Origin of the sequence: Nocardia implantans, assembly GCF_035544775.1 — a bacterium.
Lineage (GTDB): Bacteria > Actinomycetota > Actinomycetes > Mycobacteriales > Mycobacteriaceae > Nocardia > Nocardia implantans.
In genome coordinates, this window is record NZ_JAYKYQ010000007.1 from 230379 (window position 1) to 285881 (window position 55503).

Below are 55503 nucleotides of genomic sequence, written 5' to 3' on the forward strand. Positions count from 1 at the left end.
GCGGACGTGGTGCTGGCCGATCTCACCGAATTCCCCGCCTGGCTGGCGACAGAGTTCGGCGCGGTCACCGCTTAGGCCGCTCCGGTCGCGACGTCGGCTTGTCGGGACCGCCCCGGCCGGTGCCGAACTCCCTTTCTCGAAACAACCTCGCCCGGCGCACCGACAAGTCCACCTCAGTGGTGCCGCGGTGGATCGCCGCTTCGTGTCAAAAACTTGCACCGTTAGTTTACCGGTCGCTAGCCTACTGCGCATGAACCTCGAACTGTCCGGCGAGCAGACGGCGGCACGGCGGCTCGCTTCCGATTTCGTCGACCGGGAGATCGCGCCGCACGCCGCGCGATGGGATCGCGACGAACAGGTGGACCGTTCGATCGTCGCCCGGCTCGGTGAACTGGGCTTCCTCGGGCTCACCATCCCCGAGCAGTACGGCGGCAGCGCGGGCGACCACCTCACCTATTGCCTGGTCCTGGAGGAACTGGGACGGGGCGATTCCTCCGTGCGCGGCATCGTCTCGGTCTCGCTCGGCTTGGTCGCCAAGTCGATCCACCATTTCGGCACCGAGGAGCAGAAGCAGACCTGGCTCACGCGGCTGGTCACGGGGGAGGCGCTCGGCTGTTTCGGGCTCACCGAGCCCGGCACCGGATCCGATGCCGCCCAGTTGCGCACTCGCGCGACGCGCGACGGCGCGGACTGGGTGCTGTCGGGCACGAAGATGTTCATCACCAACGGCACCTGGGCCGATGTGGCGCTGGTGTTCGCGCGTACCGGCGGCGAAGGACACCGGGGCATCAGCGCGTTCCTCGTCCCCACCGACTCCCCCGGCTTCGCCGCGCGCGAGATCCACGGCAAGCTCGGGCTGCGTGGCCAGGCCACCGCCGAACTCGTCCTCGACGGGGTGCGCGTACCCGACAGCGCCCGCCTGCACGACGAAGGCAAAGGCTTCACCGTGGCGATGGCAGCGCTGGCCAAAGGCCGCATGTCGGTCGCGGCGGGGTGTGTCGGGCTGGCCCAGGCGTGTTTGGACGCCGCCGTCGGCTACGCCACCCAGCGGGAACAGTTCGGCAAGCCGATCGCGGCCCACCAGCTGGTGCAGGAACTGCTCGCCGACATCGCGCTGGACGTCGACGCGGCGCGGCTGCTGGTATGGCGGGTCGCCGATCTCATCGACCGCGGCGAAGAATTCGCGCTGGCGTCGTCGAAGGCGAAGCTGTTCGCTTCCGAGGCCGCGGTCCGTGCGGCCGATCGCGCGGTGCAGGTGTTCGGCGGTTACGGCTACATCGACGAGTTCCCCGTGGGCAAGTATCTGCGCGATGCCAAGGTGATGACCCTCTACGAGGGCACGAGCCAGATCCAGAAACTGCTCATCGGCCGCGCCCTGACCGGCGTCGCCGCGTTCTGACAGGAGAACTTCCGATGCACCGCTTCACCGACCGCGTCGCGGTCGTCACGGGCGCGGCTCAGGGCATCGGCGCGGCCACCGCGCTGCGCCTCGCCGCCGAGGGCGCGGCCGTGGCCGTCCTGGACCGCAACGAGCCCGACGAGACCGCCGCGCGGATCACCGCCGCGGGCGGCGTGGCGCGCGGTTATGTCTGCGACGTCACCGACCGCGGCTCGGTGCGGCAGGTTTTCGATCGCGTGGCCACCGATCTGGGCAGCCCGCAGATTCTGGTGAACAACGCGGGGATCACGCGCGACGACCTGTTCTTCCGCCTGTCCGAGGAGGACTGGAACGCGGTGCTCGCGGTCAATCTGACCGGCGCCTACCACTGTGCGCAGGTGGCGCAGACGTTCATGGTGGCCCAGCGGTACGGCAGGATCGTCTCGCTGTCGAGCCGGTCGGCGCTCGGCAATCGCGGGCAGGCCAACTACGCGGCCGCCAAGGCGGGCATCCAGGGGCTGACCGCCACGCTCGCGCTCGAACTCGGGCCCTACGGCATCACGGTGAACGCGGTGGCGCCCGGCTATATCGCCACCGCCATGACCGCCGCCACCGCACACCGGGTCGGCCTGACGGCCGAAGACCACCAGAAGGCCGCCGCGGACCGGACGCCACTGGGCCGGGTGGGACAGCCCGAAGAGGTCGCGGCGGTCATCGCGTTCCTCGCCAGCGATGAGGCGAGCTACGTCAGCGGCCAGACGCTGTATGTCAACGGCGGCGCGCGCTGACCAGAGCGGCTCCACCGTGACCGCACGTGGCATCGCTCGATGCGCACGCGCCCCAGCGACCCGGCCGCCGGTCCCGTCGGCGGCTCACCACGGGACCGGCCCGACGCGGTCGAAGAAGCCGCCGGTCGGCCCGTCCTGCGGAAGCGTGGCCAGCCCCACGATCGCGTCGGTCCCCTCGGTGACGGTCTGGAAGCCGGAGTGCCCGTTCAGGTCCGTGGCGGTGTAGCCGGGGTCGGCGGCGTTGACCTGGAAGCCGGGCAGTGCCCGAGAGTACTGCGAGGTGATCATGTTCAGCGCCGTCTTCGACGCCGGATACGGCAGGCCGAGCAACGTGGATTCGATCCGGCTCGGGTCGGAGGTCCGCGCCAGCGAGCCGATACCGCTGGAGACCATCACGATCCGCGGCTGAGCCGCGGCCCGCAACAGCGGCAGGAACGCGTTCGTCACCTGCACCGGACCGAAGACGTTGGTCTCGAACACCGCGCGCATGTCCGCGGCATCGACGAGATCAGGCGTCTTCCTGGTGCCCCCGATACCCGCGTTGTTGACCAGCACGTCCAGCCGCGCGGTGCGCTGGCGGACGTATTCGGCCGCAGCCGCGATCGATGCGGCGGAGGTGACGTCGAGCGGGACGAACTCGACCGACACCCCCGTCGCGGTCAACTCCGCCGCGGCCGCCTCGCCCAGCTTCTCGTCGCGAGCGGCCAGGAACACCCGCCAGTCCAAATCCGCCAGCCTACGGACAGTTTCGCGTCCCAAGCCCTTGTTCGCCCCGGTCACCAGGGCCGTAGTCGTGTCGTTCACGGAGCCAGCGTCACGGTTCCGGCAACCCCGCGCCAGGGATGCCATCTCCTGGGAGCAGCGATCCCACCCCCGCACCGAACCGCTGCGGCATGATCGGGATGTGGATCGAACCGAGCTGGCCGCCCTGCTGCGGCAGGCGCGTGACCGGGTGCGTCCGGTGGATGTCGGGCTGCCCGCGGGCGCGCGCAGGCAGGTGCCGGGATTACGACGCGAGGAGGTCGCGCAGCTCGCGGGGGTCAGCGTGGACTACGTGGTGCGGCTGGAGCAGGGGCGCGGCCCCCGGCCGTCCAGCTCGGTGCTGGCCGCGCTCGCCCGCGCGCTGCGGCTCAACGACGAGGACCGCGCACTGCTGTTCCAGCTCGCGGGCGCGGCGCTTCCGCAGGCAGGCCGGATCGACATGGTGGTGCGGCCCAGCGTCTTGCGTCTGCTGGACCGGATGGCGGATCTGCCCGCGCTGGTGCTGTCGGCGAAAGCCGATCTGCTGGCCTGGAATCCGATGGCGATCGCGCTGCTCGGCGATTTCTCCGCGTGGCCGCCCGCCCAGCGCAACATCATCTGGCAGCGCTTCCTCGGCACCGAGCCCGGACGGGTGATGATGACACCCGCCGAGGCGGACAATGCCGCCGCTTTCTCGGTCGCCAGTCTGCGCAGCGCCCGCGCCCGCTACCCCGACGATCCCGGACTGCTGCGATTGGTTTCCGAATTGCGCTCGCGCAGTCCACGCTTCGAGCAGCTGTGGAACGCGCGACGATCCGGTCAGTGGCGTAGCGCGACCAAGACGATCGATCATCCGGAGCTGGGCTGCTTGCGGTTGGACTGCGACACCCTGCTCGTCCCGGACACCGACCAAGCCGTCGTCGTCTATTCGGCGGCGCCCGGCAGCAAGGAAGCGTCGGCCCTGGAACTGCTCCGAGTGACCGGCGCTCAGCGGTTCACGGTCACGGAGCCCTCCGGCTGACCACCGCACTACAGTGACAGCGTGCGCGATGATCCCTACTGGAATCACAACACTCACTACCACCCTTGGTTGTTGAAGCAGGTGCCACGCTCGGCGCGCACCGCCCTCGACATCGGCTGCGGGGACGGCTTGCTGGCGGGCAAGCTGGCCGGACGCGGGCTGACGGTCACCGGAATCGACGTCGACCCCGCCATCATCGCCCGAGCGCCCGCCGTGGCGGGGGTGTCCCTCGAACAGGCCGACTTCCTCGACTACGCGGGCTCGTTCGATGTCGTCACCACCGTGGCCACGCTGCACCACGTTCCCCTGCGGGCGGGGCTCACGGCGCTGCGCCGTCTGGTCGCACCTGGTGGCGTGCTCGCCGTGGTCGGCTTGTGGAAGATGTCGCCGCGCACGGACTTCCACTACTTCCCGCTGTTCCCGCTCATCTGGGCGATCCACCTTTCCCACCGTGTCGGCGGGCCGAATGCGCGAACGCGCGACCCCATCGACGGATTCGCCGAAATCCGTTCCACCGCAGCCGAACTCCTGCCCGGCGCGCGCGTACGGCGGCGGCTCATGTGGCGCTACACACTGTTGTGGCACAAGCCCGCGTGATCCTCGGTCCCGAGGACGCACCCGGCTAGAGTCGTGGCATGCCGCCGCTTCGGGAGCACAGACCGCGAAAGGCCATCCGCACGCTGCCCGGCCACGCCGTGCCGATGCCCCCGCTACTATCCGGGGAGGAGGCGCGCGCACGGCTCGCCGGCGCGGCGTGACCTCCCGGGCCCTCGGCGGTGTCGTCTTCGATGCCGCGGCGGTCGTCGCGTTCGCCAACCGCGCCAACTACGCCCAGGCGGTCGTCTGGGCGACGGTCGAGGCGGGAAGCACCATCGTCGTTCCGAGCACCGTGCTCGCGGCGGCGCGCACGCACATCCCGGCCGACCGGCTCGATATCCTGGCCGTGCTGGTCGGCTTGCCGCACACCGTCGTCCCGACGTTCGACCGCACCGGCCCGCCGCTGCCGGCATTCGGCGATGACATCCTGGCGGCCGCGGGGCATGTCACCCGCGAAGCGGTCGCCCGCACCTGGCCCTGCCTGACCAGCCGTCCGAGACGGCTCCGGCAGATCGATCCGCGCGTCATCATCGATCCGCTGCCCTGACCCGCACCCGGCGGCTCAGCGCAGCAACTCGATGACCGGGGCGAGTTTCTCCATGCTGTCCTCGAGGACGGTGACGTAGCTGATGCCGTAGCGATCGCGCCGGTCGCGCAGGCGGTCGGCCATCTCCTCGGGCGTGCCCATCAGCAGGAGCGGGTGCTCCTCCGGGGAGTCGGCGACGTCCGGCGGCAGCGCCGGACCGAAGAGTTCCAGCACGCTCGCGCGTTCGCGCGGCGGCACCACCCGCTGCACGAGGATGTTGAACTCGACCTTGTCCAGCCGTGGACCGAGCAGTTGCCCCACATAGGCGACGCGCTCCTCGATCTCGGCGAGCCCGGCCATCTGCAGCGGCCCGCCGTTGCGCGCGGCCGCCGCGCCGGTGAAGGCGATGATGTCGGCGTGCCGCGCGGCGACGCCGAGCAGACGATCACCCCATCCGCCGATGAGGACAGGCGGCCCCGACGGCTGCGCGGGCTGCGGCTGATACTCCGGATCGGCGAACAGCCTGCGCAGGGTGATCACCGTCTGCTCCAAGTGCTCGACGCGCTTGCTCCCGCTCTCGAACGGGATGCCCGCGGCCTCGAACTCGGCCTGCACATAGCCCGCGCCGAGCCCGAGTTCCACCCGCCCGTCGGTGAACTGATCGGCGCCGGCCACGTCGCGGGCCAGCAACACCGGGTTGTAGAACGCGGTGTTGAGCACGAAGGTGTTCAACCGCACCCGCTCGGTCGCCTCGGCGGCCAGGATCAACGCGGGGAACGGCGCGGGCAGGCCGAGATGATCGGCGACACCCACCACGTCGAAGCCGAGTTCTTCTGCCCGACGGCACTTTTCGATCCAACCCGAACGTGATTCGGGGACCACCATGTTGACACCGAACCGGAAAGGGTGCTGTGCAGTCACGTGTCCTGTCTAGCGAACCGGGCCGGGCCGCCGTACTTCGGGGCCGGGTCAGCACTGGGCGAGCGCACCCGCGGCAACTACGACGCCCAGCAGTGCGACGACCGTGGCGGCCGCCGGCACCGGCCGTCGCAGCGCTCGCCCGACCGGGCCGGGAGCGGTGTGCCCGGCGGGGTTCACGCGCGGGGATCGACGGGCAGACCGGCGCCGGATCATGGCGACCGTGGTGATGATCAGCGTCGCGATCAGCATGCCCGCACCCTCAGACCCGCACGGCGTGCGGCGCGGCGGCGCGGGGGGCGGACTTGCCGCGCGGCGGCGCGACTATCCGGTGGTGCAGCAGACTTTCGGCGGTGTCCAAGACGGTTTCGCGCACCGGCCGCATGGTCCAGCCCAGTTCGCGCCGGGCTTTGTCGGCGCTGAGCGACTCGGTGCGCCCCAGGGTCGGCACGGTCAGCCGGAGACTCTTGTCGAAGATCGCGACGCAGCGTACGAGCCAGTTCGGCAGCTGCCTGGTCGGCACCCGGAATCCGCGCGGCCCGTATTCCTCGGCGAGAATGCGCGCCATCTCCCCCATCCACAGGTGCTCGCCCGCGCAGATGTATCGGTTGCCCGCGGCTTCCGGCGTCTCCAGCGCCAACCGGTGGGCCACGGCGAGATCGCGCACGTCCACCGGCGCCCAGCCGACGCGTGGCATGCCGGGCGCGTCCGCGGCGAGCAATCTGCGCACCGGTTCATGCGAGGTGCTCGTCGCGGCGGACAGCAGCGGCCCCAGCACCATGCCCGGATTGACGACGACCAGTTCGAAGCGCTGGCCCGCCGGAAGCCCCGCGACGAAATCCCAGGCCGCCCGCTCGGCCAGCGTCTTGCTCTTCTGGTAGGCCGGACTGCGCTCGACCACCGTCCAGTCGGCCTCGGTGCGCAGGCCGTCATCGGTGTGACCGGCGACGATCGCCGCGATCGACGAGGTGAGCACCACCCGGCGGACGGTGCCCGCGGCGGCGCAGGCGCGCAGCACGCGCAACGTTCCCTCGACCGCGGTATCGATGAGTTCTCGCTCGTCGTCGGGCGGCGTGGTGGGGAACGGGGAGGCGACGTGCAGCACCGCCGCGCTGCCCGCGACGGCGGCTGCCCAGCCGTCGTCGCCGTTGAGGTCGGCTTGCGCGAACTCCAGTTCGCCCCCGGTTCGCCGGGCCAGCTCGACCAGGTGTGCCCGTTTGCCGGTGGCGGCGAGGTCACGAACCGTCGCGCGCACGGCGTAACCGTGTTCCAGCAATTCGGCGATGACGTGACCGGCGACGAATCCCGTTGCGCCGGTGACCGATACCCGTGTGCTCATTAGTTCATCCGTCTCGTGGATTGGCTGAGGCGACAGTCATCTGAGCGCCGCTCAGATAATCTAAGCATCGCATAGTTAGGTTGTCCAGGAGGCGTCGCATACGCTCGGACGGTGACGCGGACCAGTTACCACCACGGCGCCCTGCGCGACGCGCTGCTGGCCGCCTGCCTGCGTTTGATCGAAACCGAAGGGCTCGCGGCGGTCAGCCTGCGCCGGGTGGCCCGCGAGGCGGGCGTGAGCACCGCGGCGCCGTACCATCACTTCCCCGACCGAGCCGCCCTGCTGGCGACGCTGTCCACCCAGGGATTCCAGATGCTCGGAACGCGACTGGCGGCCGCCCGCGCCGAAGCGGAGACGCCCATGGCCGCCCTCACCGCGCTGGCGCACACCTACGTGCGGTTCTCCCGCGAGCAACCGGCCTACTTCCGCTTGATGTTCCGGCCCGAACTCTCCCAGCCCGACAAGCATCCCGACACCATGGCCGCGGGCGACGCCGCTTTCGCGGTGCTGGCCGACGCGATCGCGGAGTGCGTGCGCGCGGGCGCGCTGCCCGCCGACAAAGCCGACACACTGGCCGTCATGTTCTGGGGACTCGGCCACGGCCTTGCCTCGCTGTGGCTGGACGGACAGCTGGAGAAGCGCGCCGAACAGTTCGGCTCCACCGCCACTGCGCTGGTGGACGATGTGATGCGGACCTTCGCGACATTGATCGAACCCGGCGAGCCACCGCTGCCCTAGAGTAAACGCCAGACGTTTGCTCCTCCGATGCTTCCCACACCGATCCGAGAGGACGACACGGATGACCGCGCAGCTGGATCCGACGGTGCAGGAGTTCGTCGACGCTCTCAACGCCAATGATCAAGACCGCTTCTACGCGGTTCTCACCGACGACGCCACCATGTCCGACGACGGCGTGGAGCGCAACCTCGCCCAGTGGACCGAAGCGGAGATCTTCGACAGCAACGGCCGCATGCGCGTCGAGTCGGTCGGCGACAACGGCACCGAACTGGTCGCCGACTACACCAATTCGCGCTGGGGCTCGATGCGAACCACCTGGCGGTTCGTCCTGCGGGAAGGCAAAGTGAGCCGTTTCGAGACCGGACAGGCGTGAAAGCCCTTGCCAGCTCGCCGCCCGCGTTGACATCCTGACCCTCGTGTTCGTCGCGCCGCGCTACGGTACCGGTTCTCTCGCCGACCTGCTGCCCTCCGTCCTCGCCGGTCTCGGCGTGCCCGGCGAGGCCGACCGCCTCGGGCTCGGGCTCGACGCCGACCGGGTCTGCGTGCTGCTGGTCGACGGGCTGGGCTACCACGATCTGATCGCCAATCCCGCTGCTGCGCCCTTCCTGTCCGGTCTCGCTCCGATCTCGCTCACGGCCGGCTTCCCGACCACGACGGCCACCAGCCTCGCCTCGCTCGGAGTGGGCGTTCCCCCTGGCGAGCACGGCATCGTCGGCTATCTGTTCCACGTGCCCGGATACGACCCGCTGTTCACGCCGCTGTCCTGGCGGCTGCACGGCGTGCCGAAATCCGATCTGCGCAAGGAACTCGTTCCGACGGAATTCCAGCCCCGGACAACGGTTTTCCAGCGGGCCGTCGCCGACGGCATCGCCGTGGCACAGGTATCGCCGCGCGATCAGGCGGGATCGGGATTGACCGAGGCGGTGCTGCGCGGTTGCGAGTTCCGCCCCCAGTTCTCGTTCGGCGATCTCGTCGCCAATGTGAGCGATGCGCTGCGCGCCGGTCCGCGTTCCTTGGTCTACACCTATCACGGCGATCTGGACCTCACCGGGCACGTGCGCGGGCCCGCATCCCGTTCTTGGGAGCTGGAACTGGCGAACACCGACCGGCTCGCCGCCGCGCTCGCCGAGGAGTTGCCCGCCGGAGCGGCGCTGCTGGTGACCGCCGACCACGGCATGGTGCACTTGGACGACCGTATCGACTTCGACACCACCCCCGTGCTGCAAGAGGGCGTTCGAGCGCTCGGCGGCGAGGCCCGCGCCAGGCACATCTACACCGAGCCGGACGCCGAATCCGACGTCGCCGCGGCGTGGGAGGCCACGCTCGGCGCGGACTTCGAGGTGCTGACCAGGGCGGAGACCATGGGACGCGGCTGGTTCGGCCCCACCGTCGACCCCGCGGTCGCCCAGCGCATCGGCGATCTGGTCGTCGTCGCGCGCGGGCGGCGCGGCGTCATCCGGACCGGCGCCGAACCGCTGCAGTCGCGGTTGGTCGGTCACCACGGTTCGCTGACCCCGGCGGAGATCGACGTCCCGCTGTGCGTCTTCCGCGCCTGATCGAGTGCCGCGAGCCTGCCGAATCCGTCGGCTCCGTAGCCGGGGGCGATCGCTCGCTGCACCTCGGCCCGTGCGGTACCGAGTGCGCCGTCGGCGAGGCCCTTCGCCCGGACGGCGCTCAGGATACGGTCCAAGATCGCCGCGGTGGCGGTGATCGTTTGGATGCAGTACCGGCGGACCCACCGCGGTGGTCGGGCAGTTGGCGCCACTATGTGGTGGCCGACTCCGCGAGGTTGTACCGGGCCGGAGGTTTGGCGGTGGCGAGCAAGTCGTCCAGCAGCGACCGAGTGTGGACCAGTTGGTCGATGTCGCCGGTGATCCGGCGGCGTTCTGTTTCGAGACGTTCGCGGCAGCTGTCCAGTAACAAGGATTCGCCGGACAGGCAGGCCAGGATCTGGCCGATGAGGTCCATGCCGAGACCCGCCGCGAGGAGGGTCTGGATGTGCGCCACCGTGCGGACATCGGCTTCGGTGAAGATCCGGTATCCGCTGTGGGTTCGATCCGGATTCAAGACCCCCTTCTCCTCGTAGTAGCGCAGCGCTCGCACGCTGACGCCGGTCCGATCTGCCAGCTCGCCGATCTTCATCGGCCCGCTCCGTTCGCTACCCGGGCTTGACTCTCACGTCGACGTGAGAGTTTAGCGTGCCGGCATGCTTCGAATTACGGTCCTCATGTTCTGCGTCTTCAGCATCACGACCGGCGAGTTCGTCGTGGCCGGAATACTTCCCGAGGTCGCCACCGATCTCGGGGTCGCTGTCGGCACCGCGGGCCTGCTGGTCACGGCCTACGCCATCGGCATGATCATCGGCGGCCCGGTGCTCACCGCGGCGACCGCCGGGATCAATCGGAAGCGGCTGATGCTGGCGCTGCTGGTTGTCGCGGTCGTCGGAAACGCGGTCTCCGCCTTGGCCTCCGGGTTCCCCGTGCTGCTGGCCGCCCGCGTGCTCACCGCGCTGGTGAGCTCCACCTTCTTCGCCCAAGCCGTTGTGATCGCCGTGCGGTCCGCGCCCGCAGAACGAGCCGGGACGATGGTGGCCCGGTTGGCGTTCGGGATGAATACCGCCATGATTCTCGGAGCGCCGATCGGCACCTGGATCGGCCATCAGTCGGGTTGGCGCGCGACGTTCGCTGCGATCGCGGTTGTCTGCCTGATCGGCCTGAGCCTGGTGTTCTGGCTGCTCAGCCCACCGAGCGATGCGGGCCGGACCTCGGCGGTCGCGGAGTTGCGGGTGTTGCGACAGCGGCCGGTGCTGGTGGCGCTGGCCATCACCGCGGTCGGCAACGTCGGTGTTCTCATGGTGTTCAGCTATCTCGCCCCGCTGCTCACCGATCTCGGCGGTCATCCCGCCACCCGGCTGCCGGTCCTGCTCCTCGCCTACGGCGTCGGTGCGACGATCGGCAATCTCGTCGGCGGCACGCTCCATGACCGAAATCCGCGCTTCTTCCAACCCGCCCTGCTCGGACTGCTGGCCGTGATCCTGGGGAGTACCTGGTTCGTCGCCACCTCGACCGCACTCACGGCGGCGGCGGTCGTGGTGATCGGGATGCTCGGCTTCGCGATCATCCCCGGCATGCAAGCACGCGTCATGACGGCCGCCGCCGAGGCGCCCACGTTGGCCATGGCCGTCAACGCGTCCGGTTACCAGGTCGCGGCCGCCTGCGCCGGCTTGTTCGGCGGACTCATCGCCGACTCCCCCGCCGGCCCCAGGCCCATCTACCTCGTAGCCGCGAGCCTGACCATGTGTGGCCTGCTGCTGACCGCCACGGCTACCCGCGCGCCGCGCGGAACCCGCGGCGAAGACGCCGCGGTGATCACGGACTGAGGGCCGCCTGTCGGGTCAGCGTGGCACCGACGGCGCGGCCTCCTACAACTAGTCTGGAGTCCGATCGCGGCGGGCAGCGCCGCCGAACCGTCAGGAGGAGTCCCATGAACGCCACGCTGTCACGAACCGGCCGAACCGGCCTCGGGATCGCGATGGTCGCCATGGCGCTGGCGGGCTGCACCGACATCGAGCGCGCGCTCAACCGCGGCGGCGACACCCCGTGCAGCGAGTACATCAAGCAGGACCAGGACACCAAGCGCACGACGATCACCAAGTTCGTCAAGCAACAGAGCAACGACGACCGCGAGCCCGCGGGAACCGTGGTGGACGCGACGATGGTGTCGGTCGACCTGCTGTGCGGCGCCCAGGCCAACGCCGACACCCCGATCAAGAACGCCGACGTCGCGGGCATTTTCATTCGGAAGTGACCGATCAGCGCGGTGGATGGGCGGCCAGCCAGTCCGCCGCGCGCTTGCGCGACGCCCGCGACAGCCAGGCGTCCTGGATGACCTCGGCGAGTTCGCGACGACTCAGTTCGCCGAGCCGGGCCGCGCGCACCAGGACCGAGGGATGCCCTTAGGGCATGTCCGCGGCCATTTCGTGGACGTCGGCGAGGCATGCCCGGGCAGAACCGGTCGCCATGGCGTCAGCTTATGACGCGACCGGCGGGTAGCGGCCGAACGGTTCGCCACCGTCAGCGGCGTCCGCCAGAATGAGAGTGCGAATACGAGCTCACACGACGATGGGTCCTCCACGTGGCGCTGTTCCGCACCCTCACCCAGCAGCGGGTCGAACTGGAAAGAGAATGGGAGCGATGGGCGACGGCTCCGCCGATCCCGGAGCCACGAAACACCGTTCTGCGCAACGAAGTAGCGCAATCCTGGCGGCGGTCGCTGCACACCGTCGATCCGGGTACCACCGTCGCACCGGGAGTGGACGACATCGGCGACCGCTGGGCCGCTTCCCCGCTGCGCGAACCGGTGACGGCGCTGGCGGGTGAACTGCGCGCCGTCACCGAGGACTCCGGTTACCTGGCCGTGGTCACCGACAGCGCCGGCACCGTGCTGTGGTCCTGCGGTGACCGCACCCTGCGCAGACGAGCCGAGCAGGTCAACCTCGCGCCCGGCGGCTGCTGGGACGAAAGCCACATGGGCACCAACGGCGTCGCCCTCGCGCTGCACACCGATCGCCCCGCCACCGTGTTCTCCGCCGAGCACCTGGTCGCCGCCCTGCACGGCTGGGTCTGCTATTCCGCGCCGATCCACGGACCCGACGGCAGGCAGGTCGGCGCGCTGGACCTGTCCAGCTCCTGGGACCGCTCCCATCCGGCGGTGCGCACGTCGGTGCGGGCGCTGGTGACGGCGGTGGAGACGATGTTGCGCACGGCCGCGCCCGTGCCCTCGCGGGGGATCCGGTTGGAATGCCTCGGCACCGCTCGACTGGTGCGCGAGGGGGCGCCGCTGCCGCTGCCGCCTCGGCAACTGGAGATCCTCGCCCTGCTGGCGCTGCAGCCGGACGGCTTCTCGCCGGAACAATTGCATGCCGCCCTGTACGGCGACCGTGCGGTGTCCATCAGCACGCTCAAGGCCGACGTCTCGCATCTGCGCCGCGCGATCGGCGGCCAGATCAGCAATCGCCGTTACGTGCTGACCGGCCCGGTGTCCTGCGACGCGGTCGACCTGCTCGCCGCCGTCACGGCGGGCGACACCACCTCGGCGGTATGGCTGTACCGGGGGCCGCTGCTGCCCGGCTCGGAAGCGCCGGCCGTGCTGCAGTGGCGCGACCATCTCGACGTGGGTGTGCGCACCGCCGTGCTCGCCGGTGACCGCGCCGAGCACGCGGTGGCCTTCGGCGAACGCGTGCCCCGTGACATCGCGGTGCACGAGCACGCGCTGCGGCTGCTCCCCTCCGACGACGTGCGCCGCGCCGTTGTCGCGGCTCGGCTGCATACGGCGTTGCGGGACTGAGGTTTCCACCAACCTCGCACCAACCTCCCCGGACCATAGTTGGTTCGGTCCGAGATATCTGCGAGGAACCATGAGCTACACCAGACCGGGAGCGGGACTCCGGCACCGCCGACTACCCGACGTCCGGATCCGTCGTCCCCGCGGTGCGGTGGCGCATCGAACGCGGCGCGTGGACATCACCGACCGCGCCAGGGCCGTGCTGCGCCATGTGATCGACCAGCACGGGGCCGTGCTGCTGCACCAGTCCGGCGGACACCGCGACAGCGGCTCGCCGCGCTGCCTGCCCATCCGGGAGTCCCGGATCGGCGGCGGGGATGTTCTGCTGGGGAACCTGCCCTGGCACACCGAGTTGTGGATCAGCGGGGAACAGTACGAGCGCTGGAAGCACGCCCACCTCACCGTGGACGTGACCGACGACCCCGGCGGCGATGCTTCGGACACGCTCGAGGACATGCGTTTCGTCATCAGATCACGGCTGCTCACCGACGAGGAAGCAGCGGCGCTGGCGGCGGGCGGGCCGCCGCGCACCGGAGCCGACCGGTTGGCGTGACCCCTGCACGGAACCGGCGGGCCGTCCGTCCGGGTGGGCACGACCACCCGGACGGACGCGTGCCTCAGCGTCCGGGCAGGAAACGCAGGCTGCGGGCCACGGTCATCAGGAACGGCTGCCACTTGCCCTTGGGGAAGAACTTCGGCGCGTCGAGATTCAGGAAACGCGTGACCACGATCGACTGCGGCTCGGTGAATTTGAGCAGGCCGTCGGGCCCGTGGCGGCGCCCGACACCGGAGATGCCCATACCGCCCATCGGCGCGCCCGTGGTGCCCCAGGCCGGCGCATAGCCTTCGTCCACACAGACCGTGCCCGCGTGCAGCCGCGCCGCGATCCGCTCGCCTTCGGACTTACTCGCCGCCCAGACCGAGGCGTTCAATCCGTAGTCGGTGTCGTTGGCCAGGCGGATGGCCTGCTCGACATCGTCGACCGGATAGATCGACACCAGCGGGCCGAAGGTTTCGTTGCGAGCGCATTCCATCTCGTCGGTCACCTCGGCGAGCACCGTGGGCTCGAAGAACAGCGGCCCCAGATCCGGGCGGGCGGTGCCGCCGGTGAGCACCTTCGCCCCCTTCGAGGTGGCGTCCGCGACGTGCTTGGACACCGTCTCCAGTTGCGCCTCGGAGATCAGGCTGCCGATGTCGGTGGAATAGTCGTAGGCCGCACCGAGTTTCGCGGCGTTCACGGCGCCGACGAATTTCTCGGTGAACGCCGCCGCCACCTGCCGCTCGACATACAACCGCTCGATCGAGATGCACAGCTGCCCCGCGTTGGAGAAGCAGGCGCGCACGGCCGCCCGCGCGGCCTTGTCCAGATCGGCGCCCGCGGTCACGATCATCGGATTCTTCCCGCCGAGTTCGGCGGAGAAGCCGATCAGCCTGCGGCCGCACTGTTCGGCCAGGGTGCGGCCGGTCGCCGACGAACCGGTGAACATGAGGTAATCGCAGGCATCGACGATCGCGGTGCCGACGACGCCGCCCGCCCCGGGGACGACCGCGAGCAACTCCCGCGGCAGACCGGCCCGGTAGAGCAACTCCGCACCGGCCAGCGTGGAGAACGGAGTCTGGCTGTCGGGTTTGACCACCACGGCGTTGCCCGCGACCAGCGCCGGTATGGAATCGCCGATCGACAGCAACAGCGGGTAGTTCCATGGAGCGATGACGCCGACCACGCCCTTGGGCTGGTAACGCACGGAGGCGCGGTTGAGCACGGGAAACGCGCCCGGTACCCGGTGGCCGCCCAGCACGCCGGGCGCGATTCTGCCGAAATAGCGGGCCGCGAACATCAGGCCCATGATTTCTTCTTGCGCCGCCCAGCGCGCTTTGCCGGTCTCGGCCTGCACCACGTCCATCAGGAAGTCACGGTGCTCGACCACCAGCGCGCGGTAGCGGTCGAGCACGGCGGCGCGCTCGGCCACCGGCCGCGCGGCCCAGCGCTGCTGCGCTGCCCTGGCCTTGTCGAAGGCGGCGGCGACATCGGCGGCGGTGCCGACCGGCACACTGCCGAGCGGCTTTCCGGTGAAGGTTTCGGCGATCGTCCTGCTCTGACGTTCCGCGGGCGCCTCGATCGCGGCCAGCGCGCTGAGGCGGTCGAATACATCGGCTTCCGGCGCGGGCATCGTTGCCTCCTACTTGTGAGTAACCGAGGGATACGGACAATCTACGCCGCGTACGAGGCGCCATGAACCGGCTACGGGATGATTTCGCGGTATCGCCGCACGAGTGATCGCGCAGGCGGGCCGCACCGGACCCCCGCTGACTCCCAGTTATGCGGCAACGCAATAATTTTCGGCAGATCGTGCGCGGAATCACAGGAAAGCATGTCACGTCAAATCCAGTCCCGCTCACCGGGACAGGACGTCCGGATCGCCGGGTTCGTGGTTTACGTTGTGCCGATGTTCAGAGCGAGGCTCGGGGTCCGCACCCGGATTCTGGCGATCGCGCTCATTCCGAGCCTGACTCTGCTCTTGGTCGGTGTGGGCGCAGCGGGCTATCTCGTGGCCGAAGGGACCAAGGCCAAGGACTGGGCCGCCGAGAGCCAGAACGCCATCGCGGTGACCAGCGAGGTCATGGACGCGGTGCAGCAGGAACGCCACCTCACGATCGCCCAGCTGTCCGGTGACGACACCCTCTCCTCCTCGCTCGCGAGCGTGCGCCTGCGGGTGGACGCGGCGGTGCGCCGCCTGCTCACGGCGTCACGCAACCTGCGCAACGTCGACGATACGAAGATCACCGGCAAGGACGCCGACTTCGATGTCCTCATGCAGAACATGATCATGGTGCGCTCCGCCGCCGACGCGGGGGCATTGCCGATCCCGGACGCGTACATGTTCTACAACCGGCTGCTCGAGCCGATTCCCAAAGGCGCCATGGACGCCGTGCAGGGCGCGCCGGACAGCGACACCGCGGTGCGGGCCGTGGCCGGTGTCCGGTTGTACTACGTGAGCGAGGCCATGGCCCGCAGCAACGCCCTGGGTGCGGTGTACGTCAACGGCGCCACGCCGCCACCCATTCCGATCGAGGAGTACATTCACCAGACCGGCTTCTACCACTCGGAGTTGGCCAACCTCATCACCGAACTCAGCGGTCCGACCAAAGATCGATTGCAAGCGCTCACCACCAGCTCCGCCTGGCAACAGCTGACCGCGATGGAGAACGCCATCATCCAGCGCGCCACCGCCGCGGGCCAGAGCGGCGGCGCACGGCAAACGAGCGTGCCGCCGCTGCCACTGAGCACGGAGGAATGGCACCGCGCCGCCACCGAGGTCGGTCGCACGTTGCTCGACACCTGGGCGGCGGACAACCGGAATGTGCAGCGGTCCGCCGAGGACAAGGCCGCCGCGACCGCGACCAGCTCCGCCGTCACCGGCGGCGGCATGCTGCTGGTGGGCCTTCTGGTGCTCGTCGTGGCGGTCGTCCTGGCCAACCGCGTGATCCGCAGGCTGAAGCGGTTGCGTGGGGAAACCCTTGCCTTGGCCGATGAGCGGTTGCCGGAGATGCTGCGCAGGTTGCGTGCGGGCGAGGATGTCGATCCCGCGGCCGAATCCCCGAATCTGGACTACGGCAGCGACGAGATCGGCCAGGTCGCCAAGGCGTTCCAGCACGCGCATTCGGCGGCCGTCTCCGCGGCGGTGGCCGAAGCTCGTACCCGCGAAGGCGTCAGGGCGGTGTTCTTGAACATCGCGCACCGCAGCCAGATCGTGGTGCACCGGCAGCTGGAGATCCTCGACGAAGCCGAGCAGCGGCAGGAGGACCCGATCCTGCTCGACACCCTGTTCCGCCTCGACCATCTCGCCACCCGCGAGCGGCGCAACGCCGAGAACCTCACCATCCTCGGCGGCGGCAAGCCGGGCAGGCAGTGGCGCAACCCGGTGCCGCTGATCGATCTGGTGCGCAGCGCCGTCGGCGAGACCCTCGACTACGCGCGGGTCCGGGTGTCGCGGCTGCCCGAGGTGCATGTGCTCGGCACGGTGGTCGCCGACCTCATCCACCTGCTCGCGGAGCTGGTGGACAACGCGACCTCCTTCTCCCCGCCGCAGTCACGGGTGGAGGTGACCGGCAACGTGGTCGGCAAGGGCGTCGTGGTGGAGATCGGCGACCAAGGCATGGGCATGTCCGAACCCGAGCTGGCCAAGATGAACGACATGCTGCGCGACCCACCGGATTTCGGCGTGGCGGCCCTGTCGGCGGACTCCCGGCTCGGGCTGTTCGTGGTCGCGCAGCTGGCCACCCGCCACGGCATCACGGTACGGCTGTCGGACTCCGACTACGGCGGCATCAAGGCCATCGTGATCATCCCGTCCGCGCTCATCGCGGCCGATTCCGCCCCGGCGCAGACTCCGGCGGAGCTCACCGATCCCGGCAGCCGGCGCAAGCTCGTCGCCGGTCCGGCGGTGGCGGACACGGGAAATCCCACGCAGACCGCGCCGTCGCCGGTGGCGACCCTGCCTGCCGAACCCGCCGAACTCCCCCGCTACGGACCCCGCCCGTACACCGAGGCGCCGACGCAGGTCACGCCGGACGGGCGTCCGGCGTTGCCCCGCAGGCATCGACAGACCAACCTCGCACCGCAATTGGCGCAGCCGGTCCAGGAGCAGGCCGCATCCGTGCAGTCGCACCGCTCCGCCGAGCAAGCCCGTGATCTGATGTCCGCCATCGAGAACGGAACCAGACAGGGCCGTCGCGCTGTCATCTCCGACGAACAGGAAGGCTAGGTGTGTCCGCTTCTCCCGCAGGTGATCTCAATTGGCTGCTCGATGATCTCGTCGACCGGCTGGCAGGCGTGCGCCACGCGGTGGTGCTGTCCACCGACGGGCTGCTACTGGGCCGCTCCGGCGGAATGAACCGCGAGGACGCCGAACACTTCGGCGCGATGTCCTCGGCGCTCTACGGGCTGGCGCGCAGCGCGGGCAACCGGTTCGACGGCGGCGGCGTCCGCCAAGCGGTCATCGAACTCGACCGCGCGGTGCTGTTCGTGACCTCCGCGGGCGACAACGCCTGCCTGGCACTGCAAGCCGCCGAATCGGCCAATCTCGGCATGGTGGCCTACGAGATGAACCTGACCGTCCAGCGCGTGGGCAACTACCTGTCCACGACCCCGCGTCAAGACCTCGTCGGGCATGTCGAGTAGCGACCGCCATGACCAATCCGCGTGAGCCCTGGTTCGACGAAGCGGCCGGCCCGCTGGTGCGCCCCTACGCGCTGACACGCGGGCGCACCAGCGGCGCCGGGCCGGAACTGGATATGCTCACCACCGTGGTGGCGGACCCGTCCGCGACCGCGCTGCGACGCAGCGAACCCGAGTACGCCGAAATCCTTCGCCTGTGCCGGGTCTCGCAGACCGTCGCCGAACTCTCCGCACAGTTGCGTTTGCCGCTGGCGGTGACGAAGATCCTCGTCGGTGATCTGATCGGCGACGGGCAACTGATCTTCCGTGCTCCCGTCCCGACGGAGGCCGGACCCGATGACCTCAACATATTGCGAGCGGTACTGGATGGAATCCGAAAACTTTGATCCGAGCGGCACACCGCAACTGGCCGCCTCGGTCAAGATCCTCGTCGCCGGCGGGTTCGGCGTCGGCAAGACCACGATGGTCTCCGCGATCAGCGAAGTCGCGCCACTGCGCACCGAGGAGCTGATCACCGAAGTGAGCACCGGCATCGACGATCTGTCCGGCGTCGAGCAGAAATCCACGACCACGGTCGCGTTGGATTTCGGCAGGCTCACGATCGACCGCGACCTGGTGCTGTACCTGTTCGGCACGCCGGGCCAGGATCGGTTCTGGTTCCTGTGGGACGAACTGGCGCGCGGCGCGCTGGGCGCCGTCGTGCTGGCCGACACCCGCAGGCTGGGCAACTCCTTCGCCGCCGTGGATTTCTTCGAGCGGCGCGGCCTGCCGTTCATGGTGGGCGTCAACTGCTTCGACGGCGCACCGCGGTACACCATCGACGAAGTGCGCGACGCCCTCGATCTCGACTCGGTGACCCCGGTCATGCTGTGCGATGCCCGCGAGCGCAGCTCCTGCAAGGACGTCCTGCTCACCCTCGTCGAGCACCTCATCCAGCGGGCGCAGCGCGCACACGCCACCACCTGAGCGAGGAATTCGTGCATAGGGCCGCCAGGGCGGTGGCCGCTTCGTACGTGGGTGCCGGACATCGATGATCGATCGGTTGCCGTCACCTACGCGGAGAGAGTCCTCGCCACCGCAGGCTTGCTCGAACAAGCCGCCCTCGCTGGCCGCCTCGTCAGGTTCGGCGCATGAACGCCAACGTGTAGTTGACGTTCGAGATGTTCCGGTCGAGCACGCTGACCAGCTCCCAACCCTGGGATTCGAGCAGTTCGATGCCGTTGACCAGGTGGACGACCGGCTCGAAGATCGCACGCTGGTAACCGGCCGAGCCGAACGCGAACCCACCGCCCTGAAGCGAGCTCAGGACCAGGTTCCTGCGCGGATAGGAGCGCAGGTCCACCGCACCGTTCAACACAGCGATCACGTCGAAAACAGGGCCGGGAGCGGGAGCGTTCACGTTCCCATCGTCCTTCATGGTGGATGCCGCTGCCGTGATCGGGTCCTCACACCTGCCGGATCCACGCGACGAACAGCAGCGCGCCGCCCGCGACAATCGCGACCGCGGCCGGGGCGGGCCAGCGCGGCCCGTTCCGGCCGAGCAGGCCGCGGGTGAGCCGCAACTGGAACGCGCCCAGCCCGGCCAGGATCAACAGCCACACCGGTAGCAGTCCGACACCGAGCGCCGCGTGGACCGCCCACGCTCCCGCCAAAGTCGGACCGCCCCACGAGTTTTCGAGATCGTGGCCTGCGACGAGCGGAAAGCAGACGCCACGGAACGCGGCGAGGACCGCGAGGAACGCCAGGAACCACGTCAGCAGGCCGACGCCGCCGCTGAGCACCGAGTGCGACACCGACCGTAGAGCCGAGAATCGGTGCGGCAGAACGAATTCACCGAGCATTCGCCGCGGCGCGCGCAGCCGGGTCGGAATCCGCCGCGCCGCCAGCGGCAGCGCGCGAAGTGCGTAGGCGGCGTAACGCAGCAGCGCCCGAAACCAGGACATACCGCCGACGGTAGCGCTGTCCGGCCCGCGATTCACCGCAGCAGGCCCGCGTGCACCAAATCGTCGAACAGCAATTGATCGACCGGGGGCACGAGGGGGCGGTCGGCATAGGAGAACCAGGCGACCTCTTCGATCTCACTGCTGGCGGCGAGCGTTCCGCGATATTCCGCGGTGTAGCAACTCATCCGCACCAGCGCCCCGTCCTGCGGGCCGTGCACTGCCTCGTAGGTGCCGACGTGCGCGGCGGTCTCCGGCAGCAGTGCGACGGTGAGTTCCTCCTCGATCTCACGCAGCAGCGTCTGCAGATCGGTTTCCTCGCCCTCACGCTTGCCGCCCGGGATGTAGAAGACGTCCTTGCCGCGGGGTCTGGCGCAGAGAATGCGCCCCTTCTCGATGCGCACCCATGCCACCGTGTCGATCAGCTGCCGCACTCGCCCGTCCGCCACCGCCGCAGCCTAGCGCCGCGCGGCGGCGAACACGGAATCGGTCGAACCGGCCTCAGCTCGATGGCAGCAGCGAAGGATCCTTGGCGCCGGGACCGAGCACCGGACGCAGATCGCGCACCGCGATGCGCTCACCGCACACGGAGCACACCGGCTCGACGGTCGCGAGGTGCCCGCAGGTGGTGTGCAGGGTTTGCACCGGCGGACCGTCCGGGGCGGCCCATTCGTCTCCCCACTGCCGCATCGCGGTGACCACCAGCCACAGCGAGCGGCCTTTGGGGGTGAGCCGGTAGTCGTAGCGCACCGGGTTGTCCTGGTAGGGCTCCCTGGTCAGCACTCCGTGCTCGATCAGGTGCTCGAGACGCTGGGTGAGCACGTTGCGGGCGATGCCGAGGCGTGCGCGGAAGTCGTCGAAGCGCGTCACGCCGAACAGAGCGTCGCGCACGATCAGCAGCGTCCACCACTCGCCGACCACCTCGAGGCACTGGGCCAGTGAGCAGTTCATCTCCTCGAAGCTCGTCCTGCGCATGGTCGTCAGCATAGTCGGTTGCGTCATAAAACTCACTACCCTATGGTGCGTTGCATGAAACAACTCACTAAGCGGAGCCTCGCCGAGGAGTTCGCGCTCACCGAGTCCCGTGCCGGGTGGCGGGCTCGTGTCGACCGGTCCTGGCGCGGCTGGACCGGCCCGCACGGCGGCGTGATCGCGGCACTGCTCATCGAGGTGGCGCGCGCGGCGGCGACCGAACCCTTGCCGGTGCGGGCCGTCGACCTCCGGTTCCTCGGCCGCCCCACGGACGGCGTGCTGACCTTCCACGCGACCGAGCGCGCCGTCGGCCGCAGCACCGTCGTGGTCGAGGTGGGCGCGGAGCAGGACGGCAGGCCCGTCGCGGGAGCGTCCGTCACACTCGGTCGCACCACGGCATCGGGCGTCGCGGACTACGCCGGCGCGCCCGCACCACGAGTACCCGAACCCGAGTCCTGCGCGCGCTTCGCCCTGCCGCCGGAAATCGTGCCGGCGAGCGCTCATTTCGACATCCGCCCCGCAGCGGGCCCGCTGCCGCTGACCGGCGCGGACGAACCGATGATGTGCGCGTGGATCGAACTCGTCCCCGAGCTGCCCACCGATGCCGCGGCCCTCGCCATCCTCGCCGACGCGTTGCCGCCCGCCGTCTTCCCCACGCTGCGCGCGCCCGTCGCGATCCCCACCGTGGCGTTGTCGATCCATTTGCACCACGTGCCGACCGGCGGCTCCCCGGTGCTGGTACGCACGGTGAACGCCTCGACCGGCGGTGGCTGGTCGGTGGACGACACCTCGATCTGGGACCGGAGCGGCCTGCTGCTCGCCTCGGCCCGCCAGACCCGCCGCGTGCTCGGCTGAAGGAGACGATCGTGAATTCCTCTGTTACACCGCCTGAGCGGACCGACTTCCGAGTCGTGCTGGCCGTCGTCTCGATCGGCGTCCTGCTGTCGAGCCTGGACCTGTTCATCGTCAACGTCGCCCTGCCGGACATGGCCGCCGATCTCGGCGGAGCGCGCATCTCGGGCCTGTCCTGGGTGCTCAACGCTTACGCGATCGTGTTCGCCGCCCTGCTGGTCCCGGCGGGACGGCTCGGCGACCGCCGCAGCATCCGGACCACCTTCCTGCTGGGACTGGCGATCTTCGTCGCCGGATCGGCGCTGTGCGCGACCGCTTGGGACGTCGGGTCGCTGGTGGGATTCCGCGTCCTCCAGGCCGTCGGCGCCGCGCTGCTGACGCCCGCCTCGCTCGGCTTGGTGCTCGCGGCCAGCCCACCGCACCGCCGCGCCGCGGCGGTGCGGCTGTGGGTCGCCTTCGGCGGGCTCGGCGCGGCGCTCGGCCCCGTGCTCGGCGGCCTACTCGTCGAATTCGGCTGGCGCTGGGTCTTCCTGGTCAACGTGCCGATCGGCCTGGCCGCCGTGATCATCGGTCTGCGGACGCTGCCCGACCCCGAGGGCGACCGTGGGCGGCTGCCCGACCTGCTCGGCGCGGCGCTGCTGGTCGGGGCGATCGCGAGCCTGGTGCTCGGACTGGTGGAGGGCGCGGACTGGGGCTGGTCGTCGGCGCGGGTGCTGAGCGCGTTCGCGCTGGCGGCCATCCTGACCGTGGCGTTCGTCGTCTCCTCGGCCCGGCACCACAGCCCGGTAGTGGATCCGGCGCTGCTGCGCGCGCCGAACTTCGCCTGGATGACCGGTAACGCGGTTTTGTTCAACGTTGCCTTCGGCGCGATGCTGCTGTCGGTGGTGCTGTGGGCGCAGAACGTGTGGGGCTGGTCGGCGTTGCGCACCGGACTGGCCATCGCGCCGGGCCCGCTGATGGTGCCGGTGGTCGCCGCCTCGGCGGGGCGGCTCATCGGCCGGATCGGAGCCGGGCCGGTCATCGCCGCGGGCGGGATCGTGTTCGGCGCGGGCATGCTGTGGTGGGCGCGGGCGATCAGCCTGACACCCGACTACGTCGGCGGCCTGCTCGGCGGCATGGTGGTCAGCGGCATCGGCGTCGGACTCACCCTGCCGACCGCCTTCGCCGCGGGCACCAGCGGACTGCCGCCGCAGCGGTTCGCCACCGGGTCGGCCGTGCTGAGCATGGCGCGCCAGATCGGTCTCGCGATCGGCGTCGCGGGCCTGGTCGCGGTACTGGGCTCACCCGCGGGCCCCGAGGCGACGCTCGACGCGTTCCGGCGCGGATGGTATGCGACCGCCGCGGTAGCGGTCATCGCGGGACTGGTCGGCGCGGTCGCGCGCACGCCGAAACCCGCTGTGGTGCCGCAAGAATCGGTCGCCGATTCGGCCGTCGCCTGACCCGGGATCGTCTCGGTGCGTACGCGCCACCGCGTCCGGACGACGCGGTCGGGTCCGGCAGTGCGGGTCGCGACGCCCTTTGCGCCGCGACCCGCCCGTTCCGGGGTCGAAGCACCAGCAGCCCGCTCTGGTGTGCAGCGCATCCTCCACGCCCTGGAACGCCGGGTGGCCGCCGCACTGCGCCGCTACGCGGCACGCACCGTGAGGCTCTGGCGTCCGGCCGCCAGCGCCACGTGGGCGACGGCCGCCTCCAGCCCCTGCGTGGGCAACGGCGCACCGTCGAACATGGTGATCTGGACGGCGTCCCCGGTGAGTTCCCAGACGCCCGCGATGCGTCCGCCCACCACGACGATCGGAGAGATCCAGCCCGCGGCGCGGCTCACCTTCGCGCGGTGGGCGGCGGGCAGCAGGTCGGTGTCGCCGGTGCCAGGACCCAGCACGTATTGGTCGAACGCGCCGAGCAGGTGGACCGTCGCGCTCGGCGCGGTGGCGGCCATGGCATCGACCTGGTCGGTCGGCAGGAAGGCGCGACGGCCCTCCACGTCGACTTCGGTGATCAGGTCGCCCAAGTCGGCGAACCAGCGGCGCACCGTGGTCTTGCGCAGGCTGCCGCGGGTGAGCCAGGCGTCGAAGGTCTCCGGCGTCGCCGGGCCGTAGGCGCCGAGATAGCCGAGGATCGCCGCAGGCGCCGCGGCATCGGGCTCGGGCAGGCCGGGCCAGTCGCGCACCAGGTGCGCCGGGCTGGTGAACGTCACCTTGGTCCCCCGTGCCGGGCCGTGACACAGCGCGCCCTGCCAGGCCAGCGGTTTGAGCAGCGCACCCCAACCGGATCGCAGCTCCTCCCCCAGCCGGTGGAACTCCGGCGCGGACACCAGGGCGTCGACCAGCTCCTCTCTGGTGAGCACGGCGGCGTCGAGCACCTCGGCGACCGCCTCGGTCAGCGCCGCGACCTCCGCGGGCGACGCGCCGAAGGTCTTCTGCCACGAAGGCTTCTCCCAGGTGCGCGCGGAACCGATCAGCGCGAGAACGGCGGCGGCCGATTCCGGCGGCAGCGCGTGCAACGTGCCGCGCATCGCCCAGGTCTTCATCAGCGCACCGTCGTCGAGCGCGCGAACCAGCGCGCCGGATTCGGGCTTCGTGCTGCGCAGTGCCACCGCCAGCTCCGCCGCCGAGGTGACCTGAGCCTGCACGCCGCACAGACGCCCGGCCACCGCTACCGCGCCTTCGTCGGTCCGCGACCGGACGTACTGCCGGTCCAGCCGCCAGGCGAAGACCTGATCCCAGGTGGCCCGCACTCGTGCTCCTTACTCGTGGTCAGTTCAGCAGCGTGCCCGCGCAGGCCACCGTCGCGGCGGCAAGCGCAGACCCGGTGACCGTCATCGCGATGACGCCGAGCAGGGCGGTGCGGGTGGTGGCGCGCCGGATCGCGCCGACCGGGTCGGCCAGCCGCTCGGCGCGGGCCAGTACCGCCGTGCCCGCCGCGGCCAGCGCACCCGGCGGCGCGGGTTCGGCGATGCCGACGATCGCCAGCAGGCCGCCCAGCAGGGGCAGCGAACCGTGCTCGTCGGCGGCCTTGTCGTCGGCGCACATCTCCAGCAGACGGGCGATCTCGGCCGCACCGCCGGTGAACAACCGCAGGCCGGGCAGTGTGCTGGCCACCGCGCGCAGCACCGCTGTCAGCGCCGCGTGCCTGCCGGACAGGTGCGCGCGTTCGTGCGCGAGCACCGCGGCGAGCTGGTCGTCGTCCAGCGCATCCAGCGCGGCGGTGGTCACCACGATGGTGTCGGGTCGTCCCGGCACGCAGTACACCTGCCGTTCCGGTGAGTCGAGCACGACCGCCCCGATACCCGGCACCGGTCTGCCGACCAAGCGGACCGCTCGCGCGTGGACGCTGGTGCGCTTGCGCATGTCCATCACGACACCCACGGCGCGCGCGATCAGCGCGACGGTGCCGGTGGCCACCAGCGCCGCCACCGCGAATGTCGCCGCGTGGCCTGCCGCGGCGCCGTGCGCATCCGCGGGGGCCCACAGGAACGACGCGCAGGCGCGCAACGCGTCCTTCGGATGTCCCCAGTAGGTGGCGAACTCGACGGTCAGCACCGCGGCTGCCACGCCCCACGCGCTCAGCGCGCCGATGATCGCGACCACCCAGGCGATCACGCCCAGTCGCGGCGCGATCCCGCGGTGGGTCAGTCTGCGCAGCACGGGCGGACCGAAGGTCGCCACGACGCCGCCGTACAACGTCAGTGCCAGGGCCAGGCTCACGGGACTTCTGGTGACTTGCGCGCCGCGAGTCTGCGGAGCGCGGCACGCAGCCCGGCCGACTCCTCGGCGCTGATCCGATCGACGAAATGGCTGAGCACCAGATCCGAGCGTCCGCCGGAACCGAGCGCTTCCAGCATGAGCCTGGCGCTGTGCTCCTCCCTGGTCAGCGTCGGCCAATATCGATAGGCCTTACCTGCGCGTTCGCGCGCGAGCCACCCCTTGCGATGAAGGTTGTCCATGGTCGACATCACCGTCGTATACGCGATGTCGCGCTGGGCCGACAGTTCGTCGAAGATCTCACGCACCGTTGTGTCCTCTGCGTCCTGATCCCAGATGCGGTCCATGATCACCGCCTCCAGATCCCCGAATCCACGCACCGTACCGACTCCCTCATCCGAGCTGTGCCCCGTCGTGGGAACAGGTTACCGGTTGAGGCGGGTTACTACGGAGGCAACCAGTAGATCGATTCACCTGTCGGAGGCCTGTGCGAACATATGTTCGTGTCCGATGCGCCCCGCTCCCGAAGGCCTCGGATCCTCGCGCGGCCGGAAGCATCGATCCTGCACGCCGACCTCGACTCGTTCTACGCGTCGGTCGAGCAACGTGACGATCCGCGACTGCGCGGAAAGCCGGTGATCGTCGGCGGTGGCGTCGTCCTGGCGGCCAGCTACGAGGCGAAGGCGTTCGGCGTGCGCACCCCGATGAACGGCGGGCAGGCGCGCCGGTTGTGCCCGCACGCGATCGTGGTGGCGCCGCGCATGTCCGCCTACGCCGAGGCGAGCAAAGCCGTCTTCGAGATCTTCCGCGACACCACCCCCGTGGTCGAAGGCATCTCGATCGATGAGGCGTTTCTCGACGTCGGCGGCCTGCGCCGGATCGCGGGCGAACCGGTCGCCATCGCGGCGCGGCTGCGCGCGCAAGTTCGCGACCGGGTCGGCTTGCCCATCTCGGTGGGCATCGCCCGCACCAAGTTCCTCGCCAAGGTCGCCAGCGCCGTCGCCAAACCCGACGGGTTGCGGCTGGTGCCGCCGGACGGCGAACTGAACTTCCTGCATCCGCTGCCGGTCGAAAGACTCTGGGGCGTCGGCGATGTCACCGCGCGCACGTTGCGCGAGCACGGCATCACCCGCGTGGGTCAATTGGCCGAACTGGGCGAGCGCCCGCTGCGGGCGATCCTCGGTCCCGCCGCGGCCCGCCACCTCTACGCCTTGTCCTGGGCACGTGACCCACGCCGGGTCGAGACCGGCAGGCGGCGGCGCTCGATCGGCGCCCAGCGCGCACTCGGCCGCAAGCACCGGCCGCCGGAGGAGATCGAGGCCTATCTGCACGGACTCACCGATCGGCTCGGCAGGCGCCTGCGCACCGCCGACCGGGTATGCCGAACCGTGGTGCTGCGCCTGCGTTTCGACGACTTCACCCGCGCCACCCGCTCGCACACCCTGGCCGAAGCCACCGACCACACCGAGACCATCCTGCTCGCCGCCCGCACCCTGCTCACCGGCGCGATGCCGTTGATCCAGGAACGCGGCCTCACCCTGATCGGCCTCGCGCTGACCAACCTCGACGACGCCGACTCCGTCCAGCTCACCCTGCCCTTCGAGCCCCGTGCCGCGGGCAGCCTCGACGCGACCCTCGACGACTTGCGCAGGCGCTTCGGCTCCGCCGCCGTCACGCGCGCGGCTCTGCTGCACCGCGGTGAGGGGCTCTCGGTGCCGCTGCTGCCCGACTAGCGCTGCCCCGCCGCTCAGTACGACCGTTTCGGCCGCTTGTCCATCAACCGCAGGATCAGCGGCGTGAAGATCAACTGCATGGCCAGCTCCATCTTGCCGCCGGGCACCACGATGCAGTTCGACCGGGACATGAACGAGTCGTGCAGCATCGACAGCAGATAGGGGAAGTCGATCACCTTCGGGTCGGCGAACCGGATCACCACGAAACTCTCGTCCGCCGTCGGAATGGTGCGCGCGATGAACGGATTGGACGTATCCACGGTCGGCACCCGCTGGAAGTTGACGTAGGTGCGGGAGAACTGCGGGCAGATGTAGGTGACGTAATCGGGCATCCGCCGCAGGATCGTATCGATCACGGCCTCGCTGGAGTACCCGCGCTCGGTCTTGTCCCGGATGACCTTCTGAATCCATTCCAGATTGATGATCGGCACGACGCCGACCAGCAGATCGGTGTAGCGCGCCACATCGACGGTCGAGGTGACCGCCGCGCCGTGCAGGCCCTCGTAGAACAACAGATCACTGCCCGGCGCCAGTTCCTCCCACGGCGTGAAGGTGCCCGGCGGCTGACCGTAGGGTTTGGCTTCGGCTTCGTCGTGCAGGTAGCGGCGCACGGTTCCGACGCCGGTCTCGCCGTAGTCTCGAAACAGCGTCTCCAGTTCCTTCAGCAGGTTGGCTTCCTCACCGAAATGGGAGAACCGAACATTGCGGTTCTGCTCGGCCTCGGCCATGGCCAGTTTCATCTCGTTGCGGTCGTAGCGGTGGAACGCGTCTCCCTCGACGACGGCCGCGTTGATCCCTTCGCGACGAAAGATTTCCTGGAACGTCCGCGTCACGCTGGAGGTCCCCGCCCCAGAGGATCCGGTGATGGCGACGACCGGATGCTTGACCGACATGGTTCTCCTGTTCAGCGCTGGGCCGGGCGAAACAGCGACCGCCTGCCGAACAGCGAGGTGTCGAAGCTGGGGCCCTCGTCGGGTTCACGGTGATACCGCTCGATGCGCTCGACTTCGTTGCGGGAGCCGAAGATCAGCGGCACCCGCTGATGGACGTCGCGGGGCTCCACTTCCAGCACCCGCTCGCTGCCGGTGGTCGCCGCGCCACCGGCCTGTTCGACGATGAACGCGATGGGATTGGCGCCATACAGCAATGCCACCCGACCCGGACGCGTGGGCGGACGGGTGTCGCGCGGATACAGATACACCCCGCCTCGGGTGAGGATGTGGAACGTGTCGGCCACCAGCGAGGCAACCCAGCGCATATTGAAATCGCGTTCGCGCGGGCCGTCGACGCCGTCGAGGCACTCGTGCACGTAACGGCGCACCGGCCGTTCCCAGAACCGCTCGTTGGCCGCGTTGATCGCGAAACCGGAGGTGTCTTCGGGGATGCGCATCCGCGGGTGGGTCAGCACGAACGCGCCGATCTCCCGGTCCAGGGTGAACCCGTCCACCCCGCTGCCGGTCGTCAGCACCAGCATGGTCGCCGGGCCGTACAGGGTGAAGCCCGCGCACACCTGCTCGATGCCGGGCTGCAGGAAGTCGGCCGCGGACGGGGCCGTGCCCTGCGCGGGCGCGCGCAGCACGCTGAAGATGGTGCCCACCGGAAGATTGACGTCGATGTTCGACGAACCGTCCAGTGGGTCGAAGGCCAGCAGGTATTTTCCCCGCCGATGCGTGGCGGGCACCGGATGGATCTCGCTGATCTGTTCGGAAAGCAACGCCGAAAGATGGCCGGTCCATTGCGTCTGGGCGACCATGATGTCGTTGGAGATCGCGTCCAGCTTGCGATGTACCGTCGGCGGCAGATTGTCCGGTTCGGACGCGCCGATCGAGCCGGCGATCGCACCCCTGGTGACCTGGTTGGCGACGATCTTCGTCGCGGTCGCGATCACGTTCACCAGGGCGGAGAACTCACCGGACGATCCGGGATGCCGATGCTCCTGCTCGATGGTGTAGCGGGTGAGGGTCTTCAGTCCTTCTGGCATAACGCCTCGATCTCGTCACCGCGGTCACACGGTCGGCCCGCCCGCGGGCTCCGGGTCGGTGAAAACGCTGCTGCCGTAGACATCCTCGTCGGTCAGCGTGATCAAATCGGTTCTGGTCAGCGGTCTGCGCAGTTCGACGAGACGTTTGGCCTGCCGCAACCGGCAGCGGTCGAGCGCGTTGCGCACGCTGCGCGCGTTGGAGAAGCGCGGGCGGGCCATCCGGCGCTGGAGGTACTCCCCGAAAGCGGTGCGCGCCGCGTCGTCGAAGTGGAAATTCTCCGCCGCGACCATGAGTTCGGCGATGCCCAGCAGCTGCGCGTGCGTGTAGTCGGCGAATTCCAGGTGATGAGCCACCCGCGAGGACAGGCCCGGATTGGCGGAGAAGAACCGGTCCATCCGGTCGGGATAGCCGGCGAAGATCACCACCAGGCTGGCGCGTTCGTTCTCCATCTCCTGCAACAGGATCTCGATCACCTCCTGCCCGTAGTCGCGTTCGTTCTCCGGCCGGAACAGGTAGTAGGCCTCATCGATGAACAGCACCCCGCCCGCAGCCTTGGCCAGCGCCTCCTTCGTCTTCGGCGCGGTGTGCCCGATGAACTGGCCCACGAGATCGTCGCGAGTGACGGTGTGCACCTTCGGTTTGCGGATGTAGCCGAGGGCGTGCAGCATCTGCGCCATCCGCAACGCCACCGTGGTCTTGCCCGTGCCCGGCCCGCCGGTGAAGCTCATGTGCATGGTCGGCCGCGACGAGGTCAGCCCGAAACGCTGCCGGGCCCGGTCGATCAGCAGCAGCGCCGCGATCTCGCGTACCCGCCGCTTCACCGGAGCGAGCCCGATCAGCTCCGCGTCCAGCCTGCGCAACGTCTCCTCGACGTCGTGCCCGGCGACGTCGCTCGACAGGTCGAGCACCGCGTCCTCGGCCAGGATCTGCGGCTCCTCCGATTCGGCGGGCGCCGTCCGCACCGCGCCGGGGACCTCGGCCCCCGGCCGGTGCAGACGGAATCCGGAGCCGTTGCGCTCAGCCGCCATACCGCTGTCCCGGCCGGACGGTCGTGGCATACGAGTGCAGGCCGTAGGTCTGCCTGCGGTCGGGGCCCTCGGTGCGGGTGAGCACGAAGCCGGGCTCGTCGGGCGGCCGCTGCACCAGGAAACTCACCGCCGTCGTCTGCCTGGTGTAGCGGGCGTCGTAGGCGAGCACCCGCACGTAGTGCCGGGGGAACGTCGCCCGGCACGCGTTGATCTCGACCAGCACGCCATCCGGCTCGTCCAGGTCGAACAGCGGCAGCCCCCACATCTCCCAGTAGGCGTTGCGCGGGTGCGGATCGTCGGTGTACTCGATGGACACAGGCCAGCTGTTGAGCAACGCGTAGCGCACCTGGGCGGCGATCTGCTCATCGGTCAGCGGCGGCAAGTAGCAGAACGTTCCGTGCCTGAGATACATCGGTTTTCCTTCCTGAACGGTCAGCGACTGGCCGTCGGCACGGCGTCCGGCGCGTCGGTGGAGGTGTAGTCGAAGGTGACATCGCCCCAGGTCGCCAGCGCGACGTCGAGCGGACGGCAGATCTCGGCCGCCTTCCGTAACACCTCGGGGCCTTCCTTCAGCAGGTCGCGGCCTTCGTTGCGAGCCTGAACGACCGCCTCCAGCGCGACCCGGTTCGCCTCCGCGCCCGCGGCGATGCCGAGCGGATGCCCGATCGTGCCGCCGCCGAACTGCAACACCACGTCGTCGCCGAACAGGTCGAGCAGCTGATGCATCTGCCCGGCATGGATGCCGCCGGAAGCCACCGGCATCACCCCGGGCAGGCTGGCCCAGTACTGGTCGAAGAAGATCCCGTTGGCCGGCTCGGTGCGGATGTGGTTGTCCCGCAACGTGTCGTAGAACCCCTTGGTCGTCGCCGGGTCGCCTTCCAGCTTCCCGACCACGGTGCCCGCGTGCAGATGGTCGACGCCGATCAATCTGCACCACTTGGCCAGCACCCGGAAGCTGACACCGTGCGTCTTCTGCCGGGTGTAGGTGGAATGCCCCGCGCGATGCAGGTGCAGCAGCACCCCGTTGCGGCGCGCCCAGTGCGACATCGACTGCATCGCGGTGAAGCCGACGGTGAGGTCCATCATGATGACGACGCTGCCGAGTTCCTTGGCGAATTCCGCGCGCTCGTACATCTGCTCCATCGACGCCGCGGTCACATTGAGGTAATGGCCTTTGATCTCGCCGGTCTCGGCCATCGCGCGGTTGACGCCTTCCATCGCGAACAAGTAGCGGTCGCGCCAGCGCATGAACGGCTGCGAGTTGATGTTCTCGTCGTCCTTGGTGAAATCCAGACCGCCTCTGCACGCCTCGTAGATGACGCGGCCATAATTGCGGGCCGATAGCCCGAGTTTCGGTTTCACCGTCGCGCCGAGCAGCGGCCTGCCGTATTTGTTGAGATATTCGCGTTCCATCACCGTGCCGTGCGGCGGCCCCTGGAACGTCTTCACGTAAGCCACCGGGATGCGCATGTCCTCCAGCCGCAGCGCCAGCAGCGGCTTGAACCCGAACACGTTGCCGATGATCGAAGAGGTCAGATTGGTGATCGACCCTTCCTCGAACAAGTCGAGATCGTAAGCGATATAGGCGAAGTACTCCCCCGGCCGTCCTGGCACCTCGTCGATGCGGTAACACTTCGCCTGGTAGCGCGAGTGCGCCGTGAGCCGGTCGGTCCACACCACTGTCCAGGTCGCCGTGGAGGACTCACCCGCCACCGCGGCAGCCGCCTCGATCGGATCGACGCCGCGCTGCGGAGTCACACGGAACACGGCGAGCACGTCGGTGTCCGACGGTCGATAGTCGGGCGCGTAATACCCCATCGACGCATAGGACTGGACACCCGGATCCCAGCGGTCGCGTTCGGTTTCTTCGGCCATCGTTCCTCCTGCTGTGCCACTGCGGGACACCCGCACCCGGGTGAACGGGCGTGCCTCGAGATTTCCAGGATGACCGGCCGGATACCGACAAACAATTTGATTGTTCCTCGCGATATTCAACGTATTCGTTGAGTTTGTTACCGTTTTCCGGTGGGTATGGTGACCGCGGCTCGGATGGAAACCTTCCTGGCCGTCGCCCGCCACGGCAGCGTTCGCCGCGCCGCGGCGCAACTGCACATCACCGAGGCCGCCGTCTCCGCGGCCGTCGCACACGTCGAGAAACAGCTGGGGGCCAAGCTCGTCGCGAAGGCCGGGCGCGGCATCGCGCTCACCGAGGCCGGGCGGGTCTACGCCGAGTACTGCCGCGGCATCCTCGGGTTGATGCAGGAGGCGCAGGCCGCCGTGCGCCGCGCCGAGACCGGGCGCCTGCGGATCGGCGTGGTCGCCACCGCGGGCGAGTACATCCTGCTGCGGCCGCTCGCGTCGTTCCGCCGCCGGTTCCCCGACATCGAACTGAGCCTGTCGGTGCATCCGCGCGACGCGCTGTTCCTCGAATTGCAGCATCACGAAACGGATCTCGTCATCGCGGGGCGCCCGCCGCGCGACACCGGGCTGGTGGTGCGCGCCCGTCGGCCGAGCAGCCTGGTCGTGGTCGGCCTGCCCGAACTCGACCCGCTGCACGCCACCTGGCTGCTGCGCGGGCGCGGTTCCGGCACCCGCGAGGCCACCCTCGGCTTGCTCGATCAGCTCCGGATCGAACCGCCCACGCTCACCCTCGGATCCCACGGCGCCGTCCTGGCCGCCGCGCGCGAAGGACTGGGCGTGACCTTGATCCACAGCGACGCCATCTCCCAGGACCTGGACAACGGCGTGCTGCGCGTGCTCCCGGTCGATGGCACCCCGCTGGATCGTCCGTGGCACGCCGTCACCACCCGCACCCCGACGCCGACCACCCGCCTGTTCCTGGCACACCTGCTCGACGCCGCCGAGGCCGGCTCCGCCGCATTCCACCCCCATTGAAGCCGCCACCGACAAGCCCACGATCGGCGCGGAATCCGCTGGCTGGATGTGACAGACTGGCTCGCATGACCGGAGGGGAAGTACCGTCCAACGTCTCGGACACCGCTCGCTGGGTCGCGGCCTACCGGGCACGCGAGACCGAGCGCCCGGACGCGCTGTTCCGCGACCCGCTCGCCGACCGGCTGGCCGGCGAACGCGGCCACGCCATCGCCGACAACGCACCCCCGGTGATGCGCGGCGGGTGGCCGATCGTCACGCGGACCAAGTTGATCGACGACCTCGTCGCCACCGCGATCGGCGAAGGCTGCGACCGCGTCCTCAACCTCGCCGCAGGCCTGGACACCCGCCCCTATCGGCTCGAGCTGCCCGACGATTTGCTGTGGATCGAGGCCGACCTGCCCGAGCTCGTCGCGGAGAAGGACAGCGCCCTCGCCGGTGAGACGCCGCACTGCGTGCTCATCCGCCGAGCGGTCGATCTCGCCGATCCGGACGCGCGGGCGAAGTTCCTCGACGAGGCGCTCGGCGCGATCGGCCCGGTCACCGCCCCCGCGTCGAAAGCCCTGGTACTCACCGAGGGCCTGCTGATGTACCTCGACCCGCCGACGGTCACCGACCTTGCCGCCGCACTGTCCCGCCCCGAGATCGCCTGGTGGTTGCTGGATTTGAGTCTCGGGATGCGCAAGATGCGCTCCGGGGACACCTTCGCCAACGCCCCGATGAAGTTCGAGCCCGCCAACGGCGTCCGCTTCTTCGAAGACCTGGGCTGGCAGCCGATCGAGCTCGAGAGCCTGCTGCTGCACGCCCGCAAGTTCCGCCGGGCGCCGTGGTACCTGCGGCCGTTCACCTACCTGCCCCAGCCCGACCCCCGCAAACCCGTGCGCAACCCGTGGTCTGGCATCATCCGCTTCCGCCGCACCTGAGCGCGCCGATCGCCGCCGCCCGCCGCTACAGCTGGCCGTGCTGGGAGTCGAAGGTCAGGACGCGTCCGCCCAGTTGGATCTGCGCGCCCGGTGCGAGGACGATCGGCTGGCCCGGCACCGCCCGGACCCAGTCCTGGCGGCCGGGATGACGGATGTGGGTGCCGTTGGTCGAGCCGCCGTCCACGACCGTGACATCCCAGTCGAGCAGGCGGATCTCCGCGTGCGCCCGTGACATTCCGCCCGAGCTGTCCTCCAGCCGCACCGGCCGCGCACCACGCGCGACCGCCTCCGAATGTTCCGGCTCGCGACCGAGAACGCAGTCGCTGTCCAGGACGAACGACGTGCCGTCGTCCAGCAGCAGCACACCGAGCGGTGGGCGCACCCCTGCGCTGAGCACGCAGGTGAGCTGATCCATCCGGATGCCGCACACCGCGCAGAACGACACTCGCGGATCGTTGTGATGACGCCGGGCGCACTGGAAACCCTGCACGATCACCCGATGCCCCATCGTGTTCGATCCGGTCGAACCGAGCGCGGCCGCGACGACTCCGGCCGAGGGCGCCACGGTCTCGGCGAGGTTCGCGTCGTTGGCGATCGCGTGATCCCGATCCGTGCGGTGTGCGGGCGGTGGCGCCGGCGGAATCGGCTGCGCGGCGGGTGTCACGCCATCGCGTGGCGTGGCGCGCCGCGACGGCGCATGGAGATCGATTTCCGTCGCGGCATCAACGGAGTCCTCGCCTTTACGCAAGCTCGGCGCTCGCCGTGGTTGGGCCGCGGGCGTGTCGGAACCCGGCTGCGCACCGGAACGGTGTGGTTGCGGCGCCGCCTGCGGTGCGGCGGTCACATTCGGACCCGGCATCGGCGCCGGGGCCTGAACGGGATGCGGTTCGGACGCCGGTCGTGGCGCGGCGTGCGGCGGCTCCGCGGTTCCCCGCGGTTCACCGGTCGGCTCCGGTTCGGCATGCGGTGTGGATCCAGCGTGCGGCTGCCGCAGCCCCTCGGTGACGCCGTGGCCGCGCGGCTCGTCACCGATCGCGGCCGACCACAACACCGCTCCCGATCCAGGTGCGGTCCCGGCGCCGAGCGAGAGGATCCCGCGCTCCGGCAGCGATTCCGCGGCCCAACCCGCCTCGTCCACGAACAGTCCCGCGCCACTGCCGGGTGCGGGCGTCACCATCCGGTCGACGGTGAATCCGGCGTCCCGGCCGCGCAGCACCTCCGTGTGGCCCGGCCCGGCGAGCACCGCGGTGATGCCCCCGTGCAGGAACACCGCGAGACCGTCGTCCACCGGCGTGATCACGCCGAATTCGACCTCGTCCTCCTCGCCGTTGGACAAGCCCATCAGCCATGTCGTGGCCAGCCGCGCCACCGCCCGCCCGCTACGGCGGTCACGCGCGACGGCTTCGCCCACGATGTCCAGCAGCGCCGTCATCGTGCGGGCCGCGACCGTGTCCGCCGTGACCGGTCCGTCGCTCCGGTGCGCGACGACCACTACGGCGCCGCTGGCGCTCGCCACCAGGTGGGCGCCCGGTAACACCTCGATCTGCGCGCTCACAGGAATCGGCCGCCTTGGAAGCGCCACCGATGGAACACCACCCGCATCGGCCCGTTCACGATCAGCCAGAAGACGATCCACGTGATGACGAACTGGAGCAGGAAGGCGGTGAGCGACGGGCGCAGATGCTCGGGCAGCACCATCGTGGTGTAGCGCACCAGCACCCAGATCAGCACTCCTTCATTCAGGATGGTGACCAGACCGAACAGGGTCGGCCAGTCCTTTTCCCAGCGGAACTGCTGCAGCAGATGGTAGAGCAGTTCCCAGAGCACACCGACCAGAACGGTGGCCAGCAGCACCGACAGCGTCACCCGGTAGGCCTGCCCGGTGCTCAGCGAGCCGGTCGGCAGCAACGGGGTGATCAGCAGCGCGACGACGAAGCCGATCACGCTCAGCGCGAGCAGGCGGGTCTGGATTCGCCCGTTCAAAGTTGGGAGCATTGTTCAGATCTTCTCGTTCGTAACCCACAGCCACCATTGCCGCGTCGAGCGCAGCGGACCCATCCTCCGGCAGAACCCGACCGCGGCCAGGTCGTCGGCGATCTCCTGCGCGGCGATCTGCAAGCCGAGGAAGGTGTCCACGCCCACGAACGGCCCGCCGAGCGTCGCGCTGCCGGAGGCGTACATCCGTCCCGCCCCGCTGCGGGTGCCGATCAGCTCGAAGGTCGTGTCCACGTCGAGCCTGCCGAGCGGATTGCGACCCGCGCCGGCGTGATCGAGCAGATCTGCCAGCAGCCGGTGCTCGCGGATGTCGGCTTCCAGGCCCGTGCAGTCGATGATGTAGTCGACGGTCGTGTCGAACGGTTGCGTCGGCGGGGGAAACGGCAGCGGCGCACCGGCGTCCGGGAGAATCGTGGCGACCACGCCCTGCCGTCCCGCGGCCGGACGCGGGGCACGCATCGTGCCCGCCATCACCTGGTACCACCCCTCCCGGCGACCGCGGCGCAACTGTTCCTGCCAGTTGTCGCGGATGGGGGTGTTGGTGCCGGAGATCTCCTTGTACGCCCGCGCCCGTTCCTCGCCTTGCAGCCGCCGCACCTTCTGCTTGAGCTGACCGCCCCACACCGACTTCGGATAGTTGAAGCCCTGGTAGGCCCACCCGTCGCCGCCCTTGCGCCTGCTGAAGACGTTCTTGCCGTGCGGTCCGGCGATATAGGTGCGGAACAGGTGCAGGATCCGGGTGTCGAGGCGGTATTTGTCCCGATCGTCGATGAGCCGTTGCAGGACGCGGCTGGCCACGATCCCGCTGCCGCGGATCAGCACGGTACCCGGCCGCCGCTGTAGCGCCTGGTAGACGTGCTCGTGCGGCTCGTAGGCGTTGACCACGCGCGTCGGGTCACGATGGGTCTCGCGATACTCCTGCAGGTCCGGCAGCAGCTTGAGGCCCGGATAGCCCACGGCCACATGGACATACGTACTGCGGAATGCGACGCGTTTGGTCGGCGTCGATCCGGCGGGTGGAGTGAGGATGGTGAAGTACCCGCCGCCGTGGCGCTTGCGGACCATGCGCACGTGCCCGCGGTGCAAGGAGCGGGCGTAGCCGATGCGGTGGAATTCCCGCTCCATGGACTCGAACGCCTGGCCCGCCCGCGGGGTGTAGTAGTTGGCGAAGATCGGCTCGACCAAAACGTTCCACAGCGCCTTGATCGACTTGTCGGCGATCGCCTCCCGCACCGCGTAGGACGGGAAGCCCCAGATGTTGTCCGGGGTGGAGGCGGAGTCGCTGCGCAGGCGCTCGCCGCGGGGGATCTGAGACACCCTGGTGAGATACTCGTAGGAGGCCCACGGGTGCTCCTGGGGACCGAGCACCGCCATCGCCTCCGCGGGCACGCCGAAGATCCGGAGCGTGTCGTAGGTGACGAAGGACCCGATCCCGCTGCCGATGGTCACGAACGGTACGTCGATCACCGGAATCCCGGCGCCGCCAAGCATTTCATCGGTCCAAACGTCGGTGTCGACGAGGGCCTGCGTGATGTCTCCCCGCATTGGCCGGACTCTACCGGCAGATTCTTGTCAACTGCTTGCCATCGGCTTTCGGGGGACGACTGCACTGGTGACGCGCGGTGCACGACGCGCGCAAATCATCTGCGCCGAACCTGCCACGCGGTGCGCCGTCGCGGACGTACCATGCCGTTCGTGGCCGATTCTCCTCGTTCCACCCCGCTGCGGGTTCTCGTGTACAGCAACGACGCCGACACCAGGCGCCAGGTGATCCAGGCCTTGGGCAAGCGTCCGAGCGCGGAGCTACCGGAGTTCGAGTATCTGGAGGTCGCCACCGCCCCCGTGGTGATCGCGCAACTGGACGCAGGCGGCATCGACTTGGCCGTGCTCGACGGCGAGGCCTCCCCGGCAGGTGGGCTCGGCATCGCCAAGCAGTTGAAGGACGAAGTCGATCCGTGCCCGCCGCTGCTGGTGCTCACCGGCAGGCCCGACGACGCATGGCTGGCCAGCTGGTCACGGGCGGAGGCGGCGGTGGCGCATCCCATCGATCCACTGCGGCTCACCGAGGCCGTCGTCGCTCTGCTGCGCAACCGCACGGCAGCCTGATCGCACCGGCCATTCATAGCGATCATGAATTAGTTTGCTCGGGCGTGCCGGCTCCTGGCGGACGCCCTGCGCGCCCACGGCCCCGTGTGTCACACAATTGTCGCCCTTCCCGACTGCGAACCCGCTCGGGACCACAATTGACGTCGCGAAACCCGACATCTCAGGCTTCCAACTGACCGTTCACCCAACCCTGCGGACGCTCCGCGCGGATTACCACCGTTTCGGTCATAAATGCTTGTACTGAATTCGATCAAACGCCGTCGCCAAACGCGCTGCGGGCCGCCCGTTCAGTTGTAGGCTGTGCCCTATCTCACACGGAGACGGATCCGGTAATGACCGTCCCCGGGTGGAGCCGAGGGGCGAGTCTGGCCGAGGCGGACAACGACGTCAGCCCGCCTCGGACGCTGTTATCTGCCGCTCGCAAGGAGGGGAAGTGCAGTCGTGAACATCGAGGTGCCGACGCTTGTACTCGGCGCGATCGCGGCGGCGTTCGCGTTGTTCTCCATCGTCCTGTCCGCCCTGGTCGGTCCGAAACGACGCAACCGGGCCAAGCTCGAACCCTACGAATGCGGTATCGAGCCGACCCCCCACGCCGTCGCGGGCGGGCCGGGAAACGTTACCGGGCAACGCTTTCCGGTGAAGTACTACCTCACCGCCATGCTGTTCATCATCTTCGACATCGAGATCGTGTTCCTCTACCCGTGGGCAGTCCACTTCGATGCGCTCGGTCTCTTCGGTCTGGCCGCGATGGCGTTGTTCATCGTCAACGTCTCGGTGGCCTACGCCTACGAATGGCGGCGGGGTGGGCTCAGCTGGGAGTGACCGCCCGGCAGCCGATTTCGTAGCCGACGAATGGAAGCGAGTCAGTAGAACATGGGTCTCGAGGAAAAACTGCCCAGCGGCTTCCTGCTGAGCACGGTCGAGGATTTCGCCGGATACCTGCGCAAGGGCTCCCTGTGGCCGGCCACCTTCGGGCTGGCCTGCTGCGCCATCGAGATGATGGCCACCGGCGGGGGCCGATTCGACATCGCCCGCTTCGGCATGGAGGCCTTCCGCGCCTCGCCGCGGCAGGCCGATCTGATGATCGTCGCGGGCCGGGTGAGCCAGAAGATGGCTCCGGTGCTGCGCCAGGTCTACGACCAGATGACCGAACCGAAATGGGTGCTCGCGATGGGCGTCTGCGCCTCCTCCGGCGGGATGTTCAACAACTACGCCATCGTGCAGGGCGTCGATCACGTGGTGCCGGTGGACATCTACCTGCCCGGCTGCCCGCCCCGGCCGGAGATGCTGCTGAACGCGATCCTGGCACTGCACGCCAAGATTCAACAGATGCCGCTCGGCGTCAACCGCGAGGAAGCCGTCCGCGCCGCCGAACAGGCCGCGCTCGCCTCGACGCCGACCATCCGGATGGAGGGTCTGCTGCGATGACCTTCGACACCCCCGACGACACCGAGACCCCGCCCGCGCACGACGCGATCGATGCCGCGGCCACCGCGGGGCCGGAAGGCACACTGCCGGAGGAGGATTCCGTACCGCCGGAGGCCGACGTCATCGGCGTGCGCCGCGGCATGTTCGGCGTCACCGGCACCGGCGACACCTCCGGTTACGGCCGCCTGGTCCGCCCGGTCACCCTGCCCGGCGGCACGCCGCCACCCTACGGCGGGTACTTCGACGAGGTCGTCGACGCGCTGCGCGCCGCGCTCACCGCCGCCGGCTCCCGTCCGGAGGAGGCGCTGGAGAAGGTGATCGTCTTCCGCGGCGAGCTAACCCTGCACGTGCGCCGGGAGCAGCTGCCCGTGGTGGCCCGCGCGCTGCGGGACGACCCCGCTTTGCGTTTCGAACTCTGCCTCGGTGTGAACGGCGTGCACTATCCGGAGGATTCCGGCCGTGAACTGCACGCCGTCTACCACCTCATGTCGATCACGCACAACCGCCGCCTACGGGTGGAGGTCGCCGCGCCGGACGCCGATCCGCGCATCCCCTCGCTCTACGAGGTGTATCCCACCACCGACTGGCACGAGCGCGAAACCTACGACTTCTTCGGCATCCGGTTCGACGGGCACCCCTCGCTGACCCGGATCACCATGCCGGACGACTGGCGCGGCCACCCCCAGCGCAAGGACTACCCGCTCGGCGGGATCCCGGTCGAATACAAGGGCGCGCGCATCCCGCCGCCCGACGAGCGGAGGGCATACAGCTGATGCACGACACCGACACCGAACCCGAGGTCACCTCCCCCGAGCCCGCCACGGTCACCGTCGCGGGGCAGGACTGGGAGCAGGTGGCCGAGACGCTGTCCGGCGCGGGCGAAGAACGCATCGTCGTCAACATGGGCCCGCAGCATCCGTCCACCCACGGCGTGCTGCGGCTGATCCTGGAGATCGAAGGCGAAACCGTCACCGAAGCCCGCTGCGGCATCGGCTACCTGCACACCGGAATCGAGAAGAATCTCGAATTCCGCAACTGGACCCAGGGCGTCACCTTCGTCACCCGGATGGACTACCTGTCGCCGTTCTTCAACGAGACGGCGTACTGCCTGGGCGTGGAGAAGCTGCTCGAAATCACCGAACAGATCCCAGAGCGCGCCACGATCGTGCGCGTGCTGCTGATGGAGCTCAACCGCATCTCCTCGCACCTGGTCGCCCTGGCCACCGGCGGCATGGAGCTCGGCGCGCTGACGCCGATGCTGTTCGGCTTCCGCGAACGCGAGTTGATCCTCGACGTCTTCGAGACGATCACCGGTCTGCGCATGAACCACGCGTTCATCCGCCCCGGCGGCCTGGCCCAGGACCTGCCCGAGGACGGCGTCACCAAAGTGCGCGAACTGCTCGCGCTGCTGCCCAAACGGCTGCGCGACATGGAGCACCTGCTCACCGCCAACCCGATCTGGAAGGCACGCACCCAGAACATCGGCTATCTCGACCTGCAGGGCTGCATGGCCCTCGGCATCACCGGCCCGGTGCTGCGCGCCACCGGCCTGCCGCACGACCTGCGCAAAGCCCAGCCCTACTGCGGCTACGAGAACTACGAATTCGACGTCCCCACCACCACCGGATGCGACTGCTACGGCCGCTACGTCATCCGGGTGGAGGAGATGAAGGAATCGCTGAAGATCGTCGAGCAGTGCCTGGACCGGCTCCGGCCGGGACCGGTGATGATCGACGACAAGAAGATCGCCTGGCCCGCCGACCTGCAACTCGGCGCCGACGGACTGGGTAACTCCCCCGCGCACATCGGCAAGATCATGGGCACGTCCATGGAGGGCCTGATCCACCACTTCAAGCTGGTCACCGAAGGCATCCGCGTGCCCGCGGGCCAGGTGTACGCGGCCGTGGAGTCACCGCGCGGCGAACTGGGCGTGCACATGGTCAGCGACGGCGGCACCAGGCCCTACCGGGTGCACTATCGCGACCCCTCGTTCACCAATCTGCAAGCGGTCGCGGCGATGTGCGAGGGCGGCATGGTCGCCGACGTCATCGCCTCGGTCGCCAGCATCGACCCCGTCATGGGCGGAGTGGACCGATGAACCCGGCAACGCACGGCGACACCCCCAACGGCGGCTACGCGACCGGCGGGACGCAAGTCCTGCTGAAGCTCAGTACCCGCCCCGAGCCCTATCAGCCCTTCGTGCGCGAACGGCTCGAGACCGACGCCAAGGAGATCATCGCGCGTTACCCGCATCCGCGTTCGGCGCTGCTGCCCCTGCTGCACCTGGTGCAGTCCGAGGAGGGCTACGTCACGGGCACCGGAATCGAGTTCTGCGCCGAGCAATTAGGCCTGACCGGCGCCGAAGTCACCGCGGTCGCCACCTTCTATTCGATGTTCCGGCGCACACCCACCGGTGACTACCACGTCGGCGTCTGCACCAACACCCTCTGCGCGGTCATGGGCGGCGACGCCATCCTCGCCGCGCTCGAGCGCCATCTCGGCATCGGGCACGGCGAGACCACGGCGGACGGGTCGATCACGCTCGAGCACGTCGAGTGCAACGCGGCCTGCGACTTCGCGCCGGTGATCATGGTGAACTGGGAGTTCTTCGACAACCAGACCCCCGAGTCCGCGCGTGCGTTGGTGGACGCGCTGCGGGCCGGACAACAGGTCACCCCGACCAGGGGCGCGCCGCTGTGCACGTTCAAGCAGACCGCGCGCATCCTCGCCGGGTTCCCCGACGAGCGCCCCGGTGTGCTCGACGGCGCGGCCGGTGAGGCGACGCTCGCCGGTCTGCGGGTCGCCCGCGAGCAGGGCATGCGTGCCCCCGCGGCCGAGACGGACGCGGAGGGCACGCGATGACGCTCACCCCGGTGTTGAGCACCTACTGGGACGACCCGCAGTCCTGGACGATGGACACCTACCTGCGCCACGACGGCTATCAAGCGCTGCGCGCCGCACTGCGGATGGAGCCGGACCAGGTCATCCAGACGGTCAAGGACGCGGGCCTGCGCGGGCGCGGCGGCGCCGGCTTCCCCACCGGCATGAAATGGAGCTTCATCCCGCAGGGCCCCGGGCCCGACGGCGTCACCAAACCGCACTACCTGGTGGTGAACGCAGACGAGTCGGAACCCGGCACCTGCAAGGACATTCCGCTCATGCTGGCCGCGCCGCACGCGCTGATCGAAGGCGTCGTCATCGCCGCCTACGCCATCCGCGCGGCGCACGCGTTCATCTACCTGCGCGGCGAAGTCGTTCCGGTGCTGCGGCGGCTGCAGGCCGCGGTGGCCCAGGCCTACGAAGCGGGTTTCCTCGGTCACGACATCCTCGGTTCCGGCTACGACCTGGAACTGATCGTGCACGCCGGCGCGGGCGCCTACATCTGCGGTGAGGAGACCGCGCTGCTGGACTCGCTGGAAGGCCGCCGCGGCCAGCCTCGGCTGCGCCCGCCGTTCCCCGCCGTCGCAGGCCTGTACGCCTGCCCGACCGTGGTGAACAACGTGGAGTCCATCGCCAGCGTGCCGCCCATCATCCGCAACGGCATCGCGTGGTTCCGGTCCATGGGCAGTGAGCGATCGCCCGGCTTCACCCTCTACTCGCTGTCGGGTCACGTGACGCGGCCGGGGCAGTACGAGGCGCCGCTGGGCGTCACGTTGCGCGAGCTGCTCGGTTACGCGGGCGGCGTGCGCGCCGGGCATCGGGTGAAGTTCTGGACGCCGGGCGGCTCGTCGACGCCGCTGTTCACCGAGGAACACCTCGACGTGCCGCTCGACTACGAAGGCGTCGCCGGCGCGGGATCCATGCTCGGCACCAAGGCTTTGCAGATCTTCGACGACACCACCTGCGTGGTGCGGGCGGTGCTGCGCTGGACGGAATTCTACGCCCACGAGTCCTGCGGCAAGTGCACCCCGTGCCGGGAGGGCACCTACTGGCTGGTGCAGCTGCTGCAACGCATCGAGGCGGGCACCGGCGTCGCGTCCGACCTGGACAAGCTGCTCGACATCAGCGACACCATCAACGGCAAGTCGTTCTGCGCCCTCGGCGACGGCGCGGCCAGCCCGATCGTCTCCTCGCTGAAGTACTTCCGCGCGGAGTACGCCGAACACCTGCGGCTCGGCGGCTGCCCGTTCGATCCGGCGCGCAGCACGGCATGGGCGGAGTCAGGAGAAGAGGTCCGATGAAACCGGTATCGCGCAGCGATGCGATCAGGGGTGGCGGCCGTGCGGCGAGCGGGCCCGCCACCGTGCGTGACGACAACGGCGGCCCCGCGCCCACCGACCTGGTGACCGTGACAATCGACGACACCGCCGTCAGCGTGCCGCCCGGCACGCTGCTGATCCGGGCCGCCGAACTGATCGGCATCCAGATCCCCCGCTTCTGCGACCATCCCCTGCTCGACCCGGTCGGCGCCTGCCGCCAATGCCTGGTCGACGTCGAAGGGCAGCGCAAACCGGTCGCCTCCTGCACGATGGCCGTCGCCGACGGCATGGTGGTGCGCACCCAGCTCACCTCCCCCGCCGCCGACAAGGCGCAGGAGGGCGTGATGGAGCTGCTGCTGATCAATCATCCGCTCGACTGCCCGGTGTGCGACAAGGGCGGCGAGTGCCCGCTGCAGAACCAGGCGATGTCCACCGGCCGCGCCGAATCCCGATTCGACGGCCGCAAACGCACCTACCCCAAACCGATTCCGCTGTCCACGGCCGTGCTGCTGGACCGCGAACGCTGCGTGCTGTGCGCCCGCTGCACCCGCTTCTCCCAGCAGATCGCCGGCGATCCGTTCATCGAGCTGATGGATCGCGGCGCGCTGCAACAGGTCGGCACCGCGCAGGCCGAACCGCTGGACTCCTACTTCTCCGGCAACACCGTGCAGATCTGCCCGGTCGGCGCGCTCACCGGCACCGCCTACCGATTCCGGGCGCGCCCATTCGACCTGGTGTCCAGCCCGAACGTCTGCGAGCACTGCGCCTCCGGCTGCGCCCAGCGCACCGACCACCGCCGCGGCAAGGTCCTGCGCCGGCTGGCCGGCGACGACCCGCAGGTCAACGAGGAGTGGAACTGCGACAAGGGCCGGTGGGCCTTCACCTATGCCACCGAGCCCGACCGGCTCACCACCCCCTTGGTGCGCGGCTGGGACGGCGAACTCACCCCCGCCTCGTGGTCGCAGGCGCTGGCCGCGGCAGCGGAGGGACTGGCCGCGTCCTTCGGTAACGCGGGGGTCCTGGTCGGCGGCCGGGTCACCGAGGAGGACGCCTACGCCTACGCCAAGTTCGCGCGAGTCGCCCTCGGCACCAACGACATCGATTTCCGGTCCCGGGCGCATTCGGCGGAGGAGGCCGACTTCCTCGCCGCCCGCGTCGCGGGCCAGGACCCCGCGGTCACCTACGACAGCATGGAAGCCGCGCCGGTCGTGCTGCTGGTCGGATTCGAACCCGAAGAAGAGTCACCGATCGTCTACCTGCGGTTGCGCAAGGCCGCCCGCAAGCGCGGCCTGCCGATCTATGCGCTGGCGCCGTACTCATCGCGCGGGCTCGAGCGCATGTCCGGACGGCTGATGCGCACCGCGCCCGGCGCCGAACCGCATCTGCTCGACGCGATCCGCACCGGCGAGATCACCACGCCCGGTGCGGATCCCGCCCAGCTGGCCGACCTGGCCCGGCTGCTGCGCGAACCGGGTGCGGTGATCATGGTCGGCGAGCGCATGGCGGCCGTCGCGGGCGCGTTGTCGGCCGCCGTGCGGCTCGCCGATGAGACCGGCGCCGCCCTCGCCTGGGTGCCGCGCCGGGCGGGCGAACGCGGCGCGGTGGAAGCGGGCGCCATGCCCGGCCTGCTTCCCGGCGGCAGGCCGGTCGCCGATCCCCGTGCCCGCCAACAGGTCAGGGCCGTCTGGAACGTGCCGGAACTGCCGGTGGGCGCCGGCCGCGACACGACGGCCATCCTGGAGGCGGCGCCCGGCCTCGGCGCGCTGGTCATCGGCGGAGTCGACGTCGCCGACCTGCCCGACCCGGCCGCCGCGCTGGCCGCCATCGACGCCGCCAGATTCGTGGTGAGCCTGGAACTGCGCCGCAGCGCCGTCACCGAACGCGCCGACGTGGTGTTCCCGGTGGCCACGGCGATGGAGAAATCCGGCACCTTCCGCACCTGGGAGGGCAGGCCGCGCCCGTTCGCCGCCGCGCTGGGCGACGACATGGTACGCCGCCGAACCGCGCCGCTGTCGGATCAGCGCGTGCTGCACGCCATCGCCGCCGAGATGTCGGTGCGCCTGGGTCTGCCCGACATCGACTCCGCCCGCGCCGAACTCGACGAACTCGGCGCGTGGGACGGCACGCCCGTCACCGCACCCACCCATGCGCCGAACCCGCTGCCGCGGCCGGAACCAGGAACGGCGGTGCTCGCCGGCTGGCGCATGCTGCTGGACGAGGGGCGCATGCAGGACGGCGAACCCAACCTGGCCGGCATCGCCCGGCCTCCGGTGGTGCGGCTGTCGGCGGCCACCGCCGCCGAGATCGGCGTGCAGCCCGACGATCCGGTCACCGTCGCCACCAGCCGCGGCGCGGTCACGCTTCCCCTGCTGATCAGCGACCTGCCCGACCGCGTGGTCTGGCTGCCGCAGCACTCGCCCGGCTGCTCCATCGCCGAGCAACTCGGCGTCCAGCCCGGCGCGATCGTGCAGCTGCGGCACGCCGACGAGAGGATGAAGGAGCACCGCCATGAGTGATCTCGCCACGCTCGTCCTGGCCTCCACGGTGACCGACACCGCCGCCGATCCCTACGCACCCGCGGGCTTCGGGCACGACCCCCTGTGGCTGGTGATCGTCAAAGCGCTGGCGGTCTTCGTCTACCTGATGCTGATCCCGCTGGTCGCGGTGCTGGCGGAACGAAAGATCGTGGCGCGCATGCAGATGCGTATCGGCCCGAACCGCACCGGGCCGTTCGGTTCGTTGCAGAGCATCGCCGACGGCGTGAAGATGGCCCTCAAAGAGGACATCGTCCCGGCGATCGTGGACAAGCCGATCTACATCCTGGCGCCGGTCATCTCGGTGGTGCCCGCCTTCATGGCCTTCGCGGTCATCCCGTTCGGACCGGAAGTGTCCTTCTTCGGTGTCACCACTCCGCTGCAGCTGACCGATCTGCCGGTGGCGGTGCTGTACATCCTCGCGATCACCTCCATCGGCGTCTACGGCATCGTGCTGGCCGGATGGTCCTCGGGCTCCACCTACCCGCTGCTGGGCGGGCTGCGCTCGACGGCGCAGGTCATCTCCTACGAGATCGCGATGGCGCTGTGCTTCGCGACGGTGTTCCTGCTCACGGGCACCATGGCCACCTCAGGCATCGTGTCCGCGCAAGAAGGCACCTGGTATGTGTTCCTGCTGCTGCCGTCGTTCCTGATCTACTGCGTCTCGATGGTCGGCGAGACCAACCGCGCGCCGTTCGACCTGCCCGAGGCCGAAGGCGAGCTGGTCGGCGGCTTCCACACCGAGTACTCCTCGCTCAAGTTCGCGATGTTCATGCTGGCCGAGTACGTCAACATGGGGACGGTGTCCGCGCTGGCCACCACCCTGTTCCTTGGCGGCTGGCACGCGCCATGGCCGTTGAACATGTGGGACGGCGCGAATTCCGGCTGGTGGCCGGTGCTGTGGTTCACCGCGAAAGTCTGGACGTTCCTGTTCGTCTTCATCTGGCTGCGCGGCACGCTGCCACGGCTACGCTACGACCAGTTCATGAATCTCGGCTGGAAACTGCTGATCCCGACCTCGCTGGCCTGGGTCATGGTGGTGGCCACCGCGCGGGTGCTGCAAGCCGAGGGCTACCGGGTGCAAACCCCCATCCTGGTGATCGGCGGCCTGGTGGTCACCGGCCTGCTGGTGCTGCAGTTCCTGCGCGCCGGCCGAGCGCAGGCGGCGCCACCACCGGTCGAGGAACCCGTGGCAACGGACGGCACCGACTCGACGGTCTTCCTCGGCTTCCCGGTTCCGCCGCTGCCCGCCGACGCGCACGCCCGCGACGCCACCCGCGCCAAAGCCGGGCTGTTCGAGCCGCTGGCCGGGTTCGCCGTCACCGCGGGCACCATGTTCAAGAAGCCGAACACCGAGTTCTATCCCGAGCAGAAGACGCCGACCGCGCCGCGCTACCACGGCAGGCACCAGCTCAACCGGCATCCCGACGGGTTGGAGAAGTGCATCGGCTGCGAGCTGTGCGCGTGGGCCTGCCCCGCCGACGCGATCTATGTCGAGGGCGCCGACAACACCGAGACCGAACGGTATTCGCCCGGTGAACGATACGGCCGGGTCTATCAGATCAACTACCTGCGCTGCATCGGCTGCGGCTTGTGCATCGAAGCCTGCCCCACCCGGGCGCTGACGATGACCAACGACTACGAGATGACCGACGACAACCGGGCCGATCTGATCTACGAGAAGGACCGCTTGCTCGCCCCGCTGCAACCGGGAATGACCGCGCCGCCGCACGCCATGCACCCCGGCGCCGACGAGGCGGACTACTACCTCGGCCGAGTGCCGGGCGCCACGCCGGCCCCCAACGGAGCCACGGCGACCGATGTGCCCCGCCGACCTGCCGCCGCCGGTGTGGAAGGAGCGACACGGTGACCGAACTGATCCTGGCCGCGGAGCCATTGACCCGCGCCTCCACCGGGGAGACCGTCCAGTTCTGGATTCTCGCCCCGCTGGCCGTACTCGGCGCCCTCGGCATGGTGTTCGCCCCCAAGGCGGTGCACTCCGCACTGTGCCTGGCCGCCACGATGATCGCGCTGGCCGCGTTCTACATCGCCCAGGACGCCCTGTTCCTCGGCATCGTGCAGATCGTGGTCTACACCGGCGCGGTGATGATGCTGTTCCTGTTCGTGCTGATGCTCGTCGGCGTCGACTCCGCCGAATCCTTGAAGGAGACCATCCGCGGCCAGCGGCTCGCCGCCGCCGCGGTCGGCGTCGGTTTCGGGTTGCTGCTCAGCAGCGGCATCGCCCACGGCGTGCGCGAATCCGGCATCACTCTCCCCGCCAGGGGTTTTCCCGGACGCAACGTGATCGCCGAATTGGCCGAACTGATCTTCCTGCGCTACGTGTGGGCCTTCGAACTGACCGGCGCCCTGCTGATCACCGCCACCATCGGCGCCATGGTGCTCGCCCACCGCGAGCACTTCGGCCCGCGCACCGACCAGCGCGAGCTGTCGCGGCGCAGGTTCCGCGAGCAAGGCCACCGCGCCACACCACTGCCCACCCCCGGCGTCTACGCCAGGCACAACGCGGTGGACATCCCCGCGCGGCTGCCCGACGGGTCGTTCGAGGAACTGTCGGTCAGCACCATCCTGCGGCACCGCCGCACCAGGGCGCTCACCGAAGCGGCCGTCATCTCGGTCGGCACCACGCCCGCACCGGACGGGACCGACACACCCAGCGACGAGGAAGGCAACCGGTGAATCCCGAGAACTACCTGTTCCTGTCCGCCCTGCTGTTCACGATCGGAGCGGCCGGAGTGCTGCTGCGGCGCAACGCCATCGTCGTGTTCATGTGCGTGGAGTTGATGCTCAACGCGGTGAATCTCACGTTCGTCACCTTCGCCAGGATGCACGAGAACCTCGACGGACAGGTGTTCGCGTTCTTCACGATGGTGGTCGCGGCGGCCGAGGTGGTCGTCGGCTTGGCCATCATCATGACCATCTTCCGTACCCGCCGCTCGACCTCGGTCGACGACGCCAGCGCGCTGAAGTTCTGACGTGGACACCGCGACGCTGTGGCTGCTGCCCGCCCTCCCCCTGGCGGGCGCCATCGTCCTGCTGCTGACCGGACGTCACGCCGACAAGTGGGGTCATCTGCTCGGCACCGCGCTGGCCCTGGCCTCGTTCGTGGTCGCCGCGCTGGCGTTCACGGACATGCTCGGGCGCGACACCGCCGACCGCGCGGTGCACCAGGACCTGTTCAGCTGGGTCCCGGTGGCCGGGCTCCAGGTCGACTTCGCGCTGCGCCTGGACCAGCTCTCGATGTGTTTCGCGCTGCTGATCACCGGTGTCGGCTCGCTGATCCACGTCTACTCGATCGGCTACATGAGCCACGATCCGGCGCGGCGGCGGTTCTTCGCCTACCTGAACCTGTTCCTCGCGGCCATGCTGCTGCTGGTCCTGGCGAACAACTACCTGGTGCTCTACCTCGGCTGGGAAGGCGTCGGCCTGGCCTCCTACCTGCTGATCGGGTTCTGGTACCACAAGCCGTCGGCGGCAACGGCGGCGAAGAAGGCGTTCGTGGTCAACCGGGTCGGCGACATGGGCCTGGCGATCGCGATGATGGTCATGTTCGCGACGTTCGGATCCATCGACTTCGACGTCGTGTTCGGCGCCGCGTCCGGCGCGGGCGAGGGCACGCTCACCGCGATCGGCCTGTTGCTGCTGCTGGCCGCGTGCGGCAAGTCCGCGCAGGTGCCGCTGCAATCCTGGCTCGGTGACGCGATGGAGGGCCCCACCCCGGTGTCGGCGCTCATCCACGCGGCCACCATGGTCACCGCGGGCGTGTACCTGATCGCGCGTTCCAACGCGATCTTCGATCTCGCACCGTACGCGCGCCTCGGCGTGGTGCTGGTCGGCGCGGTCACCCTGCTGTTCGGCGCGATCATCGGCTGCGCGAAGGACGACATCAAGAAGGCGCTCGCCGCCTCCACCATGAGCCAGATCGGCTACATGGTGCTGGCCGCCGGCCTCGGTCCCGCCGGGTACGCCTTCGCCATCATGCATCTGCTCACCCACGGGTTCTTCAAGGCCGGGCTGTTCCTCGGCGCCGGTTCGGTGATGCACGCGATGAACGACGAGACCGACATGCGCCGCTACGGCGGACTGCGCACGCTGTTGCCGATCACCTACGTCACCTTCGGCCTCGGCTACCTCGCCATCATCGGCGTGCCACCGTTCGCCGGATTCTTCTCCAAGGACCGGATCATCGAGGCGGCGTTCAACCAAGGCGGCCTCGGCGGGGTCGCACTGGGGCTGGTCACGCTGCTCGGCGCGGGCCTGACCGCGTTCTACATGACGCGGGTCATGCTGATGACGTTCTTCGGCGAACGCCGCTGGAAACCGGACACCCATCCGCACGAAGCTCCCGCGGTGATGACGGGGCCGATGATCCTGCTCGCCGTCGGCTCGATCGGGGCGGGGGCGGTGTTCGTCTTCGGCTCCTCGCTGCAGAACTGGCTCGAACCGGTCGTCGGCGCCCACCACGGCACCGAAACCGTTCCCGCGGCGCTGGTCACGGTTCTCGCGCTGGGCGTGGTCGCCGTGGGGGTGTGGGTGGCCTACTCGCAGTACGCGCAGCGTGAGGTCCCCGAGACCGCGCCCGACGCTGTCTCCGCGCTAACCGTCGCCGCGCGCCGCGACCTGTACGGCGACGCGGTCAACGAGACCGCGCTCATGCGGCCGGGACAGTACCTGACCCGGGCGCTGGTCTTCCTCGACAACCGCGGCATCGACGGGATCGTCAACGGCACCGCGGCGCTGATCGGCGGATTGTCCGCGCGGGCCCGGCGAGTGCAGTCGGGATTCGTGCGCTCCTATGCCCTGTCCATGTTCACCGGCGCGGCCCTCGTGGCCGCCGCCCTGCTGGCGGTGAGGTTGTGGTGAACGAATACCCCTGGTTGACGACGCTGTGGCTGGCGCCGGTGGTCGGCGCGGCGATCGTGCTCGCGCTGCCCGCCGCGCGGCGCACCCTCGCACGCGCGGTGGCACTGGGCTTCTCGGTGCTGGCGCTGGGTATCGGCATCGCGCTCGCGGTGCGCTTCGATCCCGGCGGCGCGCAATACCAGTTCGTCGAATCCCATCAGTGGATTCCGGCGTTCGGCGCCGGTTACACCCTCGGACTGGACGGCATCGCGCTGGTGCTGGTGCTGCTGACCGCGGCGCTGGTGCCGCTGCTGATCCTGGCGGGCTGGCACGACGAACGCGAAGTCGGCAGCGGCAGACGGGTGGCCCACACCTACGTGGCGCTCATCCTGCTCGTCGAGGCGATGGTGCTGATCTCCTTCCTCGCCTTGGACATCCTGCTGTTCTACGTGTTCTTCGAGGCGATGCTCATCCCGATGTACTTCCTCATCGGCGGGTTCGGTCCACGCACCGGCGACGCGCTGCTGCGCAGGCAGCGGTCACGCGCGGCGGTGAAGTTCCTGCTGTACAACCTGTTCGGCGGGTTGATCATGCTCGCCGCGGTCATCGGGTTGTACGTGCTGACCGCCCGCGAGGGATTGGGCGAGGGATCGGCGGGCACGTTCGATTTCCGCGCGGTGGTCGCCGCCGCCAACGCCGGGCAGCTCGGCGCGGGTCCGGCGGTGCTCAATGCCCTGTTCCTCGGATTCATGTTCGCCTTCGCGGTCAAGGCGCCGCTGTGGCCGCTGCACACCTGGCTGCCCGACGCCGCCGTCGCCGCGACGCCGTCGAGCGCGGTGCTGATGATGGCGGTGGTCGACAAGGTCGGCACCTTCGGCATGCTGCGCTACTGCCTGCTGCTGTTCCCCGGCGCGTCGGACACCTATGCGCCGCTGGTGATCACGCTCGCGGTGATCGGCATCGTGTACGGCGCGCTGCTGGCCATCGGGCAGACCGACGTGATGCGCCTGATCGCCTACACCTCGATCTCCCACTTCGGTTTCATCATCCTCGGTGTCTTCGCCATGACCAGCCAGGGGCAAACCGGCGCGACGCTGTACATGGTCAATCACGGCATCTCCACCGCCGCGCTGTTCCTGGTGGCCGGATTCCTCGTCTCGCGGCGCGGAACCCGGCTCATCGCCGAGTACGGCGGCGTGCAGAAGGTGGCCCCGGTGCTGGCAGGCACGTTCTTCATCGCCGGTCTGGCGACGCTGTCGCTCCCCGGCCTCGCGCCGTTCGTCAGCGAATTCCTCGTGCTGATCGGCACCTTCACCCGCTACCGATTCGCCGCCGTCATCGCCGCCAGCGCGCTGGTGCTCGCGGCGCTCTACGTGCTGTGGCTCTACCAGCGGATGATGACCGGACCGGTGAAGAAGGGCAACGAACGGATCTGGGATCTCGCTCCGCGTGAACTCGCCGTCGTTATCCCGCTGATCGCCGCGCTGCTGTTCCTCGGCATCTACCCGAAAGTCCTGACCGACTTCATCGATCCCGCGGTGAGCCAGACGCTCACCACCATCGGCCGCAGCGATCCCGCGCCGTCGGCGCCACCGGCGGAGGCGGGATCGGCGAACCATCCCGGAGGTGCCCACAAATGACCGACCTCGCCTCCACCGCGACGCTCGCCGCGAGCGTTCCCGCGCCGAGCATCGAATACGGCGCCCTGTCGCCCATGCTCATCGTGTTCGGCGTTGCCGTGCTCGGTGTCCTGGCCGAAGCGTTCGTTGCGCGGCCTTACCGCTATGCCACCCATCTGGTGCTGAGCGTGGCGGGCTTGATCGCCGCGCTGATCGCCGTGGCGCTGCTGGCGGGCACCGAAACCGCGGCTGTCGCCGGTGCGGTCGCGATCGACGGCGTGACCTTGTTCCTGCAGGGCACGATCCTGGTGGTGTCGCTGCTGGGGATCTTGTTCATCGCCGAGCGCGGAGCGCAGCCGCGTCAGCGGGCGCGGTCGGGCCCGGGAACCTGGAGCCGGGCGGCCGCCACCCTCGAACGCGGCGTCGATGCCTTCACGCCGCAGGCCTCCGCGGTGCCGGGCAGCGCGGACGAAGCGGCGGCGCTGCGCGCGGGTGTCGCGACCACCGAGGTGTTTCCCCTGACGCTGCTCGCTGTCGGCGGGCTGCTGCTGTTCCCGGCGTCCAACGACCTGCTGACCATGTTCGTCGCTCTCGAAGTGCTGTCGCTGCCGCTGTATCTGTTGTGCGGTCTGGCCCGGCACAGGCGGTTGCTCTCCCAGGAAGCGGCGCTGAAGTACTTCCTGCTCGGCGCGTTCTCCTCGGCGTTCTTCCTCTACGGCGTCGCGCTGCTGTACGGCCAGGCGGGCACGGTGCGCCTCGGCGGCATCGCCGAGGCGATCGCGCGGCAGCCGGACAACGCGACGCTGGCGGTTCTCGGGATCGCGATGCTCGCGGTCGGGCTGTTGTTCAAGATCGGCGCGGTGCCGTTCCAATCCTGGGTGCCCGACGTCTACCAGGGCGCTCCCACCGCGATCACCGGGTTCATGGCCGCGGCGACCAAGATCGCGGCGGTCGGCGCGCTGGTGCGCGTGCTGCAGGTCGCGGTGCCCGGCCTGCGCGACGACTGGCGTCCCATCCTCGCCGCCGTCGCCATCGCCACCATGGCCGTCGGCGCGGTCATGGCCATCACGCAGACCGACGTCAAACGGATGCTCGCGTATTCCTCGGTGGCCCACGCCGGATTCCTGCTCACCGGCCCGGTGGCGGCCAACGACCGCGGCGTCGCGGCGGTGTTGTTCTATCTGCTGGCCTACGGCATCGGCACGCTCGGCGCGTTCGCCGTGGTCAGCCTGGTCCGCGAGCCGGACGGTGACGAGGCCACCGGCCTGCCGCGCTGGGCGGGGCTCGGCCGCCGCTCGCCGTGGCTGGCGACGGTGTTCGCGCTGTTCCTGCTTTCCTTCGCCGGGTTGCCGCTCACCAGTGGCTTCGTCAGCAAGTTCACCGTCTTCGAGGCCGCCGCTTCGGGCGGCGCCACACCGCTGGTCATCATCGGCGTGATCTGCAGCGCCATCGCGGCGTTCTTCTACCTGCGGGTCATCGTGCTGATGTTCTTCACCGATCCGCCCGCCGACGCGCCGGTGCTGGTCAGCCCGCCGCTGACGACGACGATCGTGGCGATCACCGCGGCGATCACGTTCGCGCTCGGCGTCTTTCCGCAGCCAGTGCTCGACCTCGCCGACCGCGCGGCGACCTTCGTGCGCTGACGCGCCCCGGTGCCGCCGCCCCATCGCGGCGGCACCTGCGGCTGGACGTACTCAGGCGCCGCGCCGGCGTTCCAGCGCTTTCGCGATCAGCGCGCGGGCGCGATCGCCGTACTCGGCCTGCTCGGCGAGGATCGCGAAGGTCTTCTCGTGCAGCGCGATCTCCGAGGGCCGCGTGATGGTCAGCTCCGCCGAGACCGTCTCGGTCAGCACCTGCGCCCGGTCGTAGATGACGAAGTTCGTTGCCGGAGCGCGGTACTCCGCACAGATCGGGATGATGCCCAGCCGGACGCTCGGGTTGGCCATCACCGCCAGCAGGTGGGCGAGCTGCTCGGCCATGACGGCGCTGTCACCGACCGTGCGCCACAGCGCGGCCTGATTGACCACGAAGTGGAACCGGTGTTTCGCCCGGAAGAGCACCTGCTTGCGGGTCATGCGCGCGGCCACCGCTTCTTCCAGGTCGTCACGGCCGCCGGTGACGGCGATGCAGGCGGTCAGGATCGCGCGCGCATAGCCCTCGGTTTGCAGCAG

Annotated in this window: 59 protein-coding genes (2 of these 59 running past the window's edge); 36 read left to right on the top strand and 23 right to left on the bottom strand. The window is 69.5% G+C overall.

Going from position 1 to position 55503, the window contains the following annotated elements:
• The 3 genes from U3653_RS18525 to fabG all read left to right on the top strand — a co-directional run.
• Positions 1–75: the final stretch of an HAD family hydrolase gene (locus U3653_RS18525; RefSeq protein ID WP_195081219.1), read on the top strand. The gene continues 543 nt to the left of window position 1, outside the view; the window shows 75 of its 618 coding nt (coding positions 544–618); its start codon lies beyond the left edge, outside the window; the stop codon is at positions 73–75.
• Between the two features lie 175 nt (positions 76–250).
• A complete protein-coding gene (locus U3653_RS18530) occupies positions 251–1399 on the top strand; it encodes an acyl-CoA dehydrogenase family protein (RefSeq protein ID WP_195081218.1) in 1149 nt (382 codons plus the stop codon).
• Positions 1400–1413: 14 nt separating this feature from the next.
• The gene (gene fabG, locus U3653_RS18535) at positions 1414–2166 is read left to right on the top strand and encodes a 3-oxoacyl-ACP reductase FabG (protein WP_195081217.1); all 753 of its coding nucleotides are present in this window, start codon (positions 1414–1416) and stop codon (positions 2164–2166) included.
• Positions 2167–2250: 84 nt separating this feature from the next.
• Here fabG and U3653_RS18540 read toward each other — a convergent pair whose 3' ends face one another.
• Positions 2251–2970, bottom strand: coding sequence for an SDR family NAD(P)-dependent oxidoreductase (locus U3653_RS18540; RefSeq protein WP_323124267.1), 720 nt, complete (start codon positions 2968–2970; stop codon positions 2251–2253).
• A gap of 100 nt (positions 2971–3070) precedes the next feature.
• Here U3653_RS18540 and U3653_RS18545 point away from each other — a divergent pair, with 100 nt between their 5' ends.
• From U3653_RS18545 to U3653_RS18555, 3 genes are all read left to right on the top strand, one after another.
• Complete coding sequence (locus U3653_RS18545) at positions 3071–3928, top strand: helix-turn-helix transcriptional regulator (protein ID WP_195081215.1); 858 nt, start codon at positions 3071–3073, stop codon at positions 3926–3928.
• 21 nt (positions 3929–3949) lie between these two features.
• The gene (locus U3653_RS18550) at positions 3950–4525 is read left to right on the top strand and encodes a class I SAM-dependent methyltransferase (protein ID WP_195081214.1); all 576 of its coding nucleotides are present in this window, start codon (positions 3950–3952) and stop codon (positions 4523–4525) included.
• A 157-nt stretch (positions 4526–4682) separates the two neighbouring features.
• On the top strand, positions 4683–5072 hold the full coding sequence (locus U3653_RS18555) for a hypothetical protein (protein ID WP_195081213.1): 390 nt from the start codon (positions 4683–4685) through the stop codon (positions 5070–5072).
• Between the two features lie 15 nt (positions 5073–5087).
• Here the strand turns inward: U3653_RS18555 and U3653_RS18560 are convergent, their stop codons facing one another.
• The 3 genes from U3653_RS18560 to U3653_RS18570 are packed head-to-tail and all read right to left on the bottom strand — an operon-like array spanning position 5088 to position 7308.
• Positions 5088–5972: a TIGR03621 family F420-dependent LLM class oxidoreductase gene (locus U3653_RS18560; RefSeq protein ID WP_195081212.1), complete on the bottom strand. Its 885-nt coding sequence runs from the start codon at positions 5970–5972 to the stop codon at positions 5088–5090.
• A 48-nt stretch (positions 5973–6020) separates the two neighbouring features.
• Positions 6021–6221, bottom strand: a complete 201-nt coding sequence (locus U3653_RS18565; protein ID WP_195081211.1) for a hypothetical protein — start codon at positions 6219–6221, stop codon at positions 6021–6023.
• A 10-nt stretch (positions 6222–6231) separates the two neighbouring features.
• Positions 6232–7308 carry an NAD-dependent epimerase/dehydratase family protein gene (locus U3653_RS18570; RefSeq protein WP_195081210.1) on the bottom strand — a complete coding sequence of 359 codons (1077 nt, stop codon included), beginning with the start codon at positions 7306–7308 and terminating at the stop codon, positions 6232–6234.
• A gap of 111 nt (positions 7309–7419) precedes the next feature.
• On the opposite strand from U3653_RS18570, the gene U3653_RS18575 reads away from it, so the two are divergent.
• The 3 genes from U3653_RS18575 (at position 7420) to U3653_RS18585 (ending at position 9602) form a co-directional block, all read left to right on the top strand.
• A complete protein-coding gene (locus U3653_RS18575; protein WP_195081209.1) occupies positions 7420–8046 on the top strand; it encodes a TetR/AcrR family transcriptional regulator in 627 nt (208 codons plus the stop codon).
• Between the two features lie 61 nt (positions 8047–8107).
• Positions 8108–8419, top strand: coding sequence for a nuclear transport factor 2 family protein (locus U3653_RS18580; RefSeq protein ID WP_195081208.1), 312 nt, complete (start codon positions 8108–8110; stop codon positions 8417–8419).
• A 43-nt stretch (positions 8420–8462) separates the two neighbouring features.
• On the top strand, positions 8463–9602 hold the full coding sequence (locus tag U3653_RS18585) for an alkaline phosphatase family protein (protein ID WP_195081207.1): 1140 nt from the start codon (positions 8463–8465) through the stop codon (positions 9600–9602).
• Positions 9603–9810: 208 nt separating this feature from the next.
• On the opposite strand, the gene U3653_RS18590 is transcribed toward U3653_RS18585, so the two are convergent.
• Positions 9811–10188 carry a MerR family transcriptional regulator gene (locus tag U3653_RS18590; RefSeq protein ID WP_195081206.1) on the bottom strand — a complete coding sequence of 126 codons (378 nt, stop codon included), beginning with the start codon at positions 10186–10188 and terminating at the stop codon, positions 9811–9813.
• Between the two features lie 64 nt (positions 10189–10252).
• On the opposite strand from U3653_RS18590, the gene U3653_RS18595 reads away from it, so the two are divergent.
• Together U3653_RS18595 and U3653_RS18600 are read left to right on the top strand one after the other, a co-directional pair.
• Entirely contained in the window at positions 10253–11425 is a 1173-nt protein-coding gene (locus U3653_RS18595; protein ID WP_195081205.1) for an MFS transporter, read from the top strand.
• 104 nt (positions 11426–11529) lie between these two features.
• On the top strand, positions 11530–11853 hold the full coding sequence (locus U3653_RS18600; RefSeq protein ID WP_195081204.1) for a hypothetical protein: 324 nt from the start codon (positions 11530–11532) through the stop codon (positions 11851–11853).
• 4 nt (positions 11854–11857) lie between these two features.
• On the opposite strand, the gene U3653_RS18605 is transcribed toward U3653_RS18600, so the two are convergent.
• The gene (locus tag U3653_RS18605) at positions 11858–11983 is read right to left on the bottom strand and encodes a hypothetical protein (protein ID WP_323124268.1); all 126 of its coding nucleotides are present in this window, start codon (positions 11981–11983) and stop codon (positions 11858–11860) included.
• Between the two features lie 197 nt (positions 11984–12180).
• Between U3653_RS18605 and U3653_RS18610 the strand changes: the two genes are divergently transcribed.
• Entirely contained in the window at positions 12181–13392 is a 1212-nt protein-coding gene (locus U3653_RS18610; RefSeq protein WP_195081203.1) for an AfsR/SARP family transcriptional regulator, read from the top strand.
• 70 nt (positions 13393–13462) lie between these two features.
• Entirely contained in the window at positions 13463–13942 is a 480-nt protein-coding gene (locus tag U3653_RS18615; RefSeq protein ID WP_195081202.1) for a DUF779 domain-containing protein, read from the top strand.
• Between the two features lie 64 nt (positions 13943–14006).
• Here the strand turns inward: U3653_RS18615 and U3653_RS18620 are convergent, their stop codons facing one another.
• On the bottom strand, positions 14007–15560 hold the full coding sequence (locus U3653_RS18620; RefSeq protein WP_195081201.1) for a succinic semialdehyde dehydrogenase: 1554 nt from the start codon (positions 15558–15560) through the stop codon (positions 14007–14009).
• A gap of 276 nt (positions 15561–15836) precedes the next feature.
• On the opposite strand from U3653_RS18620, the gene U3653_RS18625 reads away from it, so the two are divergent.
• The 4 genes from U3653_RS18625 to U3653_RS18640 are packed head-to-tail and all read left to right on the top strand — an operon-like array spanning position 15837 to position 19534.
• Entirely contained in the window at positions 15837–18155 is a 2319-nt protein-coding gene (locus U3653_RS18625) for a sensor histidine kinase (protein WP_195081200.1), read from the top strand.
• A 2-nt stretch (positions 18156–18157) separates the two neighbouring features.
• Positions 18158–18571: a roadblock/LC7 domain-containing protein gene (locus U3653_RS18630; RefSeq protein WP_067807423.1), complete on the top strand. Its 414-nt coding sequence runs from the start codon at positions 18158–18160 to the stop codon at positions 18569–18571.
• An 8-nt stretch (positions 18572–18579) separates the two neighbouring features.
• Positions 18580–18954, top strand: a complete 375-nt coding sequence (locus U3653_RS18635; RefSeq protein ID WP_195081199.1) for a DUF742 domain-containing protein — start codon at positions 18580–18582, stop codon at positions 18952–18954.
• Positions 18935–19534: a GTP-binding protein gene (locus U3653_RS18640; protein ID WP_067807418.1), complete on the top strand. Its 600-nt coding sequence runs from the start codon at positions 18935–18937 to the stop codon at positions 19532–19534. The genes U3653_RS18635 and U3653_RS18640 overlap by 20 nt, the downstream gene beginning before the upstream one ends.
• 151 nt (positions 19535–19685) lie before the next feature.
• Here U3653_RS18640 and U3653_RS18645 read toward each other — a convergent pair whose 3' ends face one another.
• From U3653_RS18645 to U3653_RS18660, 4 genes are read right to left on the bottom strand one after another with little or no spacing between them, the layout of a single operon-like run.
• Positions 19686–19967: a hypothetical protein gene (locus tag U3653_RS18645; RefSeq protein WP_195081198.1), complete on the bottom strand. Its 282-nt coding sequence runs from the start codon at positions 19965–19967 to the stop codon at positions 19686–19688.
• Between the two features lie 46 nt (positions 19968–20013).
• On the bottom strand, positions 20014–20511 hold the full coding sequence (locus tag U3653_RS18650) for a hypothetical protein (protein WP_195081197.1): 498 nt from the start codon (positions 20509–20511) through the stop codon (positions 20014–20016).
• 32 nt (positions 20512–20543) lie between these two features.
• The gene (locus U3653_RS18655) at positions 20544–20957 is read right to left on the bottom strand and encodes an NUDIX hydrolase (RefSeq protein ID WP_323124269.1); all 414 of its coding nucleotides are present in this window, start codon (positions 20955–20957) and stop codon (positions 20544–20546) included.
• A 52-nt stretch (positions 20958–21009) separates the two neighbouring features.
• The gene (locus U3653_RS18660; protein ID WP_195081196.1) at positions 21010–21483 is read right to left on the bottom strand and encodes a winged helix-turn-helix transcriptional regulator; all 474 of its coding nucleotides are present in this window, start codon (positions 21481–21483) and stop codon (positions 21010–21012) included.
• A 54-nt stretch (positions 21484–21537) separates the two neighbouring features.
• On the opposite strand from U3653_RS18660, the gene U3653_RS18665 reads away from it, so the two are divergent.
• Positions 21538–22335 (top strand): thioesterase family protein, encoded by a 798-nt coding sequence (locus tag U3653_RS18665; protein WP_195081195.1) that lies wholly within the window; start codon positions 21538–21540, stop codon positions 22333–22335.
• A gap of 11 nt (positions 22336–22346) precedes the next feature.
• A complete protein-coding gene (locus U3653_RS18670; protein WP_323124270.1) occupies positions 22347–23771 on the top strand; it encodes an MFS transporter in 1425 nt (474 codons plus the stop codon).
• Positions 23772–23956: 185 nt separating this feature from the next.
• On the opposite strand, the gene U3653_RS18675 is transcribed toward U3653_RS18670, so the two are convergent.
• From U3653_RS18675 to U3653_RS18685, 3 genes are read right to left on the bottom strand one after another with little or no spacing between them, the layout of a single operon-like run.
• Positions 23957–25066 carry a DNA glycosylase AlkZ-like family protein gene (locus tag U3653_RS18675; RefSeq protein WP_195081194.1) on the bottom strand — a complete coding sequence of 370 codons (1110 nt, stop codon included), beginning with the start codon at positions 25064–25066 and terminating at the stop codon, positions 23957–23959.
• A 19-nt stretch (positions 25067–25085) separates the two neighbouring features.
• Positions 25086–26036: a M56 family metallopeptidase gene (locus U3653_RS18680; RefSeq protein WP_195081193.1), complete on the bottom strand. Its 951-nt coding sequence runs from the start codon at positions 26034–26036 to the stop codon at positions 25086–25088.
• Positions 26033–26413 carry a BlaI/MecI/CopY family transcriptional regulator gene (locus U3653_RS18685; RefSeq protein WP_043691105.1) on the bottom strand — a complete coding sequence of 127 codons (381 nt, stop codon included), beginning with the start codon at positions 26411–26413 and terminating at the stop codon, positions 26033–26035. The genes U3653_RS18680 and U3653_RS18685 overlap by 4 nt, the downstream gene beginning before the upstream one ends.
• Positions 26414–26530: 117 nt before the next feature.
• On the opposite strand from U3653_RS18685, the gene dinB reads away from it, so the two are divergent.
• A complete protein-coding gene (gene dinB, locus U3653_RS18690; protein WP_195081192.1) occupies positions 26531–27766 on the top strand; it encodes a DNA polymerase IV in 1236 nt (411 codons plus the stop codon).
• 14 nt (positions 27767–27780) lie between these two features.
• On the opposite strand, the gene U3653_RS18695 is transcribed toward dinB, so the two are convergent.
• From U3653_RS18695 to U3653_RS18715, 5 genes are read right to left on the bottom strand one after another with little or no spacing between them, the layout of a single operon-like run.
• Positions 27781–28659 (bottom strand): phosphoribulokinase, encoded by an 879-nt coding sequence (locus U3653_RS18695; RefSeq protein WP_195081191.1) that lies wholly within the window; start codon positions 28657–28659, stop codon positions 27781–27783.
• Positions 28660–28670: 11 nt separating this feature from the next.
• The gene (locus U3653_RS18700) at positions 28671–29747 is read right to left on the bottom strand and encodes a class 1 fructose-bisphosphatase (protein WP_195081190.1); all 1077 of its coding nucleotides are present in this window, start codon (positions 29745–29747) and stop codon (positions 28671–28673) included.
• 24 nt (positions 29748–29771) lie between these two features.
• Positions 29772–30776 (bottom strand): AAA family ATPase, encoded by a 1005-nt coding sequence (locus U3653_RS18705; protein ID WP_195081189.1) that lies wholly within the window; start codon positions 30774–30776, stop codon positions 29772–29774.
• On the bottom strand, positions 30766–31188 hold the full coding sequence (locus U3653_RS18710) for a ribulose bisphosphate carboxylase small subunit (protein ID WP_195081188.1): 423 nt from the start codon (positions 31186–31188) through the stop codon (positions 30766–30768). Before U3653_RS18710 ends, U3653_RS18705 begins: the two co-directional genes overlap by 11 nt.
• Positions 31189–31208: 20 nt before the next feature.
• Positions 31209–32651 carry a form I ribulose bisphosphate carboxylase large subunit gene (locus U3653_RS18715; RefSeq protein WP_195081187.1) on the bottom strand — a complete coding sequence of 481 codons (1443 nt, stop codon included), beginning with the start codon at positions 32649–32651 and terminating at the stop codon, positions 31209–31211.
• Positions 32652–32807: 156 nt separating this feature from the next.
• On the opposite strand from U3653_RS18715, the gene U3653_RS18720 reads away from it, so the two are divergent.
• Complete coding sequence (locus tag U3653_RS18720; RefSeq protein WP_323124290.1) at positions 32808–33671, top strand: LysR family transcriptional regulator; 864 nt, start codon at positions 32808–32810, stop codon at positions 33669–33671.
• Between the two features lie 65 nt (positions 33672–33736).
• Positions 33737–34591, top strand: coding sequence for a class I SAM-dependent methyltransferase (locus U3653_RS18725; protein ID WP_195081186.1), 855 nt, complete (start codon positions 33737–33739; stop codon positions 34589–34591).
• A 25-nt stretch (positions 34592–34616) separates the two neighbouring features.
• Here the strand turns inward: U3653_RS18725 and U3653_RS18730 are convergent, their stop codons facing one another.
• The 3 genes from U3653_RS18730 to U3653_RS18740 are packed head-to-tail and all read right to left on the bottom strand — an operon-like array spanning position 34617 to position 38131.
• Positions 34617–36146, bottom strand: coding sequence for an FHA domain-containing protein (locus U3653_RS18730; RefSeq protein ID WP_323124271.1), 1530 nt, complete (start codon positions 36144–36146; stop codon positions 34617–34619).
• A complete protein-coding gene (locus tag U3653_RS18735; RefSeq protein WP_195081185.1) occupies positions 36143–36586 on the bottom strand; it encodes a hypothetical protein in 444 nt (147 codons plus the stop codon). Before U3653_RS18735 ends, U3653_RS18730 begins: the two co-directional genes overlap by 4 nt.
• Positions 36587–36589: 3 nt before the next feature.
• Positions 36590–38131: a hypothetical protein gene (locus U3653_RS18740; RefSeq protein ID WP_195081184.1), complete on the bottom strand. Its 1542-nt coding sequence runs from the start codon at positions 38129–38131 to the stop codon at positions 36590–36592.
• 141 nt (positions 38132–38272) lie between these two features.
• Between U3653_RS18740 and U3653_RS18745 the strand changes: the two genes are divergently transcribed.
• The 14 genes from U3653_RS18745 (at position 38273) to nuoN (ending at position 54975) form a co-directional block, all read left to right on the top strand.
• Positions 38273–38692, top strand: a complete 420-nt coding sequence (locus tag U3653_RS18745) for an Rv3143 family two-component system response regulator (RefSeq protein ID WP_195081183.1) — start codon at positions 38273–38275, stop codon at positions 38690–38692.
• Between the two features lie 441 nt (positions 38693–39133).
• The gene (locus U3653_RS18750) at positions 39134–39514 is read left to right on the top strand and encodes an NADH-quinone oxidoreductase subunit A (protein WP_195081182.1); all 381 of its coding nucleotides are present in this window, start codon (positions 39134–39136) and stop codon (positions 39512–39514) included.
• A 51-nt stretch (positions 39515–39565) separates the two neighbouring features.
• Positions 39566–40120: a NuoB/complex I 20 kDa subunit family protein gene (locus U3653_RS18755; protein WP_067807367.1), complete on the top strand. Its 555-nt coding sequence runs from the start codon at positions 39566–39568 to the stop codon at positions 40118–40120.
• Positions 40117–40893 (top strand): NADH-quinone oxidoreductase subunit C, encoded by a 777-nt coding sequence (locus U3653_RS18760; protein WP_195081181.1) that lies wholly within the window; start codon positions 40117–40119, stop codon positions 40891–40893. Before U3653_RS18755 ends, U3653_RS18760 begins: the two co-directional genes overlap by 4 nt.
• On the top strand, positions 40893–42218 hold the full coding sequence (nuoD, locus tag U3653_RS18765) for an NADH dehydrogenase (quinone) subunit D (RefSeq protein WP_195081180.1): 1326 nt from the start codon (positions 40893–40895) through the stop codon (positions 42216–42218). The genes U3653_RS18760 and nuoD overlap by 1 nt, the downstream gene beginning before the upstream one ends.
• Positions 42215–42982: an NADH-quinone oxidoreductase subunit NuoE gene (nuoE, locus tag U3653_RS18770; protein WP_195081179.1), complete on the top strand. Its 768-nt coding sequence runs from the start codon at positions 42215–42217 to the stop codon at positions 42980–42982. Before nuoD ends, nuoE begins: the two co-directional genes overlap by 4 nt.
• Entirely contained in the window at positions 42979–44301 is a 1323-nt protein-coding gene (nuoF, locus tag U3653_RS18775) for an NADH-quinone oxidoreductase subunit NuoF (protein ID WP_195081178.1), read from the top strand. The genes nuoE and nuoF overlap by 4 nt, the downstream gene beginning before the upstream one ends.
• Complete coding sequence (locus U3653_RS18780; RefSeq protein WP_195081177.1) at positions 44298–46835, top strand: NADH-quinone oxidoreductase subunit G; 2538 nt, start codon at positions 44298–44300, stop codon at positions 46833–46835. Before nuoF ends, U3653_RS18780 begins: the two co-directional genes overlap by 4 nt.
• Positions 46828–48723, top strand: a complete 1896-nt coding sequence (gene nuoH / locus U3653_RS18785; protein ID WP_195081176.1) for an NADH-quinone oxidoreductase subunit NuoH — start codon at positions 46828–46830, stop codon at positions 48721–48723. Before U3653_RS18780 ends, nuoH begins: the two co-directional genes overlap by 8 nt.
• Positions 48720–49550, top strand: coding sequence for an NADH-quinone oxidoreductase subunit J (locus U3653_RS18795; RefSeq protein WP_195081175.1), 831 nt, complete (start codon positions 48720–48722; stop codon positions 49548–49550). Before nuoH ends, U3653_RS18795 begins: the two co-directional genes overlap by 4 nt.
• Positions 49547–49846 (top strand): NADH-quinone oxidoreductase subunit NuoK, encoded by a 300-nt coding sequence (nuoK, locus tag U3653_RS18800; protein WP_195081174.1) that lies wholly within the window; start codon positions 49547–49549, stop codon positions 49844–49846. Before U3653_RS18795 ends, nuoK begins: the two co-directional genes overlap by 4 nt.
• Before the next feature lies 1 nt (position 49847).
• Entirely contained in the window at positions 49848–51734 is a 1887-nt protein-coding gene (gene nuoL / locus U3653_RS18805; RefSeq protein WP_195081173.1) for an NADH-quinone oxidoreductase subunit L, read from the top strand.
• The gene (locus U3653_RS18810) at positions 51731–53353 is read left to right on the top strand and encodes an NADH-quinone oxidoreductase subunit M (protein WP_195081172.1); all 1623 of its coding nucleotides are present in this window, start codon (positions 51731–51733) and stop codon (positions 53351–53353) included. Before nuoL ends, U3653_RS18810 begins: the two co-directional genes overlap by 4 nt.
• On the top strand, positions 53350–54975 hold the full coding sequence (gene nuoN, locus U3653_RS18815) for an NADH-quinone oxidoreductase subunit NuoN (protein WP_195081171.1): 1626 nt from the start codon (positions 53350–53352) through the stop codon (positions 54973–54975). The genes U3653_RS18810 and nuoN overlap by 4 nt, the downstream gene beginning before the upstream one ends.
• A gap of 51 nt (positions 54976–55026) precedes the next feature.
• Here nuoN and U3653_RS18820 read toward each other — a convergent pair whose 3' ends face one another.
• A protein-coding gene (locus tag U3653_RS18820; RefSeq protein ID WP_323124272.1) for a helix-turn-helix domain-containing protein crosses the window boundary here: on the bottom strand, positions 55027–55503 show its 3' portion. Its footprint extends 351 nt past the window's final position; 477 of the gene's 828 nt are visible here — the last part of the coding sequence; its start codon lies beyond the right edge, outside the window; it ends in the stop codon at positions 55027–55029.

Excerpts from the sequence above, each read along its gene's own strand:
- U3653_RS18530 (WP_195081218.1), top strand. The coding sequence starts at position 251 with ATGAACCTCGAACTGTCCGGCGAGCAGACGGCGGCACGGCGGCTCGCT.
- fabG (WP_195081217.1), top strand. The coding sequence starts at position 1,414 with ATGCACCGCTTCACCGACCGCGTCGCGGTCGTCACGGGCGCGGCTCAG.
- U3653_RS18565 (WP_195081211.1), bottom strand. The coding sequence starts at position 6,221 with ATGCTGATCGCGACGCTGATCATCACCACGGTCGCCATGATCCGGCGC.
- U3653_RS18570 (WP_195081210.1), bottom strand. The coding sequence starts at position 7,308 with ATGAGCACACGGGTATCGGTCACCGGCGCAACGGGATTCGTCGCCGGT.
- U3653_RS18580 (WP_195081208.1), top strand. The coding sequence starts at position 8,108 with ATGACCGCGCAGCTGGATCCGACGGTGCAGGAGTTCGTCGACGCTCTC.
- U3653_RS18590 (WP_195081206.1), bottom strand. The coding sequence starts at position 10,188 with ATGAAGATCGGCGAGCTGGCAGATCGGACCGGCGTCAGCGTGCGAGCG.
- U3653_RS18595 (WP_195081205.1), top strand. The coding sequence starts at position 10,253 with ATGCTTCGAATTACGGTCCTCATGTTCTGCGTCTTCAGCATCACGACC.
- U3653_RS18600 (WP_195081204.1), top strand. The coding sequence starts at position 11,530 with ATGAACGCCACGCTGTCACGAACCGGCCGAACCGGCCTCGGGATCGCG.
- U3653_RS18615 (WP_195081202.1), top strand. The coding sequence starts at position 13,463 with ATGAGCTACACCAGACCGGGAGCGGGACTCCGGCACCGCCGACTACCC.
- U3653_RS18620 (WP_195081201.1), bottom strand. The coding sequence starts at position 15,560 with ATGCCCGCGCCGGAAGCCGATGTATTCGACCGCCTCAGCGCGCTGGCC.
- U3653_RS18625 (WP_195081200.1), top strand. The coding sequence starts at position 15,837 with ATGTTCAGAGCGAGGCTCGGGGTCCGCACCCGGATTCTGGCGATCGCG.
- U3653_RS18635 (WP_195081199.1), top strand. The coding sequence starts at position 18,580 with ATGACCAATCCGCGTGAGCCCTGGTTCGACGAAGCGGCCGGCCCGCTG.
- U3653_RS18640 (WP_067807418.1), top strand. The coding sequence starts at position 18,935 with ATGGAATCCGAAAACTTTGATCCGAGCGGCACACCGCAACTGGCCGCC.
- U3653_RS18650 (WP_195081197.1), bottom strand. The coding sequence starts at position 20,511 with ATGTCCTGGTTTCGGGCGCTGCTGCGTTACGCCGCCTACGCACTTCGC.
- U3653_RS18660 (WP_195081196.1), bottom strand. The coding sequence starts at position 21,483 with ATGCGCAGGACGAGCTTCGAGGAGATGAACTGCTCACTGGCCCAGTGC.
- U3653_RS18665 (WP_195081195.1), top strand. The coding sequence starts at position 21,538 with ATGAAACAACTCACTAAGCGGAGCCTCGCCGAGGAGTTCGCGCTCACC.
- dinB (WP_195081192.1), top strand. The coding sequence starts at position 26,531 with ATGTTCGTGTCCGATGCGCCCCGCTCCCGAAGGCCTCGGATCCTCGCG.
- U3653_RS18695 (WP_195081191.1), bottom strand. The coding sequence starts at position 28,659 with ATGTCGGTCAAGCATCCGGTCGTCGCCATCACCGGATCCTCTGGGGCG.
- U3653_RS18700 (WP_195081190.1), bottom strand. The coding sequence starts at position 29,747 with ATGCCAGAAGGACTGAAGACCCTCACCCGCTACACCATCGAGCAGGAG.
- U3653_RS18705 (WP_195081189.1), bottom strand. The coding sequence starts at position 30,776 with ATGGCGGCTGAGCGCAACGGCTCCGGATTCCGTCTGCACCGGCCGGGG.
- U3653_RS18710 (WP_195081188.1), bottom strand. The coding sequence starts at position 31,188 with ATGTATCTCAGGCACGGAACGTTCTGCTACTTGCCGCCGCTGACCGAT.
- U3653_RS18715 (WP_195081187.1), bottom strand. The coding sequence starts at position 32,651 with ATGGCCGAAGAAACCGAACGCGACCGCTGGGATCCGGGTGTCCAGTCC.
- U3653_RS18720 (WP_323124290.1), top strand. The coding sequence starts at position 32,808 with ATGGTGACCGCGGCTCGGATGGAAACCTTCCTGGCCGTCGCCCGCCAC.
- U3653_RS18725 (WP_195081186.1), top strand. The coding sequence starts at position 33,737 with ATGACCGGAGGGGAAGTACCGTCCAACGTCTCGGACACCGCTCGCTGG.
- U3653_RS18735 (WP_195081185.1), bottom strand. The coding sequence starts at position 36,586 with ATGCTCCCAACTTTGAACGGGCGAATCCAGACCCGCCTGCTCGCGCTG.
- U3653_RS18740 (WP_195081184.1), bottom strand. The coding sequence starts at position 38,131 with ATGCGGGGAGACATCACGCAGGCCCTCGTCGACACCGACGTTTGGACC.
- U3653_RS18745 (WP_195081183.1), top strand. The coding sequence starts at position 38,273 with ATGCCGTTCGTGGCCGATTCTCCTCGTTCCACCCCGCTGCGGGTTCTC.
- U3653_RS18755 (WP_067807367.1), top strand. The coding sequence starts at position 39,566 with ATGGGTCTCGAGGAAAAACTGCCCAGCGGCTTCCTGCTGAGCACGGTC.
- U3653_RS18760 (WP_195081181.1), top strand. The coding sequence starts at position 40,117 with ATGACCTTCGACACCCCCGACGACACCGAGACCCCGCCCGCGCACGAC.
- nuoD (WP_195081180.1), top strand. The coding sequence starts at position 40,893 with ATGCACGACACCGACACCGAACCCGAGGTCACCTCCCCCGAGCCCGCC.
- nuoE (WP_195081179.1), top strand. The coding sequence starts at position 42,215 with ATGAACCCGGCAACGCACGGCGACACCCCCAACGGCGGCTACGCGACC.
- nuoF (WP_195081178.1), top strand. The coding sequence starts at position 42,979 with ATGACGCTCACCCCGGTGTTGAGCACCTACTGGGACGACCCGCAGTCC.
- U3653_RS18780 (WP_195081177.1), top strand. The coding sequence starts at position 44,298 with ATGAAACCGGTATCGCGCAGCGATGCGATCAGGGGTGGCGGCCGTGCG.
- nuoH (WP_195081176.1), top strand. The coding sequence starts at position 46,828 with ATGAGTGATCTCGCCACGCTCGTCCTGGCCTCCACGGTGACCGACACC.
- nuoN (WP_195081171.1), top strand. The coding sequence starts at position 53,350 with ATGACCGACCTCGCCTCCACCGCGACGCTCGCCGCGAGCGTTCCCGCG.